The following is a 56,084-nucleotide window of genomic DNA, read 5'->3' as shown; positions in this document are numbered from 1 at the left end:
AGTGGCAAGACTTCGCTGTTGAACCTGATTGCCGGTTTCGTCGAGCCCAGCGCCGGGCGCATCACCCTTGACGGCGTGCCGGTCAAAGGCCCGAGCGCCGAGCGCGGCGTGGTGTTCCAGGACGATGCGCTGCTGCCTTGGCAAGACGTGCTGGCCAACGTCGGATTCGGCCTGGAACTGGCCGGTGTTTCCCGGGAAAAACGCGAAATCCGCGCTCAGGAAATGCTCGCTTTGGTGGACCTTTCCGGTTTCGAAAACCGTCGCATCTGGCAGCTCTCGGGCGGCCAGAAGCAACGCGTTGGCCTGGCCCGTGCGCTTGCCGCCGACCCTCGGGTTTTGCTCATGGACGAACCCTTCGGCGCCCTCGATGCTTTCACCCGCGAACAAATGCAGGAGTTGCTGCTGCAAGTCTGGCAGCGCACCGCCAAACCGGTATTCCTGATTACCCACGACATCGAAGAAGCGGTGTTCCTCGCCACTGACCTGATTCTGTTGGCACCGAACCCTGGGCAGATCGTCGAGCGCCTGAGCCTGGACTTCGGTCAGCGTTACGCCGCCGGCGAGTCGGCACGGGCGATCAAATCCGACCCGCGCTTTATCGAAACCCGCGAACACGTGCTCGCCAAAGTGTTCTCCCAACGCAGCGCCGCCACGCGGCAGGAGCGCGCATGAGCAGCTATGAAATTCCAGCCGTGACGGTGAAAGCGGGCTCAACGGTGATCGCGGTGCGCCGCAGCCTCAGTACTCGCTGGATCAGCGTGCTGACGCTGGTCGCGCTTGTTGCCATTTGGTGGGCTGTCACCGCTACGGGGATGATCGAACCGCTGTTCCTGCCGCCACCGTCCGCCGTGTTGCAGAAAGGCTGGCTGCTGGTGACCACTGGCTACATGGACTCGACCTTGTGGCAGCACTTGGGCGCGAGTCTCAGCCGAATCGGCCTGGGCCTCGGTTTCGCAGTGCTGACCGCCGTGCCGGTTGGCATCGCCATCGGCCATAACCGCATCGCCCGTGGCATTCTCGACCCGCTGATCGAATTCTACCGGCCAATTCCACCGCTGGCTTATCTGCCGCTGATCGTGATCTGGTGCGGCATCGGTGAGTTGTCGAAAGTCTTGCTGATCTATCTGGCGATTTTCGCCCCGATCGCCATCGCCACCGCCACCGGCGTACGCACCGTCGACCCGGCCAAATTGCGTGCGGCGCAGTCGTTGGGCGCGACACGGGCGCAGTTGATTCGCCATGTGATTCTGCCGAGCGCGTTGCCGGATATTTTGACGGGCGTACGGATTGGTTTGGGTGTGGGTTGGTCGACGCTGGTCGCTGCCGAGCTGATCGCCGCCACCAGCGGCTTGGGCTTCATGGTGCAGTCGGCCGCGCAGTTCCTGGTCACCGATGTGGTGGTGCTGGGGATTCTGGTGATTGCGCTGATCGCCTTCGCCATGGAAATGGGCTTGCGCGCCCTGCAACGCAAACTGGTGCCGTGGCACGGCCAGGCTCACTAAAGACTTGTCATTGACCATGCCGACAGCTCGGCACCCCGGATTGAAGAGAAAGACCATGAGCAACCTGACAATCGTCCCTTTAAGCTCGGCACTCGGCGCGCAAATCAACGGCATCGACATCAGCCAGCCGCTGAACCTGGAACAACGCGACGCTATCGAACAAGCACTGCTCAAGCACCAAGTGCTGTTCTTCCGCGACCAACCGATCGAGCCGCCACAACAGGCCCGTTTCGCCGCGAATTTTGGCGACCTGCACATTCACCCGATCTACCCCAATGTGCCGGAACAACCGGAAGTGCTGATCCTCGACACCGCCGTCACCGACGTGCGCGACAACGCGATCTGGCACACCGACGTGACCTTCCTGCCGACCCCGGCCATGGGTGCGGTGCTCAGCGCCAAGCTGCTGCCGGAGTTCGGCGGTGACACGTTGTGGGCCAGCGGCATCGCTGCATATGAAGCGTTGTCAGCGCCGATGAAAACCTTGCTCGAAGGGCTGACGGCCACTCACGATTTCACCCGCTCGTTTCCACTGGAGCGTTATGGCAACACGCCGCAAGCGCTGGCCCAGTGGGAAGAAGCACGCCGCAAAAATCCACCGCTGTCGCACCCGGTGATCCGTACGCACCCGGTGAGCGGACGTCGGTCGTTGTTCGTCAATGAAGGCTTCACGTCGAAGATCAACGAGCTGTCGGAGACTGAAAGCGAGGTGATTCTGAAGTTTCTGTTTACCCACGCGACGCGGCCGGAATTCACGATTCGCTGGCGTTGGCAGAAGGATGATGTGGCGTTCTGGGATAACCGCGTGACACAGCACTATGCGGTAGATGATTACCGGCCAGCGCGGCGGGTGATGCAGCGGGCAACGGTGTTGGGGGATGTGCCGTTTTTTCGCTGATTTTTCTGTTGCCGATGATGGCCTCATCGCTAGCAGGCTAGCTCCCACATTTGGAATGCAATCCACCTGTGGGAGCTAGCCTGCTAGCGATAGCCATATGACAGGCGCCGGATAATCCGGCGCCGAACACTCACTCAGCCGTCGAAGGCTTCTCCCAAAGATTGATCCCGCCCTCCTGGGCAAACCGGTCAATCTCCGCCAGTTCCTCTGCGCTAAAGCTCAGATTCTTCAACGCCCCGACGTTCTCGATGATCTGCTCCGGCCGGCTCGCGCCGATCAGCGCCGAGGTCACCCGTGGATCGCGCAACGTCCAGGCCAACGCCAACTGCGCCAGGCTCTGGCCACGACGTTTGGCGATCTCATTGAGCCCGCGCACATGGGCGATGTTGGCTTCGGACAGTTGCGAGGACTGCAATGAACCACCGCCCGGACGATTGACCCGCGCATCCTTCGGAATGCCGTTGAGGTATTTATCGGTCAACAGACCCTGCGCCAACGGAGTGAAGGCAATCACACCGGTGCCGAGTTCGTCGGTGACATCCAGCAGGTCCTTTTCCACCCAGCGATTGAGCAGGTTGTACGCCGGTTGGTGAATCAGCAACGGCACTTTCCACTCTTTCAACAGTGCGGCCATCTCACGGGTTTTCACCCCGGAATAGGACGAGATACCGATGTACAGCGCCTTGCCCTGCTGCACGGCGGTGGCCAGTGCACTGGCGGTTTCTTCCAGCGGCGTTTCCGGGTCGAAGCGGTGCGAGTAGAAGATATCCACGTAGTCCAGCCCCAGGCGCTGCAGGCTCTGATCCAGGCTGGCCAGCACGTATTTGCGCGAACCGCCGCCCTGACCATAAGGGCCGGGCCACATGTCCCAACCGGCTTTGCTGGAGATGATCAGTTCGTCGCGATACTGCTTGAAGTCTTCACGCAGCAAACGCCCGAAATTGATCTCGGCGCTGCCGTACGGCGGGCCGTAGTTGTTGGCCAGGTCGAAGTGGTTGATGCCCAGGTCGAACGCGGTGCGCAGCAACGAGCGCTGGGAGTCGATCGGCGTGCTGTCGCCGAAGTTGTGCCACAGGCCCAGCGACAGCGCCGGCAGCACCAGACCGCTGCGACCCACGCGGCGGTAAGGGATAGAGTCGTAGCGGTTTTCGGCAGCGGTGTAAGTCATCGAATCCTCTCTTGTCTGTCTTGAAGGTGGTGTCGACTGCTTCGCAAGTCGCCCAGCATACGCCCAGACAAACGCCGATAAACCCCGGATTCGAGAAAATGCTGAAACGTTTCATAAATGGATGGGACGCGGAGCGTCCCGGGCTGCATTCCCACGCAGAGCGTGGGAACGATCTAACGATTACGCCGACAACTCACGCAGCGCGGCAGCAGCCAAAAAGCCAGACCTTGAGCTGTATCGCTGGTCCCGCCTGACCGTTTGATCGATACGTTCCAGCAACTGTTCTGGCAGCGTGGCATTGAAGCGCACGGACTTACCGAAGTAAGGCGTGATATCGAATTCGACAACGCCCCACACGCCCCCCGCGTAGTCAGGGTTATCAAGATGCGCATCGATCTCACGCACCTGCGGCAGTGGATCGCCATCGGCGACCAAACCTTCGTAGTGCAACGACAATGCTTCTTTCACGTTTTCAAATGCCTGCGCCACAGTACTGCCTGCGGAGAAGCAACCCGGCACGTCCGGGATAATTACTCCGTATTCTGAGTCGGCATCCTTGTGCAGAACGACCGGGAATTTCATTTCGGTGAGTCCTTCCTGTGATGTGGCCCCCTCGGGGCTTTCATATCCAACGTCGGGCTTCATTTCAGACCCGCCTGTTTCAATATGCTGTTGATCGTTCCTTTTGGAAGATCCGAATCAGGGTGCTTTATCGTCACCCTCCCTGGCTTGCTCGGATGCTTGTACTGATGGTGACTACCTTTCACGGCCACCAGATACCAACCATCCTCCTCGATCATCCTGATCATTTCCCGACTTCGCATCACCTTCGTCCTTGTGGGCAGCATCGGCTGCGCACAGTATCCGACGATCATGTCTCCAATACACACGATACACACAATGATAAATATTAGCCCAACATGAGGAGCCCCTGCCTGCTCGTGGACCAGCTGCGGTGGAATCCCTGACCCAGGTGTTCGCCAAGGAAATGCGCGGTCGCAACATCACCGTCAACGCCGTCGCGCCCGGGCCGGTTGCCACTGACTTGTTCCTGCATGGCAAGAGCGAAGTACAGATCCAGAACTTCGCCAAGATGGCCCCGCTGGAACGGCTCGGGCAGCCGGAACACATCTCCCGCGTCGTGTCCTTTTTGGTCGGACCGGATTCGGCGTGGGTCAACGGGCAGATTTTGCGGGTGAATGGCGGGTTGGTCTGAGGACGACGCTATGCTCGGTATAACGGGGTGAATCCATGAGGCTTGCCCGCGAAGGCGTCCTCAAAAAGCAACACCCATCTGAAGGGACGGAACTCACCATGCACACCACCATCATCATCACCTTCGGCCTGATCCTCCTGGCGCTGATGCTGTTCATCGGCGAGAAGATCGGCTTCAGCCGCCAGACGCTGACCTACAGCTTCATCGTGCTGTGGCTGGCACTGACGATGATCAACGGCGCCATCGGCGTGGTCACCGCCGGCCAGTCCGTCACGACGGAACTGGTGGTCGGCAGCGTGGTGTTCGGTGTGCCGGTGGCGGCGCTGGTGTTGTTCATGGCGCTGACCACCGAGACGTGAGTGCTCGATCAACGCACCAGATGCAAAAACTGCATGTGCCGCTCGTACTGATCAAGGATGTCGTTGATCACCTGTTCCTTGGTGTAACCCACCAGATCGTAGTCCTGACTGCCCTCGCTCAAATGCACTTCAGCCCGGTAATAACGGCGATTGTTGAGTTCCTTGGAGCCCATGCCGCCACGGGCGAATGACGGCGTGAAGTAACCGCGCATCTGCACTTGATAGATGAACGGATGCTGCTCGCCATGACCGATTTCCAGGCTGACGCTGTCATTCGCCGGGTCAGGTTGAGTAACGACATTCAACCCCTTCTCGACAAACACCGCCGTCACTTCTTCAATCGCCGGGCGCACCGTCGTTTCGAGGAAACGATAGACCTCATCGCGCGACGGGAAATGCACGGCCTGGCTCAAGCGCTGACGCCAGCCACCGCGACGCGATCCGGACACCGGCGCCAGGGAGTGCATCTGCGCAATCTGTTTCTGCGACTCCAGATAAAACGCCTTGTGCAGGCCCCACATCATCAGCAGCAAAATCATCGAGAACGGCAACGAGGTCAGCACCACCGCTGACTTCAACGCATCGATGCTGCCGGAGAACAGCAACGCGCTGGTCACCAGCGCGGTCATCGCGCCCCAGAATACTCGTAGCCATTTCGGCCCGTCTTCGTCGGGATTGCCACCCTTGGCGGACAGCGTCGACAGCACCACGGTGCCCGAGTCAGCGGACGTGACGAAGAACACGAAGCTGATAAACACCGTGACCGCGATCACGGTTTTGCTCCACGGGTAGGTTTCCAGCAGCAGGTAAAGGGTCATCGACGGGTTGTCGATGGCCGACATGCCCAGCGCCGACATGCCGTGGTTGAGCACCTGGTCGATGGCGCTGTTGCCGAAGATCGACATCCAGGCCAGGGTGAAGCCGAGCGGAATCAGCAGCACGCCGAAGACGAATTCGCGGATGGTCCGGCCACGGGAAATCCGCGCGATGAACAGGCCCACGAACGGCGACCATGCGATCCACCAGGCCCAATAGAACACCGTCCAGCCGCCCAGCCAGTCGCTGGGTTTGTCGTAGGCATACAGGTCGAAACTCTTCATCGGCAAGGCGCCCAGGTAGTCGCCGATGTTCTGGATCAAGGTGTTGAGCAGGTGCTGCGTGGGGCCGGCGAACAGCACGAACAGCAGCAGCGCACAGGCCAGCAGCATGTTGATGTCGGACATCACCCGCACGCCTTTATCGACGCCGGACACCGCGACGATGATCGCCGCGCCCATCATCAGCGTGATCAGGCCAACCTGAACCCACTGAGTGTGAGCAATGCCGAACAGGTAATCGAGCCCTGAGTTGAGGTGCAACACGCCAAAGCCCATGTCGGCGCCGAGGCCGAACACCGTGGCGATGATGCCGAAACCGTCCACCGCATAACCGATCGGGCCGTTGATGCGCTTGCCTATCAGTGGATACAGCGCCGAACGCAGGGCCAGCGGCAGGTTATGTCGATAAGCGAAGTAGGCCAGCGCCATGCCGACGAAGGCGAACACGCCCCAGCCATGCAGGCCCCAGTGCAGAAACAGAATCTGCATCGCCTGGCGCGCCGCATCCGCCGTGCCGGCCTCGCCTTGCGGCGGTTGCGCCAGGTGGGTCAGCGGTTCGGACACGCAAAAGAAAAACAGCGTGATGCTGATCCCGGCGGCGAACAGCATGCCGGCCCACGACAGGTAGCTGAATTCGGGTTCGTCGTGGTCGGCACCGAGCTTGATCTTGCCGTAGCCGGACAAGGCGGTGACCACCACGAAGACCAGATACAGGGTCATCGCGAGCATGTAGTACCAGCCGACCGTATTGGCCGCCCAGTTTTGCGCCGCCAGCAACCAGGCGCCGGCTTGCTCGGGCATGGCGATAACGACAATGCCGAACAGCAGAATGAAACTGGCCGAGAAGTAAAACACCGGCGGGTTCATGCGGACCTGGCCGCTGGCGGAGGTGGACGGTGCACTCATGAATGGTGCACCTCAAGGGGGTGAAACAGGGCAATCAGTAACGGACTCGGCAAGGGCAAGCCTCCTGTTGTGAGCGGGCAGCAAACCGGCGGTTTAACTTGAATGAGCGTTCAAGTTAAACATGAATAGGATGCTAAGGACTAATCGCAAGGCTCGGCGGTACTGTTCATACGCTAGCTCAAGGAGGGTATGACGCGGGGTTGGGGGAATTCGTTCAGCTGGAGATTAGCGAAATGCCATTACCCTGGTTCGGTTTGAAACCCTTCGCGAGCAAGCCCGCTCCCAGATTAGACCGAGGCGCGGGACAGGTACACGATCTAATGTGGGAGCGGGCTTGCTCGCGAAGGCGTCTGATCAGACAGCAAATATCTGCACAGGCTTACTTCTGCGTCCCATCATCATGCTGCAAATTCGCCTGCGTCAGGTTGCACCCCGCCGGCACGCTGCGGGTCAGCCAGACATTGCCGCCAATGGTCGAGCCCTTGCCGATGGTGATCCGCCCGAGAATCGTCGCCCCGGCATAGATCACCACATCATCCTCAACGATCGGATGGCGCGGATGACCCTTCTGCAACTGGCCGTCCTCGTCCGACGGGAAGCGCTTGGCACCCAGCGTCACCGCCTGATAAATCCGCACGCGCTCACCAATGATCGCCGTCTCGCCGATCACCACGCCCGTCCCGTGATCGATAAAGAAGCTACGGCCAATCTGCGCCCCGGGATGGATGTCGATGCCGGTGGCCGAATGAGCGATTTCCGCGCTGATCCGCGCCAACAGCGGCAACCCGGCGCGGTACAAATGGTGGGCCAGGCGATGGTGGATCACCGCCAGAATGCCCGGATAGCACAGCAGCACTTCATCAACACTGCGCGCCGCCGGGTCGCCGTGATAAGCCGCCAACACGTCGGTGTCCAACAGGCTGCGCAACCCCGGAAGGGCGAGGGCGAAGTCCTGAATGATCTGAATGGTCCGGGCCTCGACTTCGGAATCGACCTGTGCGCTGTGGCGGGCGGCGTAACGCAGTTCGAGACGGGCCTGGGCCAGCAACGCGTTCAGGGCCACGTCCAGCGTGTGGCCGACGTAGAAATCTTCACTCTCCTCGCGCAAATCCACCGGGCCCAGGCGCATCGGGAACAGCGCACCGCACAACGCTTCGAGGATTTCCGCCATGGCCGCGCGGGACGGCAACTCGCGACCGCCCTGCTCGGTACTGGCGCGGCCGTTTTCTGCACGCCACTGGTCACGCGCCGTGCGCAGCTGGCTGACGATGGTCTGCAATTGCCAATGGCTGGAACGCTCGCTCACGGTAAAAACTCCTCACGGGCGGCCGGACTGTCTGGCCGCGCTGACGGCGATTACTTTACGGCAAGGTCTGGAAGCCGAATTAAGAACCAATTGTGCTGTGTACAGCTCTTTTGGATATAAGCGATTGGCGGTTGCCCCGCTAAATGGGCGTGCCTATAGTCCTGACATCTTCCCCCGCCAGTACGGAACCATGATCAAACAACAGCTCGCCCGTTTTGACCGCCTCGATCTGCTCGGCCACCCGACCCCTCTGGAAAAACTCGAACGCCTGTCGACCTGGCTGGGCCGCGACGTGTACGTCAAACGCGATGACCTGACGCCGCTGGCAATGGGCGGCAACAAGCTGCGCAAACTCGAATACCTGGCCGCCGATGCCCTGGCCCAAGGCGCCGACACGCTGATCACCGCCGGTGCGCTGCAATCCAACCACGTGCGCCAGACTGCCGCCATTGCGGCCAAGCTGGGCCTGGGCTGTATCGCGCTGCTGGAAAATCCATTGGGCACCGACGACGCCAACTACGTCGGCAACGGCAATCGGCTGTTGCTCGACCTGTTCGATGCCAAGGTTGAATTAGTCGAAAACCTCGACAATGCCGACGACCAGTTGGAGGCCTTGGCCGCACGACTGCGCAACAACGGCAAGAAACCGTATCTGGTGCCGATTGGTGGCTCCAACGCATTGGGTGCCTTGGGTTATGTGCGTGCCGGGCTGGAACTGGCCGAACAGATCAAGGACACCGGCCTGCAATTTGCCGCCGTCGTTCTCGCTTCCGGCAGCGCCGGCACGCACAGCGGCCTGGCGTTGGCATTGAGCGAAGTACTCGCGGATTTGCCAGTGATTGGCGTGACGGTGTCCCGTAGCGAAGAAGATCAGCGGCCCAAGGTTCAAGGCCTGGCTGAGCGCACTGCCGAGTTGCTGGGCGTGAGCCTGCCAGCGAGTTTCAAAGTCGAGTTGTGGGACGAGTATTTTGGCCCGCGTTATGGCGAGCCGAATGCCGGGACCCTTTCAGCGTTGAAGCTGCTGGCAAGCCAGGAAGGGTTGTTGCTCGACCCGGTCTACACCGGCAAAGCCATGGCCGGGTTGCTGGATGGCATTGGCCGCGGGCGTTTTGATGAAGGCCCGATCATCTTCCTGCACACCGGCGGGGCGCCGGCGTTGTTTGCGTATAACACGGCGTTCTGAGAGCGCTACGCGCTTCGCGGGCAAGCCTCGCTCCTACAGGTTTTTGCGTCGATCAAGGAATTATCGTCCGGCCCAATCCCTGTAGGAGCGAGGCTTGCCCGCGAAGGCGATCCTGCATATGTAATTAAAGAATAACAAACGCAATATTTATTATTTTCCTATCTAAAGACGCCATCATATAGTCACGCCGCAGGCGAATTTGCTGCGAGACGCATACGCTGCTTTAGGGCAGGATATCGCTGTCGTCCAAATCCCGATTTTGCCAACTTTCCTAAAAGCGTCTTCATAAGAAAACACAGGGGCTTGTCATGAATTTTTCCGCACTACGTCGAAATCTGCTCGTCGGTTCGCTGGGCCTGGCACTCAGCGCCGGCCTGTTGGGGCAAGCGGTTGCCGGTGAGCAACTGCAAAAAATCAAAGACGCTGGCGTGATCAACGTCGGCCTGGAAGGCACTTACCCACCGTTCAGTTTCGTCGACGCCGACGGCAAACTGGCCGGCTTCGAAGTTGAATTCTCCGAAGCCCTGGCCAAAGAGCTCGGCGTGAAGGTCAAACTGCAACCGACCAAATGGGACGGGATCCTCGCCGCTCTGGAATCCAAGCGTCTGGACGCCGTGATCAACCAGGTGACCATCTCCGAAGAACGCAAAAAGAAGTATGACTTCTCCGAGCCGTACACCGTTTCCGGGATTCAGGCGCTGGTTCTGACCAAGAACAAAGACACCATCAAGACCGCCGCCGATCTGGCCGGCAAGAAAGTCGGCGTCGGCCTGGGCACCAACTACGAACAATGGCTCAAGGACAATCAACCGAAAGCCATCATCAAGACCTATGACGATGATCCGACCAAGTTCCAGGATCTGCGTGTTGGCCGCATCGACGCCATCCTGATCGACCGCCTCGCCGCACTGGAATACGCCAAGAAGGCCAAGGACACGGTCGCCGCCGGCGAAGCGTTCTCCCGTCAGGAAGCCGGTATTGCCCTGCGCAAAGGCGAGCCTGAGTTGCTGGCTGCGGTGAACAAAGCCATCGACAAGCTGCGTGCCGACGGGACGCTGAAAAAGCTTTCGGAAAAATACTTCAGCGCTGACGTCACTCAATAATGGAAGAAGCTTTCCAACTCGCACTGGACTCCCTGCCCTTCCTGCTCAAGGGGGCCTACTACACGGTCATCTTGAGCCTGGGCGGGATGTTCTTCGGCCTCATGCTGGGCTTCGGCCTGGCACTGATGCGCCTGTCGCGCTTCAAACTGGTGAGCTGGATCGCCCGCATCTACGTGTCGTTCTTTCGCGGCACGCCGTTGCTGGTGCAACTGTTCGTGATCTATTACGGCTTGCCGCAATTGGGCATGGAACTCGATCCGCTGCCGGCAGCCCTGATCGGCTTCTCGCTGAACATGGCCGCTTACGCCTGTGAAATCCTGCGTTCCGCGATCAGCTCCATCGAGCGCGGCCAGTGGGAAGCGGCGGCCAGTATCGGCATGACCCGCGCGCAGACCCTGCGCCGGGCCATCATCCCGCAAGCGATGCGCACCGCATTGCCGCCGCTGGGCAACAGCTTCATTTCGCTGGTCAAGGACACCGCGCTGGCCGCCACCATCCAGGTGCCGGAGCTGTTCCGCCAGGCGCAGCTGATCACGGCCCGCACCTTCGAAGTGTTTACCATGTACCTTGCCGCCGCGCTGATCTACTGGATTCTGGCCACGGTGCTCTCGCACCTGCAGAACAAGTTGGAAGAGCGGGTCAATCGGCACGACCAGGAGAACTGACCCCATGATTGTCGTGGAAAAACTGACAAAGCAGTTCAAGGGTCAAGTCGTGCTCAACGGCATCGATCTGGAGGTAAAGGAAGGTGAGGTCGTGGCGATCATCGGGCCCAGCGGCTCGGGTAAAACCACGTTCCTGCGTTGCCTGAACTTTCTGGAAGAACCCACCAGCGGCCGGATCAAGGTCGGTGACATCGAAATCGATGGCAGCCGCCCGCTGAACCAGCAGCAAGGCCTGGTGCGACGCTTGCGCCAACACGTGGGCTTCGTGTTCCAGAGCTTCAACCTGTTCCCGCATCGCACGGCCCTGGAGAATGTGATCGAAGGCCCGATCGTGGTGAAGAAAATCCCGCATGACCAAGCCGTTGCCCTGGGTAAAAAGCTGTTGGCCAGGGTTGGCCTGGCGGGCAAGGAAGACGCTTACCCGCGACGCCTTTCCGGCGGCCAGCAACAGCGTGTGGCGATTGCCCGTGCGTTGGCGATGGAGCCGGAAGTGATTCTGTTCGACGAGCCCACCTCAGCCCTCGACCCGGAGCTGGTGGGTGAAGTGCTGGCGACCATCCGCAGCCTGGCCGAAGAGAAGCGCACCATGGTGATCGTCACCCACGAAATGGGCTTTGCCCGTGACGTGGCCAATCGTGTGGTGTTTTTCGACAAGGGTGTGATCGTCGAGCAAGGCGAAGCGAAGGCGCTGTTTGCCAATCCGAAAGAAGAACGCACGAAACAGTTTCTCAGCAAGTTTCTGAATAACACTCATAACTGAGCGACTGTTCCATCAGCATCGACTTCCATGGATGGAAGTACACTTACATCTCTTCCGACTCGTACAAAACACATAACGCTTACAATACCTTCTGCTGTTGCTTGCGGTACATATATATGTTCTGCAATAGATCAACACTGCCTAAACTTCAAAATACACTCGATCAACCTTAACCAAGGCATTGCTGCCGTTGCGGCATAAAAGCCACAAAAAGCACCGTCATAGTCGACAGGTCGGTACAGTTTATTAACACCGACCTGTAGGAACTTTCTGATTAAGTGATTATCCAGCGCCCAACTAACAAACGCTGTTGACACAGATTCAAGCGCACTCTTATCTAGCCTCCAACAGGCGCCGATCATTATTTAAAGCGAACAAATAATTAGCCGTATTGTTACTCGGCAATTCACGCCTTTTGATCTTTCAGAAACGGACTTCACTGCAAGTTTTCAAGGAGAAACCCCATGACAAGCACTTCGCACAAACCCGAACTGGCGGCCCCGACCCTGGCCCAAACTCAAAAGACCGGCATCAACATCACCTCGGCGGCGCACCTGCTGATCGAAGTGGCGCCCTACCCCGGCATGGACGAAGGCGACCTGATCGAACTGTTCTGGGACAACTGCTACGTCGCCTCCCGAGCACTGACAGCCCACGATGTCGGGCAACCCATTCAGCTACGTGTGCCTGAGAGCTTTATCAGCAATGGCGATTCGCGTATTCACTACCGGATCATGCAAATCGGGCAAGGGCCGGCGATATCCGCCGCTACGCGCTTTCAGATCAAGCTCGACTGCCCTGGAGGCCAGCCATCCGCGCTGTGTGGCGACGAAAACCAAAGCCTGGCGCCGGTGAGCATTCCAGAATCCATCCGCCGTCAGGGGGTCAATCCAAACCAGATCAAGCGCGGCGTCCCGTTAACCATCGCGCCGTACCTGAACATGGCCGTCGACGATGAAATCACCCTGCGCTGGGGCGATGTGCGCATGGACCTGCCACGGCTCAAGGCTGACGACATCGGCCAGCCGATTCAGGTCTGGGTGCCACCCGCGATCATTCTCGAAGCCGGCGAAGACCTGCGACTGGAAGTGACGTACTGCATCCTCGACCGCGTGGGTAACAACTCGCGCTGGGCACCGGTGCGCAGGCTGAAGATCGGTTGCACAAATCCTTACCCTGTAGCGAAGCTTGCTCGCGAAGAACGATAACGCGGTGTGTCAAATCTGACGCTTTCGCGGGCAAGCCTCGCTCCTACAGAAGCCGAATAAGGCCTTGAACTGTTGCACCAGAAACAACTGTTGCTGTGCGTACAGTTCGTGGCGGCACACTTCTATCTATATTCCTAAAAGTTAGTTTATTAATTTTTTATACACGCTTAGGGTATATGCACCGGACCACCGGACATTCTTGATTTTCGTTCGCCGCACCACTCGCGGCGTTTCCATGAGATGTGAGGTAGGTATGGTCCGGAACACAATCACCCCAGTGCAGATCGCCAGGGCATTGCGTGCAGCCAAGGAGCGGCACTGATGTCCAGTCTGGCAGAAGCAACTATCCAGAGTGATCTGGACATCGCCCCATTGTTGTTGCCCGCGCAAGTCTTGCGCAACGACGCACAAGCCATCAAGGCCGCTCAGGAGTTGGCGCACGTCGCCCGCCTGCAAGCAGCCAGACGCGACCAGCAACGCAAGTTGCCATGGTCGGAAATCGAACAGTTCACCCGCAGCGGTCTGGGCAGCATTGCCATCCCGCGCGAGTACGGTGGGCCGCAGGTTTCGTTCGTCACCCTGGCCGAAGTTTTCGCGATCATTTCCGCTGCCGATCCGGCACTCGGACAGATCCCACAGAACCAGTTCGGCATCCTCAACCTGGTACTCGGCAGCGCCACCGAAGCGCAGAAAAAACAGTTGTTCAAAAGCGTGCTCGACGGCTGGCGCATCGGCAATGCCGGTCCAGAACGCGGCACCAAAAACACCCTTGAACTCAAGGCACGCATCACCGCTGAGGGTGATGGTTACGTCATCAACGGCCAGAAGTTCTACTCCACCGGCGCACTGTTTGCTCATTGGGTCGCGGTCAAAGCGCTGAACGACGACGGCAAGCAAGTGCTGGCGTTCGTCCGTCGCGGTACACCGGGGCTGCGTATCGTTGATGACTGGTCCGGTTTCGGCCAACGCACCACCGCCAGTGGCACCATTTTGCTCAACAACGTGCGGGTCGACGCCGAGCTGGTGGTGGATAACTGGAAGATCAACGACCAACCGAATATCCAGGGCGCCGTGTCGCAATTGATCCAAGCGGCCATCGACGCCGGCATCGCTCGCGGCGCCATCGACGACGCCATCGAATTCGTCAAGACCCGCGCCCGGCCGTGGATCGACGCCAATGTCGAACGGGCCAGCGATGACCTGTACGTGATCGCCGACATCGGCAAACTGAAAATCGAATTGCACGCCGCTGAAGCGTTGCTGCGCAAGGCCGGGCAGGTGCTCGACCAGGTCAGTGCCGCGCCGCTCACCGCCGAGTCCGCTGCCCGCGCCTCGATTGCCGTGGCCGAAGCCAAAGTGCTGACCACCGAGATCTCGCTGTTGGCCAGCGAAAAGCTGTTCGAACTCGCCGGCAGCCGCGCCACCCTCGCCGAATTCAACCTTGATCGTCACTGGCGCAACGCCCGCGTGCACACCTTGCACGACCCGGTGCGCTGGAAATATCACGCGGTGGGCACTTATCACCTCAACGGCACGCTCCCCGCACGCCACTCCTGGATTTAACGACCAGACCTCTGGAGAAACATATGACTCTTTCTCAACACGTCGCGGTCATCACCAGCGATGAGCAAGCCCTGATCGTCGCCAGCGACCTGGCCGAAGATTTCAAACGCGACAGCGCCCTGCGTGACCGTGAACGCCGTTTGCCGCACCCGGAACTGGAAGTGTTTTCCCGTTCGGGCCTTTGGGGCATCAGCGTGCCCAAGGAGTATGGCGGTGCCGGCGTTTCCAACGTCACCCTGGCCAAGGTCATCGCACTGATCGCCCAGGCTGACGGCTCTCTGGGACAGATTCCGCAGAACCATTTCTACGCCCTCGAAGTGCTGCGGGTGAACGGCAGCGACGAGCAGAAAAAACGCCTATACGCCGAGGTGCTGGCTGGCCAGCGCTTCGGTAATGCGCTCGCCGAACTCGGGACAAAAACCGCTCACGACCGCGTCACCAGCCTCAAGCGCGACGGCGATGGCTATCGCATCAACGGTCGCAAGTTCTACGCCACCGGTGCCATTTATGCCCAACGCATTCCGACCTCGGTGGTGGATGAAAACGGCGTGCAGCAACTGGCCTTCGTGCCACGCGACAGCAAAGGCCTGACGGTCATCGACGACTGGAGTGGTTTCGGCCAGCGCACCACCGGTAGCGGTTCCGTAGTGTTCGAAGACGTCTACGTCGCCGCCGAAGACGTCATCCCGTTCCAAAGCGCCTTCGAGCGCCCGACGCCAGTTGGCCCGCTGGCGCAAATTCTCCATGCCGCCATCGACACCGGCATCGCCCGCGCCGCGTATGAAGATGCACTGCACTTCGTGCGCACCAAAACCCGGCCGTGGATTGATTCGGGCAACGACAAAGCCGTCGAAGACCCGCTGACCCTCAAGAGCTTCGGCCACTTGAGCATCCGCCTGCACGCCGCCGAAGCGTTGCTGGAACGCGCCGGCGAATTCCTCGACAAGGCCCAGGCCGACACCCACGCCGAAAGCGTCGCTGCGGCATCGATTGCCGTCGCCGAAGCCCGCGCCATCAGCACCGAGATTTCCCTCGCGGCCGGCAGCACGCTGTTCGAACTCGCCGGCAGCCAGGCCACCCTGATCGAACACGGTCTGGATCGCCACTGGCGCAACGCTCGAGTGCACACGTTGCACGACCCGGTGCGCTGGAAGTACCACGCGGTCGGCAATTACTACCTCAACGATGAAAACCCGCCGTTGCGGGGGACCATCTGATGGCCGACACGAAAAAGAAAATCCTGCTCAACGCGTTCAACATGAACTGCATCGGGCACATCAACCACGGCTTGTGGACGCATCCACGGGACACCTCGACCCAGTACAAGACCCTCGAATACTGGACCGAGCTGGCGCAACTGCTGGAGCGTGGGCTGTTCGACGGTTTGTTCATCGCTGACATCGTCGGCGTGTACGACGTCTACCAAAACTCGGTGGACGTGACGCTCAAAGAGTCGATCCAACTGCCGGTCAACGACCCGCTGCTGCTGGTTTCGGCCATGGCCGCCGTGACCAAAAATCTCGGCTTCGGCCTCACTGCCAACCTGACCTATGAGCCGCCGTACCTGTTCGCCCGGCGCATGTCGACGCTCGATCATTTGAGCCGTGGCCGGGTTGGCTGGAACATCGTTACCGGTTACCTCGACAGCGCCGCCAAGGCCATGGGCCTGAGCGAACAAGTCGAACACGACCGCCGCTACGACCAGGCCGACGAGTACCTGCAAGTGCTCTACAAACTCTGGGAAGGCAGTTGGGAAAACGGCGCAGTGATTAACGATCCCCAGCAACGGATCTACGCCCAACCGGAAAAAGTGCACAAGGTCGAGCACCACGGCGAGTTCTATCAGGTCGAGGGCTATCACCTCTGCGAACCGTCGCCGCAACGTACGCCGGTGCTGTTCCAGGCTGGCAGTTCGGATCGCGGTTTGCAGTTCGCCGGGCGCCATGCCGAGTGCGTGTTCATCAGCGGCCAGAACAAACCGTCGACCAAGGTCCAGGTGGATAAGGTACGCGCCAGTGCCGTCGTGGCCGGGCGCAATCCCGAGGACATCAAGGTGTTCATGGGGCTGAACGTGATTGTCGGCGCAACCGAGGAACTGGCCTGGGCCAAGCACGCCGAGTACCTGAGCTATGCCAGCGCCGAGGCCGGCGTGGCGCATTTTTCGGCGTCCACCGGGATCGATTTTTCCCAGTACGAGATCGACGAACCGATCCAGTACGTGAAGAGCAACGCGATCCAGTCGGCGACCAAGAACCTGCAAAACAACGACTGGACCCGGCGCAAATTGCTCGAGCAACACGCCCTTGGTGGCCGCTACATCACGGTGGTCGGCTCGCCTGAGCAAGTGGCTGATGAGCTGGAATCGTGGATCGCGCAAACCGGGCTAGACGGCTTCAACCTGACGCGGATCGTCACGCCTGAAAGCTATGTGGATTTCATCGATCTGGTGATTCCGGAGTTGCAGCGTCGTGGGTCGTACAAGACGGCTTATGACAGCGGCAGCCTGCGGGAGAAGCTGTTTCAGGGTGAGGCGCATTTGCCACAGCAACACACGGGTTCGGCGTTTAGACGTTAAAAGCATCGCGGGCAAGCCCGCTCCCACAGGGATTTTGTGAACACCCGAGATCCACTGTGGGAGCGGGCTTGCCCGCGATGAGGCCCGACAAAACACTCCAAATTTAATGCACTGACTGGAAAACCCATCATGACCAAGAAACTCTTAACCCACCCAGTCAAAGCACTGGCCCTGGCCCTCGGCCTCTTCAGCTCCGCGGCCTTCGCCGCCGACGCGCCGCTGAAAGTCGGCACCACCGCCGCCTTCGCCATTCCCCTGGAAGCCGCGGTGGAAGAAGCCAACAAACAAGGCTTGAAAGTCGAACTCGTGGAGTTCAGCGACTGGATCGCCCCCAACGTCAGCCTCGCGGCCGGCGACATCGACGTGAACTACTTCCAGCACATCCCGTTCCTGGAAAACGCCAAGGCCGCCGCCGGTTTTGACCTGGTGCCGTTCAAGCCGGGGATCATCAACAACGTCGGCCTCTACTCGAAGAAATACAAAAGCTTCGACGAGCTGCCTGAAGGTGCCAGCGTGGCGATCGCCAACGATCCGATCAACAGCGGTCGCGGTTTGCAGCTGCTGGCCAAGGCTGGGTTGATCACGCTTAAACCCGGTGTCGGCTACAAAGCCACCGAAGAAGACATCATCGCCAACCCGAAAAAAATCAAAATCCTTCAGGTCGAAGCCGTGCAATTGGTGCGCGCCTACGACGATGCCGATCTGGTCCAGGGCTACCCGGCCTACATCCGCCTGTCGAAGACTTTCGATGCCGGCTCTGCCCTGCTGTTCGATGGCCTCGATCACAAGGAATACGTGATTCAGTTCGTGATCCAGCCTAAAAGCAAAACCGACCCGCGCCTGATCAAGTTCGTCGACATCTACCAGCATTCGCCGGTGGTTCGTGCGGCGCTGGATAAGGCGCACGGCAAGCTCTATCAAGCCGGTTGGGAAAGCTGAACATGACGGCCGCGATCCAACGGCGACTGGAGATTCCAGAGCCACAGAAAGCCGAACAGACGGAACTGCACCCGGACCTCAATCGCGCTCACGTGCGCTTCGTTGGCCTGGGCAAAACCTACAACGGCCAGCAAGGCCCGGTGGCGGCGTTGCACGGCATCGACTTGGCGATCCAGCGCGGTGAAGTGTTCGGCATTATCGGCCGCAGCGGCGCCGGCAAGTCGTCGTTGATCCGCACCATCAACCGTCTCGAACAACCGAGCACGGGTCGGGTGCTGATCGATCAGGTGAACATCGGCGAGTTTGATGAAGACCGTCTGGTGGCACTGCGTCGGCGGATCGGCATGATCTTCCAGCACTTCAATCTGATGTCGGCCAAGACGGTTTGGCAGAACGTCGAATTGCCGCTGAAAGTGGCGGGTGTGCCGAAGGACAAGCGCGAAAAAAAGGTTCGTGAGTTGCTGGAGTTGGTGGGACTGCAAGAGAAACACAAAGCCTACCCGGCACAGCTTTCCGGTGGGCAGAAACAACGCGTCGGCATCGCCCGGGCGTTGGTGCATGACCCGGAAATTTTGCTGTGCGATGAGGCGACTTCGGCGCTTGATCCAGAGACCACCCAATCGATTCTCGGCCTGCTGCGCGAGATCAATCAGCGGCTGGGTTTGACCATCGTGCTGATCACTCACGAGATGGCGGTGATCCGCGATATCTGTGATCGCGTGGTGGTGCTGGAGCACGGGCGAATCGTCGAGCAAGGGCCGGTGTGGGAAGTGTTCGGCAATCCGCAGCATGAGGTCAGCAAGACTTTGCTCGCGCCGCTGCAACACGCCTTGCCGGAGGAGCTGCAAAGCCGTTTGCGTCCACAGCCACAGTCTTCGGATGCTGCCGTGGTGCTGCGTTTGCAATTCACCGGCAGTGCGACAGACGAACCGGACCTGGCGGCGCTGTTCGCCGCCCTCGGTGGCCGCGTGCGCTTGCTTCAGGGCGGCGTCGAACGGATTCAGGGCCATGCGCTGGGGCAACTGCTGCTGGCGGTGACGGGCTCGTCTCTCGGCGCCGAGGAATTGCGTCAGCGCGCCGGCAACTGGGCACAACAGGTGGAGGTGCTGGGTTATGTGGTTTGATCGCTTGCTGCAAGGCTTCATCGACACCTTCCTGATGGTCGGCGTGTCGTCGCTGATCGCACTGCTGGCGGGGATTCCGCTGGCGGTGATCCTGGTCACCAGTTCCAAGGGCGGGATTTATGAAGCCCCGGCGCTGAACCGTGCGTTGGGTGCGTTCGTGAACCTGTTCCGCTCGATTCCGTTTCTGATTTTGATGGTGGCGCTGATTCCATTTACGCGGTTGATCGTCGGCACCACATACGGCGTTTGGGCCGCCGTGGTGCCGCTGACCATTGCTGCCACGCCGTTCTTTGCACGCATCGCCGAGGTCAGCTTGCGCGAGGTGGATTACGGCTTGATTGAAGCCGCGCAAGCCATGGGTTGCCGGCGCTGGCATATTGTCTGGCATGTGTTGTTGCCTGAGGCGCTGCCGGGGATTGTTGGCGGTTTCACCATTACGTTGGTGACGATGATCAACTCCTCGGCCATGGCCGGGGCGATTGGTGCCGGTGGGTTGGGGGACATTGCCTATCGGTACGGGTATCAGCGGTTTGATAGCCAGATCATGCTGACGGTGATCGTGTTGCTGGTGGTGTTGGTGGCGATTATCCAATTGGGCGGGGATCGGTTGGCGCGGGGGTTGAACAAGCGTTGAGTCTGGCGGAGAACATGGGTCGTCTGTGATACCGCTTTCGCGAGCAAGCCCGCTCCCACATTTGACCGCGTTCCCATGTTGGATACGGTCAGATGGGGGAGCGGGCTTGCTCGCGAATGGCTGCGCAGCAGCCTCCGGCTTCATGGCGTATATTCGGCGAATCCCAATTGCCTGCGCAGCCGACCATGAAACAGACGCCCGACGACCTCCAGCAGATCACCGCCACCACACTGGGCCATTACAACTCGGTGGCCGAAGGTTTTCGCGAAGGCACTCGCGATCACGATGTCAGCCAGAACATCGATGCGTTGCTGCGGCACATTCAGGGTGAGGCGCCGTTCAGCATTCTCGATTTCGGCTGTGGGCCGGGGCGTGATTTGCAGACGTTCACTCGCATGGGGCACATCGCAGTCGGCCTCGACGGCTCGGAAAAGTTTGCGCAGATGGCCCGGGAGGACAGTGGTTGCGAGGTCTGGCAGCAGGATTTTCTGAAGCTCGATCTGCCGGCTGAACGCTTCGACGGGATTTTTGCCAATGCGGTGCTGTTTCACATCCCGAGCCAGGAGTTGCCTCGGGTGTTGAAGGAGTTGCGTGGAGCGTTGAAACCGGGCGGTGTGTTGTTCAGTTCCAATCCTCGTGGCGAGAATCAGGAAGGCTGGAACGGGCCGCGGTATGGGGCGTATCACGACCTTCAGACGTGGCAGCAATTGCTGACCGAGGCTGGGTTTGTCGAGTTGGAGCATTACTACCGGCCAGCGGGGCTGCCGCGGGAGCAGCAGCCTTGGTTGGCGAGTGTTTGGCGCAAGGTGTAAGCCTTTAGCCTTGTAGCATTCGCCCGGACGTCATCGCGGGCAAGCCCGCTCCCACAGGTTTTGCGTCGACCACAACATCCGGGATCGACAGAAAACCTGTGGGAGCGTGGCTTGCCCGCGATGAGTGCTCAGCGCTCGCCTTACTGCACTTCTTTCTTCGGCTCGCGGATTTTGTACCAGGCCACGTACAGCGCCGGCAAAAACAGTAGCGTCAGCAACGTCGCAATAATGATCCCGCCAATCATCGCGTAGGCCATCGGCCCCCAGAACACTTCCCGGGCAATCGGGATCATGCCCAGACTCGCCGCCGCAGCCGTCAGCAAAATCGGTCGACGCCGGTGCTCAGTGGCTTGCACCACGGCATCCCACGGTGACAGGCCGTCCTTCTCCATCGCCTCGATCTGGGTCACCAGGATCACCGAGTTACGGATGATGATGCCGATCAGCGCGAGGATCCCGAGGATCGCCACAAAGCCCATCGGCGTGCCCGTCGGGATCAGCGCCAGCACCACGCCAATAAGCCCGAGCGGCGCGACGCTGGCCACCAGGAACAGCTTCTGCACGCTGTGCAGCTGGATCATCAGGAAGGTCGCCATCAAGAACAGCATCAGCGGCACCACCTTGGCAATCGGCCCTTGGGCCTTGCCGCTTTCCTCGACCGTGCCGCCCGTGGCGACCTTGTAGCCCACCGGTAAACCGGCAGCGAATTTATCGAGGGTCGGTTGCAGTTGTTTTACCAGGTCCGTCGGCTGGATCTCGTCGCGCACCGCCGCCTTGATGGTGATAGTCGGCTTGCGGTCGCGACGCCAGACCAGCGGTTGCTCAAGTTCATAACGCACCGTGGCGAACGCCAGCAGCGGAATCGAGGTGCCGCCCGGCGTGACGATCTGCAGGTTCTGCAGGGTTTCCGGCGTACCGCGTTCGGCGTCTTCGGCGCGACCGACAACGTTGATCAGGTAGATATCGTCGTCCACCTGCGTGATCGGCGAGCCGACAACGATGCTGTTCATCAGGTTGGCCACGTCTTCCGACGACAGCCCCAGTTGCCGCGCCTTGTCCTGGGCGATGTCGATGCGCAGGACTTTGCCAGGCTCGTTCCAGTCGTAAATGATTTCGCCGATGTGCGAGTTTTTGTCCAGCTCAGTGGCCAGCTCGATCGCGTGCTTGCGCACCTGATCGATGTCCTTGCCGCTGACCCGGTACTGGATCGGCCGCCCGACCGGAGGGCCCATTTCCAGGGCCTGGACGTAGCTGCCAATGCCGACGAAGTCTTTGCGCAACCGTTCACGCAAGCGCTGGCTGAGCGCGTTGCGCGATTCCAGGCCTTTGCTGACGATCACCAGTTGCGCGTAGTACGGGTTCTGCAATTGCTGGTCGAGGGGCAGGTAGAAACGGATCGCACCTTCGCCGATGTAAGTGCTCCAGCGCACGATGTCCGGGTCGTCCTTGAACGTCGCTTCGAGCTTGTCGACGGCCTTGCGCGTCTCATCAATCGAAGCGTTTTGCGGCAGGTTGAGGTCGACGAGGATTTCCGGACGGTCCGAGGACGGGAAGAACTGGTTCTGCACGAACTGCATGGAAAACACCGACGCCACGAACAGCGCGACGGTGATGCCAATGGCCCACCAGCGATTGCGCATGGCCCAGAGCATGCTGCCGTTGAACGCACGGCCGATACGACCCGGCTCGGCCGAGTGCGGTTTCACATTGGTGCTGAGGATGTGCACGCCGATCACCGGGGCGAACAGCACCGCGACGATCCACGACACGATCATCGCCACGGCGATCACCGCAAACAGCGTGAAGGTGTACTCACCGGCGGAGCTGGCGTTCAAGCCAATCGGCACAAAACCGGCGACCGTCACCAACGTGCCGGTGAGCATCGGGAACGCGGTCGAGGTGTAGGCGAATGTCGCCGCCTGCTCCTTGGTTTCGCCCATTTCCAGGCGCGTGACCATCATTTCGACGGTGATCATCGCGTCGTCCACCAACAGGCCGAGGGCGATGATCAGCGCACCGAGGGAAATCCGTTGCATGGTGATGCCGCTGTACTCCATGAAGACGAAGACCATCGCCAGCACCAGCGGTATCGAGCACGCCACCACCAATCCGGCGCGCACGCCGAGGCTGATGAAGCTGACGATCAGCACGATCACCACCGCTTCGAACAGCGCGCTGGTGAAGCCGCCGACGGCTTTTTCCACGACTTCGGCCTGATCGGAAACGGTGTGCACACCGACGCCTATCGGCAGGTCGGCGGTCAGGTCGGTCATGCGCTGGTGCAACGCCTTGCCGAACACCTGGATGTTGCCGCCCTTCTTCATGGCGATCGCCAGGCCGATGGCTGGTTGGCCGTTGAAGCGGAACTGCGGGGTGGCCGGATCGACGTAACCGCGGCTGATTTCAGCGACGTCGGCCAGGCGGTAGAAGCGGTCGTTGAGCCGCAGATTGACGTTGGCCAGGTCTTTCTCGGAGGCAAACTGTCCCGTTGTGCGCACGGAAATCCGCTCGGGACCGGCCTCAATCACACCGGCCGGTGTCACCGCGTTCTGGGCTTGCAGGCTCTGCACCACCTGACGCTGATCAATGCCCAGCGCCGCCAGTTTACGGGTGGAGAAGTTCAGGTAGAGCACCTCGTCCTGCTCGCCAATCATCTCGACTTTGCCCAGCCCCGGCACTTCACGGATCTCGGCGCGGACTTGCTCGACGTAATCGCGTAACTGGCGCATCGACAAGCCGTCGGCGGTAAAGGCGTACACCGAACCGAACACATCACCGAATTCGTCGTTGAATCCCGGCCCTTGCAGGCCTTTGGGGAAGTCACCACGAATGTCGTTGATCTTCTTGCGCACCTGGTACCAGATTTCCGGGATGTCCTTGGCACTGGTGGTGTCGCGCAGGTTGACGAACACCGTCGATTCACCGGGACGGGTGTAGCTTTTCACGTAGTCGAGGGAGTCGAGTTCCTCGAGTTTTTTCTCGATGCGGTCAGTAACCTGCTTGAGGGTTTCTTCCTGGGTCGCGCCCGGCCAGCGGGTCTGGATCACCATGGTTTTGATGGTGAACGACGGGTCCTCCTCGCGCCCCAGGTTCATGTACGAGAACACGCCCATCAGCAGCGCGACGAACATCAAATACCAGACGAACGACTGATGTTTGAGGGCCCATTCGGATAAGTTGAAACTCCCTTTCATTGCGGGCTGTCCTCATCGACTTTGACTTTCTGCCCCGGCTTGAGGCTGTTCACACCGGCGCTGACCACGCGCTCCCCACTCTTCACACCGTTGGCCAGCACCACCGTTGAGTCGGTGCGGCTGATCAGGCTGACGTCTCGCGGGGAAACGGTCTGGTTCTGCGGGTCGACGACCCAGATACGGGTTTTACCGTCGACTTCTTGCAGGGCCGTGACCGGCAGTTCAAGACGCGGCTTGATCGCCGAGCTGAGGGTCACGCTGATGGCCGTGCCGAGGCGAAAGCCCGGCGGTGTTTCGGCCAGACTCAAGCGGGCGCGACGGGTACGGGTGGCGCTTTGGGCCTGGGGTTCGATTTCGCGGATGATCGCCGTGCTGGTGATGCTCGGGTCCAGTTGCGCGGCGACCTGGAACACCACGTCTGGCGGCAACTGGTCGACCAGCGTGTCGGGCAGGTCGATCACCGCCTCCTTGATGTCCGGTTGCGCCAGGGTCACCACTTGCTGACCCGCCGTGACCACTTGCCCGGCCTCGGCGTTCCACGCAGTGACGATAGCTTTGTGATCGGCGCGTAGCTGAACGTAATTGAGCTGATCCCGGGCCTGATCGACCGAGGCCTTGGCCTGATCGAGGGACGCCTGGGTGGTTTTCAGGTCGGTCTGGGCCACGTCCAGTTGCGCCTGGGCGCCGACCCCGCGATCAAACAATTCCTGTTGGCGTCGGGCGCTGGCCTGGGCGTTGATGAATTGCGCCTGGATCCGCGCCAGATCGCCTTCGGCCGAGCGCAACTGGTTCTGCTGATCCGTCGGGTCGAGGGTGGCGAGCAACGCGCCTTTCTCGACTTCGGCGCCGACATCGACGTTACGGCTGGCGATGCGACCGGGCACCCGGAAGCCGATATTGCTTTCGTAGCGCGCCTGGATACTGCCGGCAAAACGGCCGAGGTCTTCCTGATTCAATGCTTTGACTTCGATGGACAGCACCGGACGCACAGGCTCCGGCGGCGGCTCTTTTTTCGAACAGGCAACGAGCAGCAAACCCGCGCACAACAGCATCAGGCGCTTCATGGCTGGGCTCCCGGTGCCAAATCCTTGTAGGTGTTTTCGGCGATTTCCACTTTCATCCCTGGGTGCAATAACTGGCCGCCGGCGATGATGACTTTTTCACCCCCTTCCAGGCCGCCATTGATGATGACTTTGCCGGTCAGGTAGCGACCGACGGTGACGGCGTGCAGTTGGGCTTTGCCGTCCGCGTCCACCAGCCACACGGCCGGTTCGCCGAGGTTTTTGGTCAAGGCTGACCATGGCAATTCCACCGCCGATTTGCCGGGCGTCTTGGCGGTGGCGCTGACCACCGAACCGAGTTGCATGCCTTCGGGCAGTCCGTTGAGGGTGACTTTGACTTGCACAGTGCCGGTCTGCGCCGAGACGGCCGGGGTGATTTCCCGAACGGTGCCGGTGGTTTTGATCGAGGGGTTATCGAGCAGGCTGACCACCACGGTCTTGTCCGATGGCGGCTCGGCCAGCAGCGACTCGTAAACGTTGAACACCGCGTCGCGCTCACCGTCCCGGGCCAGGCTGAAGATCGGCACCGTGGCTTGTACCACTTGGCCGACCTCGGCCTGGCGCGCGGTAATCACGCCCGGCGCGTCGGAGATCAGCGAGGTGTAGCCCAGTTGTTCGCGGGCATTGGCCAGTTGCGCCTGCGCGGCAGTGAGCGCGCTCTGGCTGCTGCGCAATGCTGCTTGGGCGGCGTCATATTCGCTTTGGCTGGTGTAGCCCTTGGGCAGGAGTTTTTGCTGACGGACGAACGCGGCAGCGCTCTGTTTGACGCGGGCCTGTTCGGCGACGACCTGGGCCTGGGCCGAGTCGACGTTGGTTTGCAGGTCTTTCGGATCGAGTTTGGCGAGCACCTGTTTGGCGGAAACCCGGTCACCGACATCGACCGTGCGCTGGATGATCTTGCCGCCGACACGGAACGAGAGCTCGGTCTGCACCCGTGCCTGGACATCGCCGGTCAGGGTGACCGTGGCGCCGAAATCGGCCGCTTTGACCTCTTGCACAAAAACCCGTGGAAGGTCCTTCTCGACCTGTGCTTTTTCACCACAAGCGGTCAGCAGCACCAAGACGCTCAGGGCAACTGTTATTTTCAATCCAGGACCAGCCATGCAGACTCCTTTGCGTTGTACGGGCGTGCCAGTGACGATACGACTGTGAGCGTAGAACAGGGTTCCAAGGGTGCGTCCGGCCCCCTCAAATAAAGCGATCATGCCGCAACTTCATAGCCTGCGTATGACCTGTAGCAGCTGTCGAGCTTGCGAGGCTGCGTTCGGCTGCGAAGCAGTCGTAAAACCTTGCAACTCGGTGTGTCAGAGGAACCGCATATACCGGGTTTGCGAGGACTTCGTCCTCGAACGCAGCCTCGCAGGCTCGACAACTGCTACACGATCACAGCGTCACAGGATCACAGTGCCGCCGACAATAAGGCAAACTGGCCGCCTATGCAGCAGGAAGCTCCCCAATGCTCAAAACCCTTGCGGTGGCCAATTACCGCTCGATCAATAAATTGGTGATTCCGCTGGGCCGATTGAACCTGATCACCGGCCCGAATGGCAGCGGCAAATCCAACCTTTACCGCGCGCTGCGCCTGTTGGCGGAAACCGCCCAGGGCGGCGTGGTCAATGCGTTGGCCCGCGAAGGTGGCCTGGACTCGACGTTCTGGGCGGGACCGGAAAACATCAGCCGACGCATGCGCAACGGTGAAGTCCCGGTCGAGGCGACGGTTCGACACGGCGCAAAACGCTTGCGCCTGGGATTTGCCGGTGAAGACTTCGGTTACTCGATCAGCCTCGGTCTGCCCGATTCCAACGGTCACTTCATGCTGCCCGAGCACAGCACGCCCATTCCGTCACGGTTCAGCCTTGACCCGCAAATCAAGCGCGAATGCGTCTGGGCCGGGCCGTTCTATCGTCCGGCGAGCCTGCTGGTAGACCGCGACGGGCCGATGATCCGCGCCCGCGCCAACCGCAGCTGGGACGTGTTGGCCCAGCACACGCCGAACTTCGACAGCCTGTTCGATCAGGTCGGCAGCTTGCGTACTTCACCGGAGGTTCTGGAGATGCGCGAGTTCATCCGTCGCTGGCGCTTCTACGATCACTTTCGCAGCGACGCCGATGCCCCCGTGCGCCAACCGCAACTGGGCACGCGCACGCCGGTGTTGCACCACGACGGTCGCGACCTGGCGGCAGCCTTGCAGACCATCATCGAAATCGGCGACCCCGAGGCGCTACGGGCGGCCATCAGCGACGCCTTCCCTGGTGCGAGGCTGCACATCGAATCGCTGCCGGGCGGACGCTTTGCCATCGAGTTTTATCAGGAGGGGTTGTTGCGACCGTTGTCAGCGGCCGAGTTATCGGACGGGACGTTGCGGTATTTGCTGTTGGTGGCGGCGCTGTTGACGCCTCGGCCACCGACGCTGATGGTGCTGAACGAGCCGGAAACCAGCTTGCATCCAGACCTGTTGCCGGCGTTGGCGCGGTTGATTATCCGGGCGTCCGAACAGTGTCAGGTGTGGGTGGTTTCGCATGCGCGGCGGTTGATCTCGGCGTTGCAGGAAGACCCTGAATGCAATTGCATTGTGCTGGAGAAGACGCTCGGCCAGACCGGGATTGTCGGGCAGCGGGTGCTGGATGAGCCGGCGTGGTATTGGCCGGATTAAGCGGTGCCTGATAAACCGCTTTCGCGAGCAAGCCCGCTCCCACATGGTTTTGTGTGCACACAAAAAAACGCCGACGCTGTATTAGCCGTCGGCGTTGAAACCTTGAAGGGGGTTTACCTCGCGAATCAGAACGCCGGCAGTACCGCGCCGCTGTACTTCTTCTCGATGAAGGCTTTCACTTCTGGACTGGTCAAGGCCTTGGCCAGTTTCTGGATGGCAACGCTGTCCTTGTTGTCTGGACGAGCCACCAGGAAGTTCACGTAAGGCGAATCGGCACCTTCGATCACCAACGCGTCTTTAGCCGGGTTCAGACCCGCTTCCAGCGCGTAGTTGGTGTTGATCATGTCCAGGTCGACTTGATCCAGCACGCGCGGCAGCATGGCCGATTCCAGTTCCTTGAACTTGAAGTTGTGCGGGTTCTTGGCGATGTCTTTTGGCGTGGCCAGGGCGTTTTTCGGGTCTTTCAACTCGATCAGGCCAGCCTTCTGCAGCAGGATCAGGGCACGGCCGCTGTTGCTGCCTTCGTTCGGGATAGCGATGGTTGCGCCGTCTTTCAGCTCAGCCAGGCTTTTGACTTTCTTCGAGTAGCCGCCGAACGGTTCGACGTGTACGCCGATCACGGTGACTAGGTTGGTGCCTTTGCCTTCGTTGAAGCTTTTCAGGTACGGCAGGGTCTGGAAGTAGTTGGCATCCAGACGCTTCTGGTCGACCTGTACGTTGGGCTGAACGTAGTCGGTGAAGACTTTGATTTCCAGGTCCACGCCTTCTTTGGCGAGGGTTGGCTTGATCAGTTCGAGAATCTCGGCGTGTGGAATCGGGGTCGCCGCAACCACCAGTTTCTCGCCAGCCTGAGCCAGGCCCGCGGTCAGGGCAGCCGCCAATGCGGTGAACAACAGAACCTTTTTCATGCAGTGTCCTTATCGAAAATCACGGTCGTCATCGACGACGGCTGAGAGTACAAGTGCCAGTGAAGTGCTATCGCTGGCGTGACGCGGACAATACCGGGATTTTTTATTCCCGAACAATATCTTTTATTCACTTTCATATTCCATTTTGTTCATACAGCTCTAACTCACCGATCTCCTGGTAGGAGCGAGGCTTGCCCGCGAAGGCGCCCTTACAGACAGACCGCGTCGTCTGGTTCGCGAGCAAGCTTTGCTCCTACAGGACAGCGGCGTTTTTGAGCAGTTGCTTCAAGGCTTTTTGCTCGGCGTCGGAGCCGCTGGCGAGGATTCGCTTGAGTTGCTGTTCGATCTGCGTCAGCGAGATGTCCACCTCCGGCAAATTCAAATGCTCCGGCAAAATCTCATCGCCGGTGCTCACCAGTAGCGCAAAGTGAATGACGTTTTCCAGCTCACGGGTATTACCCGGCCAGCTATGCCGTTCCAGCACCAGCTGCGCCGCCTCGCTGATCAGCGGCACGGGCAGGTCCAGGCGCTGGCTGTAGATGCCGAGGAAGTATTCGGCCAACGACAGGATATCGCCGACCCGTTCACGCAAGGCCGGCAGTTCGAGCTGGCCTTCGCTGAGGTAGTGATAAAGCCGCTCATGGAATTTTCCGGCGGCGACCGCTTGCGCCAGATCGATGCTGGTGGCCGCCACCAGCCGCACATCCACCGGGCTCGGTTGATGTGAGCCGACGCGCGTCACTTCATGGTTTTCCAGGGCGGCGAGCAATTTGATCTGGATCGGCAGCGGCAGGTCGCCGATCTCGTCGAGGTAGAGCGTCCCTCCGTTGGCCGAACCAAACCAGCCCGCCCGACTGCTGGCCGAACCGCTGTAACTGCCGGCGGCATAACCAAACAATTCAGCGTCGGCGTAGGTCGGACTGATCGCGCCGCAGTTGACTGAGACAAACAACCCGCCGCGATCACTGGCGCGATGGATGTGCCGCGCCAGCAGCTCCTTGCCGCTGCCGGTTTCACCTCGGATCAACACCGAGATCGAACGCGGCGCCAGTTGCTCCAGCTCCTGGCGCAACTGCCGGGAACGCGGATCGACGAACACCAGCGCCTTGGCGCGGATGCTCAGGGGACTTTTTTCGGCGTCGGGAAAGGTCAGCAGCGGCTGACCGAAGGCTTCAAAACTCATGGCAGACTCCCGCCCAAAACCGCCAGGGGACGGGGGCGTTTCTTAAAGAAATAAAAGGTTCAAGCGCGGCGCAGGGCGTGGTGTTCCATGCGGTTTTGCAGGCGATACAGATAAGCAAAACCCTGCTCCCAGCGCTGGTGACCGGACTTCACGTTGATGTGCCCGGCACCCGACAAAATCCCCGCCTCGGCGCCCCAGTTGCGCGCCAGTTCCAGCGCTCGCGGCGCACTGACCGCGCTGTCGTTGTCGGAGCTGACCACCTGGCTCGGGAACGGCAGAAGATCGGTCGGAATCGGCGCAAAATTGCGCAACGCCGGCGCACAGGCCGGGCGTTCGACATCCGCCGGCGCGACCAATAATGCACCGCGAACCTGACGCAAAAACGGCACGGGCGCCGTCGCCGCCCAATGCGCAACGGTGATGCAACCCAGGCTGTGGGCGATCAGGATCACCGGCGTGCTGTCGGCGGCAATCGCCTCGGCCAGCGCCGCGACCCAGTCTTCGCGACGCGGCGTCAGCCAGTCGGCCTGCTCCACCCGTGCGCTGTTCGGCAGGCTGTTCTGCCAGTGGCTTTGCCAATGATCTTCTGGCGATCCTTGCCAGCCCGGCACAATCAGGTAGCGAATTGATTCGTTGCGCATGGGGGAGCTCTCCTGCTGCGTGTCTATTCCCGAACCAGTATAGGGAGGAGAGTTATATTCGTTAAGGAATAAGAAGCTATTTATTAAGACCTATAAAGAATATAAGGAGCTGAAAATCGCAACCTGTCGCCGCTGCTACAGGCTGCGATGAGCCGAGGCAAGCAGGCTAGGCGGGATACCCGAGCGAATCGCGCAATCGATACCAACTGATCGCCATCGCGGCACCGAGTTGGCGAGCCGGGTAAAACGGCAGGCGTGTAACCGGGGTAACGGGGAAGTCCAGTTGCGCGATGTTGCCTCCCCGCACCGCCTGCGCGAGTACGCGGCCCAACGCCGTGCCCATCGCCACGCCACGACCGCAGTAGCCGAACGCCGTCCACACGCCGTCCGCCAGTTGATGCAGGCGTGGCAGATCATCAATAGTCATGCCGACACGACACGCCCAACCGTGCACCCAATCCACTCCCGCCAGTTCCGGAAAGCGTTCGATAGCGGCGGCCTGGAGTTGCGCGCGTGTTGCTGGATCAAGCGTGTCGGCAGAATGCCCACGCCCGCCAATGACAAAGCGGCCATCGGGGTCGATACGACAGTAGTAAGTGATTTTGCGCGTCTCCGAAACGCCCGCCCCCAGCGACATGATGCGATCACGCAAAGTAGCCGGAAGCGGGTCGGTTGCGATCTGCGCACTCGACACATTGACGTACGACTGCGCCACGGCCGGCCACAACCGGTCGGTATAAGCATCAGTCGCCAGAATCACCTGTCTGGCGCGAACGAGGTGGCCATTCACGGTCAGCTCGACACCGCTTGCAACGGGCGTGATTGCACTCACGTGCGAGTGTTCATGAATGGCCGCCCCGCAAGCGAGTGCGGCGTCCGCGAGCCCTCGGGCATAAGCCAGCGGATGCACCGCGCCAGCTCGGCGCTCAAGCAAACCCGCCGGCCAGAATGTCGAACCGGTCGCTACGGCCATGGCGTCGCGATCGAGAAATTGCGCGTCACCACCGTGATGGTTGATGGCCTGCGCCCTGCCCTGCAAATAGCCGGCGGACGCTTCCGAGAACGCTCCCTGAATCCAGCCATCACGGGTCGGTGAACAATCGATCTGGTAGCGCTCGACGAGCTCGAACAGCTCATCTGCGCTGCGATACCCAAAACGCATCATGCGTGTCGCGGTCTCGGCACCAAACCGTTTGATCAGTGCCGCCGGCGTCGGTTTGAAACCCGGAACCACCTGGCCACCGTTGCGGCCGGAGGCTCGGTGGGCGATTTCGGACGCCTCGAACAGGGCGACGTTGACGCCCGATTGAGCCAGGTACAGCGCGGCGGACAATCCGGTGAAGCCGCCACCGATCACGGCCACATCGACCGTCAGTGGCCCGGTAACCTTGGGTGTCGCGCTACGCGCAGCAGTGGTCGCCGCCCACAAGGTGGACGTCGGGAAATGCATATTCGCTGTCATGGTAAAACCTATACGGTACGCGGGCTCGGAGATGGCAGCGCCGCTGGATGGCTTAACTGGCGTGCGTCACTCGGCGCAGGAAATCGCGCATACGTTCGTTGCTCGGCGCGGTTAATACTTCCCTGGACGGCCCTTGCTCAGCGATGCGTCCGCCATCGAGAAACAGCACGCGGTCGGAGACGTCGCGGGCGAAGCCCATCTCGTGGGTGACGATGATCATGGTCATCCCCTTCTCGGCCAGACCGCGCATGACCGCCAACACTTCGCCGACCAATTCCGGGTCAAGCGCAGAGGTGGGTTCGTCGAACAGAATCGCCTCCGGTTGCATGGCCAGCGCCCGCGCAATGGCCACGCGCTGCTGTTGGCCTCCGGACAACTGGTGCGGAAAGTGACTGAATTTTTCAGCCAGGCCGACGCTGGCGAGCAGCTCGCGTCCGCGCTCGGCGGCCTCGGCAGGATTTTCACCTTTGACATGCACGGGGCCTTCGATGACGTTCTCGAGCGCCGTGCGATGGGGAAACAGATTGAACCGTTGGAACACCATCCCGACACGTTGCCGCACCTGGCGAATGTCCGAGCGCGCAGCGTCAACCTTCAGGCCTTCGACCGATACGCTACCGGCCTCATAACGCTCCAGGCCATTGATGCAGCGCAGCAGCGTCGACTTGCCCGAACCGGAAGGGCCGATCAGGCAAACGACTTCACCGGCGTGGATTTCGGCGTTGATACCGCTCAGCACATGGTGCGTGCCGAAGGACTTGCTCAGGTTCTCGATCTTGATCATCTTTTGGTCCCCATGCGTTTTTCGAGACGGCCGATCGCGAACATCATTGGCAAGCTCATCGCGAGGTACATCAGCGCGACAAGGGTAAAGACCGTCGAACTCTTGAAGGTGGCGGCCGCGATCAATTTGCTCTGCATCGACAACTCGACCACGGTAATGACAGCGGTCTGGGAAGAGTCTTTGAGCATCATCACCACGTTGTTGCCATAGGGCGGCAAGGCGATGCGCAACGCCTGCGGCAACACCACTCGGCGCATCAACTTCGTGCGCGACATGCCGATCGACTGAGCCGCCTCGAACTGCCCGACATCCACGGCATCGATGCCCGCACGAAACACTTCAGCCATGTACGAGGAATAGGCGATGCCCAAGCCCAGTGAACCGGCCTGGAACGCGCTGAGGCTGATACCGATCTCCGGAATCACGAAGTACATATAGAACAGCACCACGATGATCGGGATGCCACGAATGACGTTGGTCAGCACGCGACTGGCGTGGGCCAGCGGGGCGATGCCACTGACCCGCAAAAGCGCCCAGAACAAGCCCAGTACGGTCGCGATCACCAGCGCGGTGGCGGTGATGTAGATCGTGGTCAGCGCACCCTGCAGCAGCATGGGCAGGTAAGCCACGGCATCAGTCAGGAAGGAATCGAACATCTGCAACCTCCGGAGCGTGTGCACGCGTCATCCCGGACTCAGGGACCGCGTGCGGATTGGAAAAAGAAACGATCAGGAGGCGACGGCCCACTTCGCGAGAATCGTGCGCAAAGTGCCGTCCTGGCGAAGTTTGTCGATGGCCACGTTGAGCTTCGCGACGGTCGCGCTATCGCCCTTCTTCACGGCCAGCGCGATGTCGGTGGCGAGCACCGGTTTGTAGGTGTCGACCAGTCGCACTTTGGCGCCGACCTGGCGCACTTGGTAAGCGACCACCGGGCCATCGCCGAAGGCTGCGTCAAGGCGACCCAGCGCAATGTCGCGGACCATATCGGCCATCGTGTCGTAGAGCTTGATTTCCTTGAAGCCACCCACGGCGGTGACGGGCTCTACATAGGAGGTTCCGACTTGCACGCCGATGACCTTGCCTTTGAGGTCCGCGAAACTGACGTAGGCCGTGGTATCGGATGCCGGGACGATCAACCCTTCGCCGTAGCTCACGACAATGTCGGAGAAGTCGACCACCTCGGCGCGGGCCGGGGTGCGGGCGAATGCCGAGGCAATGATCTGAATCTTGCCGGTCTGCAGGGCGGGTACGAGGGAGGTAAACGGAATCGGCACGATCTCGGGCGTGAAGCCGACTTCCTTACCGACGGCATCGGCGATGTCGATCATCAACCCCTTGAGCGTGTTGCTCTGCGGATCCAGATAATTGAACGGCACCGCGCTTGGCGTGGCGCCGACCTTCAGCACTGGGAGTTCGGCGTGTGCCGTCGACAGCAGGGCAACGGTGGAGACGACGGCGACCAACGATTTTATTGTTTTGTGCAACATGTGGAATCCCCTTGAGTAACCGCCTCTGGAAGCGCGCGGACTGTCCGACAAAAAATCGATCAGAACGGAATTTCGACCATCAATCGTATCGCATAGCGATACACGACTATTGCATGCAGATTCGATCCTGCATGAGCGGCCAATAACCGTCAATAGTCAAAAAGTTCGAGGGCACGCTGAATCATGTGGAGCTCTGGTTTATCCGATGAGCCCGGATACGTTGCGTTTACGGTCTGTGTTGGGGAGAGTTTCTGAGGAAAAGGACTGCTACTTGACGCCTCTAATTGATCGATATACGGTCGCCATCTATCGAGATGCAGTCTCTACTTATTGATAATCGGGCGATTCTGTCGCCAGGCCACGGACTACCATGAACCCCGCAGATTCGACGCTTTTCGTGCAATCTCTTGCCACCGGCATTGCCGTGCTCGATGCCTTCGATCCGCAGCATGCGTCGATGAGCCTGCCGGAGATCGCCGCCGCTGCCGGCATCAGCCGCAGCGCCGCGCAGCGTTTCGCCTTCACGCTGGAAGCGATTGGCCTGTTGGTCAAAGACCCGGCCAGCAAGCGCTATTCGTTGTCGTCGCGAACCCTGGATGCGGGCTGTCACTATTTACAGTCGCATTCGCTGCTGGACCGAGCGAATCCCTACCTGCTGGAACTCAATCGCAACGCGGGAGAGACGGTCAACCTGGCGGAGCCGGCCGGTACGGACATGATCTACATCGGCCGGTTTCCAAGCCCGACGCGCCTCTTGGTACACATGCCGGTCGGGCGCCGAATTCCGATGTATTGCTCTTCAACGGGGCGCGCCTATCTCTCGTGTATGCCGGAAGAACAGGCGATCGAGATCCTGGAGAGCACACAACGGATTCGTTTCACGCCCAATACCGTGGTTGACCTGCAAGAACTGCTCGATCGCCTACAACTGGCGCGGGAGGAAGGCTATGCGTACTGCAACGAGGAGTATTACCGAGGCGACCTGGCGCTCGCCGTACCGGTGTTCGATCTCAATCATCAGGTGGTCGCCAGCTTGCAGATGTCCGTGCCGGTGTCGAAGTGGTCGCTGAAGAAAGCCGTCTCGCGCTTCATCCCGATGATGCAGGACACGGCGCGATTGATCTCGACCACGCCGCCGACCCAGCGGCCGCCGACCTCCTTCCTTGGGCCCAATATCGAACAGCCGATGGGAATAGCCGCTCCGACAAAATCGCGCTAGGTGTTATGGCTTTTGCCCAGGCAAAAAAAGGGGCCGCACCCTGCCAAGGAGACGGCCCCGGAAACTCAAAATCTGTCAGCGCTGATCAACCTCGCTGGAGGGTGATGATTAGCGGAAACGGTTATCTAATAAAGGAATATTTAATTACTTTGTTAGGCCTTAATCGCATATGCCAATCACTCCCTGGTTCACAACTTAACGTCCCTTTGGGTCAAATTGATGACCAGCGTTTGAGTTTCCGATGACGACCTTAAACCTGAGCGGCGCGCACCTCCTGCGGCGCCGTGGTTTCCTTGCGCACAAACCGGTTGGCCCGGCTGAATGTGCCGATGTCGTTGAAGCGAACACCCATTTCGCGCATTACTTTATGCGCTACCGGCGCGGTCATCTGGCGGATGTAAAACGGTTCCTTCACCACAAAGTGATGGATGCCGTGGGTGCTGCCGAAGTTGAAGCAGAACGCCTGCAACGGCCACAGCCACCACGGGTTCAAAACCTGTGTCTGCTGGATCACGTTGCCCGGTTCCACATCGCCGTAGTAATGCATGTTCGAGCTGATGAAATGCAGGCAAAAGGTGCGCAACACGTTCGGGCCGATGATCACCACTGCCGCGATGTCGATCACCTGCATCACCGACAGCGTGGTCGCCGACCATTCAATCGGCGCACCCAGTAAATGAGCGATCCCATTGGCCGCGTGAAACCCGAGAAACACGTACCACGCGCCCCAATGCACCAGCGCCAGCGGCGCGTAGACCTTCAAAGTACGTTTGATGATGCTGAATTTGTGCGCCCAGGTTTTCGCCCGCAGCATGCGGATGAACGCCGACATCACGTTGTCGCCGACCATCAGCAGGCGTGCGATTCCCCAGGGTTCGCCATTGGTGATCGCGCGTTCTTCCATGTCGGTTTCGGTGCCGGAAACCTTGTGGTGGTTGAGGTGCAGATGCCGGCGAATCCACGGGTTGATCGTGCTCGGCCGCGCCAGCCACACCAGCGCCATCATCAGGTTGTGCGGCACGCGCTGCTTGCGGAAGTACATGCTATGGATCAGGTCGTGTTCCAGCTCATGGGTCAGCGAGGCAAAAACCGCGTTGAGCAACAGGCACGTCCACCACGCCATATGCCCGGTCAGGTAGAGCGCCGCCGAACCGATCATACCGGCCAACGCGAAGGCCAGAATGCCCGCACCGAGGGCGTCTTGATGGTTGAGTAGCGGGTAGCGCTGACGCAATTCGACGCCCTTGGCCAACACCACTTCGCGAATATGCGCTGATCGTTGCGCTGCATTCAGTCGCTGGGGACTTGCAGAAGTACCGTGCATGCTTCCATCCTCTGGTTATTGATGTTCGCATCCTGCCCTGAGTACCCTGCCAGAGCGGTAGCCGTGAACGCCAACCTGTTGACCGGAAGCGCCAATCAGCATGACTGAACCGACCTCCCTCGCCAGCTGGACCCGCGCCCTGCGCAAGCAACTCGATGCGCTGGGCCTGGACAGCACCGCCCTGTGCCACCAGGCGGGGCTTGACCCGCAATTGATGGACGACCCGAACGCCCGTTACCCGTTGTCGGCCACCACGCGCCTGTGGGAAATCGCCGTCCAGGTCAGCGGCGATCCGGCGATTGGCTTGCGTGTTTCACGCTTCGTCAGCCCGACCACCTTTCACGCGCTCGGATATGCGCTGGTGGCCAGCGGCAGCCTGCGGGAAGTGTTCGAGCGCATCGTGCGCTATCACCAGGTGGTCAGCGATGCCCTCGAACTGGAATTGACCCGCGCCGAGGATCGCTACCGCTTCATTCTGAAAATCCCCCAGGGCAACCCGGCGCCGGCGTTCGAAGCGATCGACGCGTTCACAGCGATTTATGTCCGCACCTGCCGCAATCGCCTGGGCCGCGAATACGCGCCGATGGCGGTGTACCTGCGCCGCCCGGAACCGGCGGACGCGCACCAATGGCACAAAGTCTTCCGCTCACCGGTGTACTTTGGCGCCGCGGAAGACCGCCTGGAATTCGCCCTGGTGGACTTCGACAGCCACCTGGACGACGCCAACCCGGAACTGGCCGAACACAACGAAACCGTGCTCAAACGCACCCTCGCGCAACTCAAGCCGCTGACCTGGGAACGCAAAGTGCGCGACGCCATTGAAGAACAACTACCGGAAGGCGAGCCCAGCGCCGAACACATCGCCCAGACCTTGCACCTGAGCTTGCGCAGCCTGCAACGGCACCTGGCGGACGAAGGGTGTCGGTTCGATACGCTGCTCAATGAGAGTCGCGAAAACCTGGCGCTGCTGCACCTGCGAGATCCGCAATGCTCGTTGAGTGAGATCAGTTATTTGCTGGGATTTGCCGATACCAGCAGCTTCAGCCGCGCGTTCAAGCGCTGGACAGGGATGACACCGGGGCAGTTTCGGGATGGGCTGCGGTGATAGACCCGGGAACTGGGTTGTCTGGACGGGCCTCTTCGCGGGCAAGCCTCGCTCCTACAGGGGATGTGCGAACCCCACAGATCACTGTAGGAGCGAGGCTTGCCCGCGAAGGCGATTGTTCAAACACCACAGAACGCTCTACCGCCCCCGATCCCGCCGCAACACCTTGCGTACCCGCTTCACCAGCTCGCTCACGGCAAACGGTTTGACCAGGTAATCATCCTCATGCAACTCCAACCCGCGCAGGCGATCCTCGATCCCGTCCCTGGTGGTGAGGAACAGTACAGGCGTTTCGCCGAGCTTGCGGATCTGTTGCAACAACTGCCAACCGTTGAGCCCTGGCAGCATGACGTCGAGGATGATCAGTTCGTACTCGCCGGACTCGATGAAGCGCCGGCCGTCCATCCCGTTGACCGCCACGTCTACCGCATAACTCGCCTCGCTCAAGCCCTTGGCCAGGAGCTTGGCGGTTTCGGGTTCGTCTTCCACTAACAGCACACGCATGGCACACCTCGATTGTCGTCTGCACAGGCTAGGCGCGTTCGCCAAGAAAGCCCAGCTATAACAACACCTGCGTTCGGTGTTTAAACGATCGCCAATGCTCGCAACCGTTCGGTATCCAGAATTTCGATTTCGCCGTAGCTGAGGTCGAGAATACCCTGTCCCTGCAAATCCTTGAGGATCTGGTTGGTGGTCTGGCGCGACAGTGAAAGCATCGACGCCAATTGCTCCTGGGGCAGTTGCAGCACGCGGCGCGGCGGGGCGATTTCGCCGTAGCCCTCGGCGATCATCAGCAAGCGATGGGCCAATCTTGCGAGGGCCGGCATCAGGCTCAGTTGTTCGAGATTGATGAAGGTCAGGCGCAGTTTGTGGCTCATCAGCAATGCCAGTTGCCGCCAGTACAGCGGTTGTTCATCAAGCAACGCCAGCAGCGCGGTTTGCGGGATATGCAGCAGCGTGCATTGGCCCAGACCGAACGCATCGTGGGTTCGCGGCTGACCATCGAACAGGCAGATTTCGCCGAACCAATGAGGCGATTCCACCAGGCTGAGCAACGCCTCTTTGCCCTGCTCGCTCACCGCGCCAATACGCACCGAGCCTTCGAGTACCGCGTACAAGCCGCACGGCGGATCCCCGCGTTTAAACAGGCGCTGACCCGGTGACAACCGTCGCACCCTGGCGGCGGTCAGCAGACTATCCTGTAAGGAAACAGGTAAGTGGCTGAACCATTGCCCTGTCATCAGGCGCGAACGCCAGACCTGCATGTCCATGAAAACTCCTGGAGATTGTCGCCTGCCTGACAGAGCGAGAGGTGAACCCGGGGCATGATGGATCACCCTACAGGAGGAATAACAATGAAAAAAAGCCTCGTTGACCATCTCAGTCAATACGCCGCGTATCACCGTGACCCGCGCAATATTGCCACGCACTTTATCGGTATTCCGCTGATTGTAGTGGCGGTGGCCGTGCTGTTGTCTCGTCCGCAATGGGCCGGGGGCTGGCTTTCACCGGCGGTGCTGGTCGCGCTGGCGTCAGCGTGGTTTTACCTGCGCCTGGAGTTGCGCCTCGGGGTGCTGATGACGGTGTTGCTGGGGCTGTGCATTTGGGCAGGCCAAGTATTGGCTCAGCAAAGCACGCTGGTCTGGCTGGCCAGTGGCGTGGGGATGTTTGTGCTGGGATGGGCGATCCAGTTTGTCGGTCATCATTACGAAGGTCGCAAACCGGCGTTTGTCGATGATGTGACGGGGTTGATTGTCGGGCCGTTGTTCGTGGTGGTTGAGTTGGCGTTTTTGCTGGGGTTGCGGCATGAGCTGAAAGAGCAAATCGAGGCGCGGGCGGGCGGGGTGCGTTTGCGTCAGAAAGGCGCGGCCGCGTAGACCGCAATCGCGGGCAAGCCCGCTCCCACAGGGAATTTGTGAACGACGAAGATCACTGTGGGAGCGGGCTTGCCCGCGAAGCTTTTGCTTTAGATGTTGGCGACCTTCTGCCAAACCTTCGGCTTGAAGAACAGCGTCTCGCCCTTCGCCAGTCCGATCAGGCTGTCGTGATCCTTCACCACTTCCGCTTCGATCAGTTCGCTCTGGCCTTCGACCTTCAACGTCACTCGGGTCGTCGCGCCCAACGGACGGATGTCCCGCACTTCGGCCGCATGGTGATCATCCAGTTCATGCCGCGACAACGACACTTCGTGCGGGCGGAACAGCACGTGGTTGTCTTCGCCCAGATGCAGACGGTTCGAATCACCGAGGAAGTGATAAACGAAATCGCTCGCCGGGTTTTCGTACACATCGCCCGGTGAACCGATCTGCTCGATCACGCCCTTGTTCATCACCACGATCCGGTCGGCGACTTCCATCGCCTCTTCCTGGTCATGAGTCACGAACACCGACGTCAGGTTGATGTCCTCGTGCAGCCGCGCCAGCCAGCGACGCAGTTCCTTACGCACCTTGGCATCGAGTGCACCGAAAGGTTCGTCCAGCAGCAGCACTTTCGGCTCCACCGCCAAGGCACGGGCCAACGCGATGCGCTGACGCTGGCCGCCGGAGAGTTGTTCCGGGTAGCGGTCCGACAGCCAATCCAGCTGCACCATGTTCAGCAGTTCGTGGACTTTCACCGCGATCTGGCTTTCGCTCGGGCGCTGGTTTTTCGGTTTCATGCGCAGGCCGAACGCGACGTTGTCGAACACCGTCATGTGCCGGAACAGGGCGTAGTGCTGGAACACGAAGCCGACGTTGCGATCGCGCACGTCATGCCCGGACACGTCTTCACCGTGGAACACGATGTTGCCCTGGTCCGGGGTTTCCAGGCCGGCGATGATCCGCAGCAACGTGGTCTTGCCGCAACCCGACGGGCCGAGCAGCGCCACGAGTTCGCCGCTTTGAATGTCCAGGCTGATGTTGTCCAGCGCCTTGAACGCGTTGAAATTCTTGCTGACGTTACGCACTTCGATCGACATGAATTATTCCTCCGCGGCGCTGGCGCGCAGGCGGTTAATACGGTTTTCGCTCCACTGCTTCAGCAGCAGGATGAAGAGCGCCATGATCAGCAACAGGCTCGCCACGGCGAACGCGGCCACGTGGTTGTATTCGTTGTAGAGGATCTCGACGTGCAACGGCAAGGTGTTGGTCACCCCGCGAATGTGCCCGGAAACCACCGACACCGCACCGAACTCACCCATCGCCCGCGCGGTACACAGCACCACGCCATAGATCAGGCCCCATTTGATATTGGGAACGGTGACGTGCCAGAACATCTGCCAGCCATTGGCGCCCAGCAGGCGCGCGGCCTCTTCTTCCTGCGTGCCTTGTTCCTGCATCAGCGGGATCAACTCACGCGCCACGAACGGCACGGTGACGAAAATCGTCGCCAGCACAATGCCCGGCAAGGCGAAGACGATCTGGATGTCGTGATCCTGCAACCACGGCCCGAACAGGCCCTGGGCACCGAACATCAGCACGTAGACCAGGCCGGCAATCACCGGCGAGACCGAGAACGGCAAGTCGATCAGGGTCACCAGCATGCTCTTGCCACGGAACGAGTACTTACTCACGCACCAGGCCGCGCTGACGCCGAACACCAGGTTCAGTGGCACCGAAATCAACACGGCGATTACCGTGAGTTTCAGGGCCGACAGCGCGTCGGGTTCGAAGATCGCGGTGAAGAACGCACCGATTCCGAGCTTGAGGCCCTGAGACACCACGATCACCAGCGGCAGCAACAGGAACAGGGCGAACACCAGCCAGCCAAGGCCGATCAGGATTCGCCGCGATGAAGCGCTGCCACGGCGGGCGGCGTTCGAGGAAGCAGCAGCAATAGACGATTGGGACATTTGTGCGCCTCCTTATGGGGTTTCGATGCGTCGTTGCAGCAAGTTGATCAGCAGCAACAGAACGAAGGAAACCACCAGCATCAGTACACCAATGGACGTGGCGCCGGTGTAATCGTACTGGTCGAGTTTGACCATGATCAGCAGCGGCAGGATCTCGGTTTTCATCGGCATGTTGCCGGCGATGAAAATCACCGAACCATACTCGCCGACCCCACGGGCAAAGGCCAAAGCAAATCCGGTCAACCAGGCTGGCAACAATGCCGGCACCAGAATATGGCGGAAAACCTGCAATGGTTTTGCCCCCAGGCAAGCGGCCGCTTCTTCCACTTCACGGGGGATATCGGCCAATACTGGTTGTACGGTACGTACCACGAATGGAAGTGTCACAAAAGTCAGGGCAAGGGTGATGCCCAGAGGGGTATAGGCAATCTTGAAACCCAGGTCCGCTGCAAACTGACCCACCCAACCATTGGGCGCGTATAGCGCAGTCAGCGCGATACCGGCAACGGCGGTGGGCAAAGCGAAGGGCAAGTCGATCATCGCATCGATGACCTTGCGCCCTGGGAAGGTATAGCGCACCAGCACCCAGGCCAGCAGCGTGCCAATGATGCCGTTGATGATCGCGGCGTACAGCGCAGTGCCGAAGCTCAGCTTCAACGCCGCCAGCACCCGTGGCGCCGAAATAATCGCCCAGAACTGATCCCAGGTGAGTTGGGCGGCATGCACGAACATCGCCGCCAGTGGTATGAGCACAATCAGGCTGAGGTACACCAAGGTGTAGCCCAGCGTCAGCCCGAAGCCGGGTATGACGGGGGAGATACGACGCGACATAAAAGTCCTTGGTTGAGAACGCACAAAGCCTCGAATCGCGATTCGAGGCTCGGTTGATGGCTATTTAAAACTACTGCGCCTGATAAATCTGGTCGAACACGCCACCGTCATTGAAGAATTTCGGCTGCGCGGTTTTCCAGCCGCCGAAGTCCTTGTCGATGGTCACCAGGTCCAGTGTCGGGAACTGCTTGGCGTACTTGGCGGCCACATCCTTGTCGCGTGGACGATAGAAGTTTTTCGCCGCGATTTCCTGGCCCGCCGGGCTGTACAGGTGCTTGAGGTAGGCTTCGGCGATTTGCTCGTTGCCCTTTTTCTCGGCGTTCTTGTCGACAACAGCCACCGGTGGCTCGGCCAGGATCGACAGCGAAGGCACGACGATCTCGAATTTGTCGGCGCCGCCGTCTTCTTTCAGGGCCAGGAAGGCTTCGTTTTCCCACGCCAGCAACACGTCGCCCTGACCGTTGTTGACGAAGGTGATGGTCGAACCGCGCGCACCGGTGTCCAGCACCGGAACGTGTTTGAACAGGGTTTGTACGTATTCCTTGGCTTTTGCTTCGTCACCGCCGTTGGCTTTCAGGCCATAGGCCCAGGCCGCGAGGAAGTTCCAGCGCGCACCGCCGGAGGTTTTCGGGTTCGGCGTGATTACCGACACGTCGTTCTTGACCAGGTCGCCCCAATCCTTGATCCCTTTAGGGTTGCCCTTGCGCACCAGGAACACGATGGTCGAGGTGTAAGGCGTGCTCGATTCCGGCAAGCGCTTCTGCCAGTCGGCAGGCAGGGATTTGCCCAACTTGGCGATTTCGTCGATGTCACCGGCCAGCGCCAGGGTCACTACGTCGGCGCGCAGACCATCGATCACCGCCCGGCCCTGTTTGCCCGAACCACCGTGGGATTGCTGGATTTTGACGTTGTCGCCAGCGTGGTCTTTCTTCCAGAAGTTGACGAATTCGGCGTTGTAGTCCTGATACAGCTCACGCGTCGGGTCGTACGACACGTTGAGCAACTCGTAATCCTTGGCAACGGCGGAACCCGCAAACAGTGCAGTGGCCAGGGCGGCCAAAGCGAAATGACGAATCGACGACATGGTGAAAGCTCCTGGAATTCTTTATGTGTTGGCTTTTCTTATGGTTTGTTGGAATCGGGTTGCCTGTTCAACGACTTCGCTTCAGCTCGGCTTGTTGGCCGGGTTCTGCAAACGGAATTTTTCTTTGCGTTCGATCTGGACGACCTGGGCGTTATGGACGGTTATTTCCACGGCGCCAAAACGCAGGTCGCGCAACGCGCTCTGGATCTCGCGCAGGATGGTTGCTTCGTCTTGGCCGTCAACGCTACGTAGGGATGCGCTCATGGTGCTGCTCCTTCAACTAGAGGTTGCCTGGCAGTGGCGGCACTGCTTGCGGCGTGAGAGCAATAGTAGAGAGGCGTGGATATTCTTAAAAAGACTATTTAAGAATGTTTATATAACCAGAAACGATTATCTGGTGGGACAAGGGCTTGCGTGGCATTAGTGGCCAAAAAATCAAAACATCGCAGCCTTCGACAGCGCCTACAGGGATGGGCGCTCCCCTGTAGGCGCTGTCGAAGGCTGCGATGCTTTTACGTTTAGAGAATGTCTGGCGCCCGAACCCAATCCAGCTGATGCGCCGGCACCGGCCGCCCAAACCAGTAGCCCTGCCCCAGATCGCAGCCATGTTCGAGCAGGAAACCCGCCTGCTCGACCTGCTCGATTCCTTCGGCATGCACCTGCATGCCCATGCTCTGTGCCAACGCAATGATCACCCGCACGATCGCCGCGTCATCTTCATCCCATGGCAACCCCGCAACGAAGCCCTGGTCGATCTTGAGCTTCTGCACCGGCAAACGCTTGAGGCGCAGCAACGACGAATAACCTGTGCCAAAGTCATCGATGGCCAGTCGTACACCCAGCTCGCGCAGCCGGTGCATCTGTTCCAGCGCCACCTCCGGATCGTCCATCACCGCGCTTTCGGTGACTTCCAGCTCCAGACAGGCCGGATCCAGCCCGGTTTCGCGCAGCACCTTGGCCACCTGCTGAAACAGCTCACGACGGGCGAACAATCGCGAAGACACATTCACCGCGACAAACGACAGCACCACCCCGTCCTGCTGCCATTGGCACATCTGCTCACACGCCTGGCGCATGACCCAGGCATCAATTTCGGCGATCAGCCCGGTGCGCTCGGCAATGGGAATAAACTCTGCCGGCGACACCAACCCACGCTGTGGATGCTCCCAGCGCACCAACGCCTCGACGCCGATCAGGCGACGGGTCTTGAGGTCGTGAACCGGCTGGTAATAAATCCTCAACTCCTGCTGCTCCAGCGCTCGGCGTAATTCGAACGCCGTCTCGACCCGTTGCTGGGCATGGGCGGTCAACTCTTCGGTATAGAGGGCGTAGCCATTGCGGCCGGAACTCTTGGCCTTGAACAGCGCCGAGTCGGAATTGCGCAATAGCTGTTCGGCGCTCAGGGCGTCGCCGGGGAACAGGCTGATGCCGACGCTGGTGTTGATGAACAATTGATGCCCGTCGATCTGAAACGGCTCTTTAAGGCCGTCGATGACCCGTTGAGCAAGCGCGGCGGCATGCACTAATTGCGGACAGCTTTCAGCCAGCACGGCGAACTCGTCGCCGCCGAGACGCGCCAGGGTGATCCCCGGGCCAAACATCGCTATCAAACGCTCGGCCACGGCCTTGAGCAACTGATCCCCGATGGCATGCCCGAGGCTGTCGTTGATCATCTTGAAGTGATCCAGATCGATCATCAGCAACGCGCAACCGCGCTTGTGGATCTGCGCCGAAGCCAGGGTCTGCTCGGTGCGATCGGTGAACAGCAAGCGGTTGGGCAGGTCGGTCAGCGGATCGTAGTGAGCCAGGTGCGTCAGCTTATGCTCGGAGTTCTTGATTGCGCTGATGTCGGAAAACACCGCCACGTAATGGCTGCGGCGGCCCAAATCGTCGTCAATGATGCGGATGGTCTGCCATTGCGGGTAGATCTCGCCGCTTTTTCGACGGTTCCAGATTTCCCCGCTCCACTCGCCGGTGCTGTTGAGCGTCGCGAACATGGCCTGATAGAAATCAGGCGAGTGTCGGCCGGACTTGAACAGGCTGGGGCGCTGGCCGAGCACTTCTTCACTCTGATAGCCGGTGATTGCCATAAAGGCTCGATTCACATGGACGATCAGGCCGTCGCTGTCGGTGACCAGCACACCTTCACGGGTGCAATCGAACACCGCAGCCGCCTGGCGCAACCGCTCGCGATCTTCATGGCGCTCGCGCAGTTTGGCGCCGATGCCCAGGCAACGGAACAATCGCGCCCGAGCGAGGAAGATCAACCCGGCACTGAGCACCACCCAGGCGTAACCGTTGATCAGTTGCCACTGCAGCCGCTCGGGAGAGCTATCGAAGAAACTGTTCAATAAATAGCCACTGATCTCCAGCCAGACGACGGAAAGCAACAGGTAGAGCAGCGCTGCGCGCAATGCATCGCGATAGGTGGCAGACATTCGGCCGTCCATGTCCCTTCAAAAAGGATGGAATTATAGTTTAAAGAAACATCCAGCCACTCTTATCTGAAAGGGCGACTGGTTTTATCTGTGGGCATGGTGATAATGCAGTGGCTGTTTATTTCTTTATCGAGGGCCCAATAGCCTATGTGGTACGAAGGTTTTCTCGGCTTGTCGCCTTGGTCACTGGTGGCAGTCACCCTGCTGATGACCCACGTTACGATCATCGGCGTCACGGTCTATCTGCATCGTTATTCAGCCCATCGCTCGCTTGAGCTCAATGCCGGCCTGAAACATTTCTTCCGCTTCTGGCTGTGGTTGACCACGGCGCAGAACACGCGTGAGTGGACTGCTATCCACCGCAAGCACCACGCCAAATGCGAAACCGTCGATGACCCGCACAGCCCGGTCATCAAGGGCTTGTCCACCGTTCTGCGCAAAGGCGCCGAGCTGTACCGCGCCGAAGCGGAAAACCCCGAGACGCTGCGCATCTACGGCAAGAACTGCCCCGAAGACTGGATCGAACGCAATCTGTACAGCCGCTTCCCATTGCTGGGCGTGGCGATCATGGGCGTCATCGACCTGCTGCTGTTCGGCACCATCGGTATCACCATCTGGGCGATCCAGATGATGTGGATCCCGGTCTGGGCCGCCGGTGTGGTCAACGGCCTGGGCCATGCAATCGGCTACCGCAACTTCGAATGCCGTGATGCCGCGACCAACCTGGTGCCCTGGGGCATTCTGATCGGTGGCGAAGAACTGCATAACAACCATCACACCTACCCGAATTCGGCAAAACTGTCGGTGAAGAAGTGGGAGTTCGATCTGGGCTGGGCCTGGATACAAGTCTTCAGTTTCTTGCGCCTGGCCAAGGTCCAGCGGGTTGCACCGATTGCCCACCGGGTCGAAGGTAAAGGCAATCTGGACATGGACACCGCCATGGCGATCCTCAACAACCGTTTCCAGATCATGGCCCAGTATCGCAAGCTGGTTATCGCGCCGCTGGTCAAGCAAGAGCTGGAGAAGGTCGATCACTCGGTCCGCCACCAGTTCCACCGTGCCAAACGCCTGCTCTCGCGGGAAACCAGCCTGCTGGATGACAAACACCACGTTCGCATCCAGACCATGCTCGAGCACAGTCAGGCGCTGAAGGTAATTTACGAGAAACGCCTGGCCTTGCAGCAGATCTGGGTCAAGACCAGCTCAAATGGTCACGACATGCTGGCGGCCATCAAGGATTGGGTACACGAAGCCGAAGCCAGCGGGATTCAATCCCTGCGCGACTTCGCCGACCAGCTGAAAACCTACTCCCTGCGCCCCGCCGCCGTCTGACGCCGTTGATCGGTGCGCCCCGTTCGCGGGCGCACCCTCAGGAACTAAGCTTCAAATCCCTTATCTCAAAGACACTTCGCCACCCCGGCGGGCCGGGGCCTGTCATCAACTATTTCCTGCACCTGACCCCATCGCTTCCTCTGGAGCGCATGCAGGAAATAATTGATGAAAGGCCCACGTTGCGACCGCTGTCGAACACGCGGCACGCCCTTTGAGATTTGTGTCGATGGTCAATAAAAACCTCCAGGACTCATCCCTGCCGCAGTGGCCCGAGGCCGCGCAAACCCTGATGGCGCTGATGCACGCCCAAGGCGAGGTCGCACGCCTGAGCGAACGCGAACAGCTGTTCAGCTCGCTGCTGGTGAGCGTTAACGCGGTGCTGTGGGCATTCAATTGGGAAACCCGCCAGGTGCTATACGTCAGCCCGGCCTATGAACGGATTTTCGGTCGATCTGCCGGCCTGTTGCTGTCCGACTACAACCAATGGCGCGACAGCATCTACCCCGACGACCTGGAATATGCCGAACGTAGTCTGGCCGACGTGCTGGTCAAAGGCGCCGTCGAAGACCGCGAGTACCGCATCATCGCCGCCGACGGCCAGGTGCGTTGGCTCAGTGACAAGTGCTTTATCAACCGTCAGGCCGAGCCTGGGCAGCCGGTGATCATCGTCGGCATTGCCGAAGACATCACCGACAAGAAGCAGATGGAAACCGAACTGCAACGCCTGGCCACCACCGACGGGCTGACCCAGAGCAGCAATCGCCGGCATTTCTTCGACTGTGCCCATCGCGAGTTCGAACAGGCACGGCAACAAGGCGCGCCGCTGGCGTTCCTGCTGCTGGACATCGATGACTTCAAACTGATCAACGACACTTACGGCCACCAGGAAGGTGACAACGTGCTGCAACGGATCGCCGAGTGCGGACGCGGGGCATTGCGTCGCGGCGATGTGTTCGGGCGGATCGGCGGTGAGGAATTCGCCGCCGTGTTTCCCGGCTGCGCACCCGACATGGCCATGCAGGTGGCCGAGCGCCTGCAACGGGAGATTCAGCGGTTGAGCTTCAGCCACGACGACCAGACGTTCGGCATCACCGTCAGCCAGGGATTGACCAGCCTCACTGGCGAGGATGAAAGCATCGACAACCTGTTTGCCCGCGCGGATGCAGCGATGTACGAAGCCAAGCGCCAGGGCAAGAACCGCATCATCTCAGCCTGAAGTTGATTTGTAGGAGCGCGGCTTGCCCGCGAAGGCGGTGTATCAGTTAACAACAATGTCGACTGATACGCCGCCTTCGCGGGCAAGCCTCGCTCCTACAGGTTTTGCGTGAAGACTACTTTTTGCGCAAACGCATCAACTCCGGCAAGCCGATCTTGAGCAACCGCGCCGTTCGGCTCTTCGCCAAATCCTCAATGCCTTCATGCTCGGTCAGCCGCGCCATGTGCGCAGCCATGTTCATCACCAGCGCTTCACGGGAGTAAACCCCGCCACCGAGATGGTAGACGGCGGCAATCAGCTCTCGCAGCTCCAGCGGCAAACGCCAGCGGGTGCGAAGTGCTGAACCATAGGCCGCGCCGAATTGGGCCAGGGCATCGCCGACCTCTTCCCATTCATCCAGCTCACCGCCGGCCTGTTTCCATTCCTGCAAACACCGCAACAACGCCAAGTCGCCCAGGCGATGCAGCATGCCGGCGCAATAGCAGCGCTCCTGGTCCAGATCAAGCAAGCGCGCCAGCGTCCGCGCGTATTCGGCGGTGTGCAGCGACAGGTCCCAGTAACGCTCGGCGTAGTCTGCCAGGAATGGATCGCTGAGCCGGGCACTGCGTTTGAGCGCCAGCCCCAGAATCAGGTTCATGCTTTGTCCGGTACCGAGACGATGCAATGCCTGGGACAAGGTCTGAGCCGTGGCGCCCAAATGATGAGCCGCGCTATTGGCGGCGGCGATCAACACGGCAGTGACCTGCGGATCAATGCGGATCTCGTCTTCCAGCGTCGCTAAATCAAGACCATTAGGATTGAGGCTGCGTTTGACCGCCGACTCCACGTCGGTCATCAGCGGTGCGCCGTCCGCCAGTTCTCGACGCCGTTCCAGGTACACCGACAAGGTCATGCCCGGTGCCAGTGACGGCGCCTCGCACGACACCTCTTCACCGGCGTTCAGCAGCAACTCCTGCAGGCGGTGAGTCAGGCTTTCAATGTTCAGGGGTTTGGTCAGGTAGGCGCTGGGCGCCATAGGCAAGACTTCGCGAACGCTGGCGCTGTCGTTGCGGTTGCTCATCAGAATGAACGGCAGCGGCGGATTGCGTTTGCGCTGACGGACACTGCGCAAGACATTCAAGCCATCGACGCCGGGCAACTCCCAGTCAACGATCACCAGGTCGTACGGATGCTCCGCCAACAAGTCCAGCGCCTCCTGGCCATCGGCACACAGGTCCAGCCGCGCGTCACAGCGCACACTCAACAGCACCTGCTTGAGCAAGTCGCGAGACCACGGGTCGGCCTCGGCAATCAGCACACGCGGTACAGCAGGTAAAACCACAGCAGTCATCTGCACCCTCCATTGGCAATGCTTTGCACCTTAGTCCAATGCTGGCCATTCGAAACAGTGGGGTGGGTTCCGGGGACACAAAAAAACCCGCCGAAGCGGGTTTATTTGTCGATCAAGTCACAAATCGATCAGCGCCTGGAGATCACAGCTCCGAGAAGCACTCTTCGATGATGGCCAGGCCTTTGTCCAGTTGCTCGTCCGGCGAAGTCAGCGGTACCAGGACGCGCAGAACGTTACCGTAAGTGCCGCAAGACAGCAGGATCAAGCCCTTGTCGCGCGCCTTGGCCACAACGGCGGCCACTGCAGGAGCGTTTGGCTTGTGGCTGTCGCCGTCAACGAACAGCTCGACCGCGATCATCGCGCCCAGGGCACGGACTTCGCCGATCACCGGGTACTTGGCTTGAATCGCTTTCAGGCCAGTCACCAGACGCTCGCCGACAGCCTTGCAGCGGTCCAGCAGGTGTTCTTCTTCGAACACTTCCATCACGGCCAGGGCCGCGGCGCAAGCGATCGGGCTACCGGCGTAGGTACCGCCCAGGCCGCCTGGAGCAATGGCGTCCATGTATTCGGCCTTGCCGCACACACCGGCCAACGGGAAGCCGCCAGCGATGGATTTGGCGAAGGTGGTCAGGTCGGCAGCAACGCCCATCTGTTCCATGGCGAAGAAAGTGCCGGTACGGCCAGCGCCAGTCTGTACTTCGTCAGCGATCAGCAGGATGCCGTGCTGGTCGCACAGTGCACGCAGACGTTTCATGAACTCTTTCGGAGCGACGTAGAAACCGCCTTCGCCCTGAACCGGCTCGATGATGATGGCAGCGATGTCACGCGGCTCGGCGTCGTTCTTGAAGATGCGTTCGATGCTGGCGATCGAATCGTCGATGCTCACACCGTGCAGTTCGTTCGGGTACAGCGCGCGGAAGATGCCGCCTGGCATCAGGCCCATGCCGGCCGAGTACGGCACGACTTTACCGGTCAGGCCCAGGGTCATCATGGTACGACCGTGGTAGGCGCCGGTGAACGCGATCACGCCGGCACGGCCAGTCGCGGCACGAGCGATTTTCACGGCATTTTCAACGGCTTCGGAACCGGTAGTCACCAGCAGGGTTTTCTTGGCGAAATCACCAGGAACCTTGGCGTTGATTTTTTCGCACAGTTCTACGTACGGTTCGTAAGCCAGTACCTGGAAGCAGGTGTGGGTCAGTTTGTTCAGCTGCGCGGTCACGGCGGCGATGATTTTCGGGTGCAGGTGACCGGTGTTCAGTACGGCGATACCGCCGGCGAAGTCGATGAACTCACGACCTTCAACGTCGGTCACGGTGGCGTTCTTCGCGGACTCGGCGAAGATCGGGTGAATCTGGCCAACACCGCGTGGTACAGCGGCTTCGCGGCGTTTCATCAGGGATGCGTTAGTCTTGCTCATAAAGTCCTCATTCACCGCTCATCGGGCGGCGTGGTTCAAGGAAAATGCGGCGGGGAGGCAACTACGGCAGCATGCGATGATCGACTGCCACAGCTTTCCCGGCCACAGAGAAAATTCCGTTTGAAGCGCAGAAAGGGACAGCGCTCTCGTGCCCTTTCCGCTTGAAGCAATGCCTGTTGCCGAGCTTAGATGCCCAGGCAGAGGTATTTGATTTCCAGGTAATCTTCGATGCCGTACTTGGAGCCTTCACGGCCCAGGCCCGAGGCCTTGATGCCGCCAAACGGCGCGACTTCGTTGGAGATCAGCCCGGTGTTGACGCCAACCATGCCGTATTCCAGGGCTTCTGCCACACGGAACACACGGCCCAGGTCGCGAGCATAGAAGTACGAGGCCAGACCGAACTCGGTGTCGTTGGACATCGCGATCACTTCGGCTTCATCTTTGAAGCGGAACAGCGGCGCCAATGGACCGAAGGTTTCTTCCTTGGCGACGGCAGCGTTTTTCGGCACGTTGGTCAGGATGGTCGGCTCGAAGAAGTTGCCTTCCATCACCTTGCCGCCGGCCAGAACGGTGGCGCCTTTGCTGATCGCGTCAGCAATGTGCTCTTGAACCTTGGCCACGGCTTTTTCGTCGATCAGCGGGCCAGTGGTGGTGCCTTCTTCCAGACCGTTGCCGATCTTGAGTTTGGCCACCGCCACTTTCAGCTTCTCGGCGAACGCGTCGTAGACCGAATCCTGAATGTACAGACGGTTGGCGCAGACGCAGGTCTGGCCGTTGTTGCGGTACTTGGAAATGATCGCGCCTTCGACGGCCTTATCCAGGTCCGCGTCGTCGAACACGATGAACGGCGCGTTGCCGCCCAGTTCCAGGGAGACTTTCTTGATGTCCTTGGCGCATTCGGCCATCAGCTGACGACCGATTTCGGTCGAGCCCGTGAAGGACAATTTACGCACGATCGGGTTGCTGGTCAGCTCGCTGCCGATGTCGCCGGCGCTGCCGGACACAACGCTGAACACGCCCGCAGGAATGCCGGCACGCTGGGCCAGCTCGGCCAACGCGAACGCGGAGAACGGGGTTTGCGAAGCAGGCTTGAGCACCATGGTGCAACCGGCGGCCAGCGCTGGACCAGCCTTACGGGTGATCATTGCAGCCGGGAAGTTCCACGGGGTGATTGCAGCGGTCACGCCGATGGGCTGCTTGATCACGATCAGGCGCTTGTCTGGCTGGTGGCCCGGAATCACGTCACCGTAGACGCGCTTGGCTTCTTCGGCGAACCACTCGATAAAGGAAGCGGCGTAAACGATTTCGCCCTTGGCTTCGGCCAATGGCTTGCCTTGCTCGAGGGTCATCAGGCGAGCCAGGTCGTCCTGGTTCTCGATGATCAGTTCGAACCAGCGACGCAGCTTGTTCGCACGGTCCTTGGCGGTCAGTGCACGCCAGGCCGGCAGCGCTTTGTCAGCGGCTTCGATGGCACGACGGGTTTCGGCAGCACCCATTTTCGGTACGGTGCCCAGAATTTCGCCCGTTGCCGGGTTGTTGACCTTGATCGTCTGACCATTGTCCGCATCGACCCAAGCGCCATCGATAAAGGCTTGCTGGCGGAACAACTGGGTGTCTTTAAGCTGCATGTCGGCTTTCCTTAACAGCACCGCGGCCAGCGCGGAGCGAATTATGATTGTAGAAAGGCGCCTCAAAGGCTGCCGTCAGGGAAATCATTCACCGGGCTGAAGCACATAAATAGCGCACGGATTGGACTCGTGCGGTTCAGCACCCAGACAAGAGCGTTTGAAATCTCAAACGAATCCTAGGATCAAAGGGGGTAAAGGACAATAGCCTGTTCGAAAAAAAGAACGAAAACGCCGCATTTGCCCAAATTTTCTGATCAACGTAGCAAACGCAAGTTACGCTTTGGAAAAACACAGACGATTCAGCAGCATGGACGCCCGCAACGCATATGAGTATCATGGCGCCCGCATTGCACCAGTAGCTCAGCTGGATAGAGTACTGCCCTCCGAAGGCAGTGGTCGTGGGTTCGAATCCCGCCTGGTGCACCATATAGTAGAAACGAGAAAGCCTCAGACCGTAGGGTCTGGGGCTTTTTTGTGGGTGCTAGGAAAGTTGGGGGCAACGGACGACACTCATTAATCCTTGAGGGATCCTTCGAATTGACGGCCAATGTCTCTAGCGCTATGCAACACCCGCTCAATCCGTATGTCGTTTTCGGCGAGGCAATAAAAAATCAGATACGAACCGTGATTTATTCTGCGCAAGCCTTTCGCGCAATCCTCTTGGGAAACGCCCAGAGAAGGCTGTTCAAGAAGCAGCTCACATTGGCTACGGAGTTCGCTAACAAAAGACTTGGCTCTTAACGGATTGTCCCTGGCAATGAAACGGGCAATTTGCTGCAAGTCGTCCCGCGCCATCGCTGTGAACGCCAATCGCCTCATCGACCATTTTGCTCGGTAGCGACGTCATCGATAATCGCATCCAGCTCCGCAAAAACCGTGTCCGCATCAATATCCGGGCGCGGATCATTTCTACTGGCAGAAATCGCCTCGCGTATCTCGGCAGCCTGCAGTCGATCAAGAAGCCTTTGATAAGCCGCCGGCGGTAAAAGATAGGCGGCTGGACGATTGTGATTCAGCACCGCCACCGGCTCTGACCCGGCCAGCTCAATCACAGTGCTTGGGCTGCGCTTGAGTTCTGTAATGCTGACTGAGCGGCTAGCGAGTAATTGCTCCATGAGCAGGCTCCAAGCACTGAAAAAGGTACCTGATAGTGTTCGATTTTCTATGAGACGGTCAATGCACATCTGACCAGCAACCACTTCGGCCAAAGAAATTTCGATACATCTCCACCCTTCTGTGACGTGCATTTTCGGGTTTAAGCATTGAGGGCCCATTAAATAGTCTGATTTTTCGACCGTCGCATTGGCCTCCAAGCACAGCGTTCAGCTATTGCAATCTCGATGCAACAGTCTCGGGCATCAGCGAAGTGGAAGTGCGCGGTAGCCTGTTTTCCGGCCCATCAAGAGGAGTGCTGACGCGGCTCCGGGATGGATACTACCTGCGCCTGGAAATAGGTTTCGACTGCGTGATCGAATGTGTCGCTCTTCATGCACGTATAAGCAACGTGATCGGAAGCCATCGAACCAAAAATTATGGGTCGTGCTAATACAAAAAAACCGCCGAAGCGGTTTTTTCATTCAGTCGTCCAATCAAACTCGTCGTACTCATCATCGTCTTCTTCGTCCTCGATCAACTCATCATCAAGCACGTCTTCCTCCAGAGCTTCTTCTGCCTGCTTCGCCAGCAGAAACTCCTTGCGACTCTCGGTCACTGCTCGCCGTAGTTCTTCGCCCTTCACCGGGCAGTTGAGCATTTGGGCGATGCGGTCGATTTTTTTTGCCACGGCATCCTCCAACGCATCGGCTATAGGCTGATAGTGCGCGCTTTCGGGCGTCGATGCCAAATGGGCGACCGTTGTTAACCTCCGTTTTTCTGCAATTCCTTGAGTCGGGCCGTGAGGTTTTGATCAGGGAAACGCTTGTGCAATGTCTTCAGCAGCGCATCGGCGGCTTTTGTCTGACCGGTATTTTGCAGGCGCAGCACTTCGTGCAATTGCTCATCCAGCGTTTTCGCCGGTGCTGCGGCACGTTTGCTGACCTTTGCTTCATCGGCCATTTCAGCGTTGATCGATTCGCTCTGCGCCGGGGCGGCAGAATCGGCCATTGGGGCCGCAGGGGCGGACATAGCGCCGGCCGGAGCGGACAGGGCGCGGGCAACTGAAGACGATTCCTGCGCGGCCTCTTTTTTGGCGACCGGTGCGGACGCTTTTGGCGCGGGGGCGAAGTCGTACGTCGGCGCCTGTTCCGGTGTGCGTTGTACCAGCGCGAGCATCAGTGCGACGCCGACGAGGCTCGCGAATGCGACTTGCCAACGGGGTTTCTGGCAGGCCCGGACCCAGCGTTGCCACAGGCTTGGCTTGCGAGTTGGGGCTTCGCGGTGCGCGGTGGCGAGGATGAAGGCGTCGAGATGGGCCGGTGGTTCGCCGGTCGCGTGTTCACGAAAGTGCTTCAGCACTTCGTCTTCCGGTGTAGGACGGGCGTCAGTCATGTCAGTACCTCCTCGGCCAGCAGCCGACGCAGTTTTTGCTGGGCGTAACGCAAGCGGCTTTTGACGGTTTCCAGCGGTGTTTCGGTGAGGGTGGCGATCTGCGGCAAGTCGAGATCGCCGTGAGCGCGCAGCAGGAACACCTCGCGCTGGTCGGTGGGCAAGGTTTGCAGGGCGGTTTCGAGGCGCTGGGTGTCGCGGCTCAGGCTCAGCAGTTGCGCCGGATCTGCCGCGTCATCGCTCAGGGCGTGGAGCTGTTCGTCATAGCTGTCGTGCAAGGGGTTGTGAATTCCGTGTTTGCGCCAGTGATCGATCAGGCGGTTGCGGGCGATCTGGTAAAGCCAGGTACGAAAATTCGCCCGGCCTTGTGGCTGACTGGCGCTGCGGATCAGGCTCAGCCAGGTCTCCTGATAAACCTCTTCGGCCAGTTCGGATTTGCCGCTGAGGCCCAGC

Annotated in this window: 54 protein-coding genes, 1 tRNA gene and 1 pseudogene (2 of these 56 only partly in view); 24 read left to right on the top strand and 32 right to left on the bottom strand. The window is 59.9% G+C overall.

From position 1 onward, the window contains the following. The 3 genes in view from tauB to tauD are tightly spaced (at most 55 nt apart) and all read left to right on the top strand, a layout consistent with a single transcriptional unit that may run on beyond the window. Positions 1-672: the 3' portion of a taurine ABC transporter ATP-binding subunit gene (tauB, locus tag ACA057_RS01090; RefSeq protein ID WP_497345295.1), read on the top strand. The gene continues 123 nt to the left of window position 1, outside the view; 672 of the gene's 795 nt are visible here — the last part of the coding sequence; its start codon lies beyond the left edge, outside the window; it ends in the stop codon at positions 670-672. Next, positions 669-1,502: a taurine ABC transporter permease TauC gene (gene tauC, locus ACA057_RS01085; RefSeq protein ID WP_497345293.1), complete on the top strand. Its 834-nt coding sequence runs from the start codon at positions 669-671 to the stop codon at positions 1,500-1,502. The genes tauB and tauC overlap by 4 nt, the downstream gene beginning before the upstream one ends. Before the next feature lie 55 nt (positions 1,503-1,557). Next, positions 1,558-2,400, top strand: coding sequence for a taurine dioxygenase (gene tauD, locus ACA057_RS01080; RefSeq protein ID WP_497345291.1), 843 nt, complete (start codon positions 1,558-1,560; stop codon positions 2,398-2,400). Between the two features lie 130 nt (positions 2,401-2,530). Here the strand turns inward: tauD and mgrA are convergent, their stop codons facing one another. From mgrA to ACA057_RS01065, 3 genes are all read right to left on the bottom strand, one after another. Further along, positions 2,531-3,568, bottom strand: a complete 1,038-nt coding sequence (gene mgrA, locus ACA057_RS01075; protein ID WP_497345289.1) for an L-glyceraldehyde 3-phosphate reductase — start codon at positions 3,566-3,568, stop codon at positions 2,531-2,533. A 180-nt stretch (positions 3,569-3,748) separates the two neighbouring features. Continuing rightward, a complete protein-coding gene (locus ACA057_RS01070) occupies positions 3,749-4,213 on the bottom strand; it encodes a type II toxin-antitoxin system HicB family antitoxin (RefSeq protein WP_497345287.1) in 465 nt (154 codons plus the stop codon). After that, positions 4,210-4,392, bottom strand: a complete 183-nt coding sequence (locus tag ACA057_RS01065) for a type II toxin-antitoxin system HicA family toxin (RefSeq protein ID WP_497345285.1) — start codon at positions 4,390-4,392, stop codon at positions 4,210-4,212. The genes ACA057_RS01070 and ACA057_RS01065 overlap by 4 nt, the downstream gene beginning before the upstream one ends. 125 nt (positions 4,393-4,517) lie before the next feature. On the opposite strand from ACA057_RS01065, the pseudogene ACA057_RS01060 reads away from it, so the two are divergent. Together ACA057_RS01060 and ACA057_RS01055 are read left to right on the top strand one after the other, a co-directional pair. After that, a pseudogene (locus ACA057_RS01060) lies at positions 4,518-4,784 on the top strand (SDR family oxidoreductase); the annotation flags it as partial. Between the two features lie 98 nt (positions 4,785-4,882). Then, positions 4,883-5,143 carry a hypothetical protein gene (locus ACA057_RS01055; RefSeq protein WP_059404078.1) on the top strand — a complete coding sequence of 87 codons (261 nt, stop codon included), beginning with the start codon at positions 4,883-4,885 and terminating at the stop codon, positions 5,141-5,143. Between the two features lie 8 nt (positions 5,144-5,151). On the opposite strand, the gene betT is transcribed toward ACA057_RS01055, so the two are convergent. Together betT and epsC are read right to left on the bottom strand one after the other, a co-directional pair. Continuing rightward, positions 5,152-7,146: a choline transporter BetT gene (betT, locus tag ACA057_RS01050; RefSeq protein ID WP_497345283.1), complete on the bottom strand. Its 1,995-nt coding sequence runs from the start codon at positions 7,144-7,146 to the stop codon at positions 5,152-5,154. Positions 7,147-7,525: 379 nt separating this feature from the next. Beyond that, positions 7,526-8,452 (bottom strand): serine O-acetyltransferase EpsC, encoded by a 927-nt coding sequence (epsC, locus tag ACA057_RS01045; RefSeq protein WP_497345281.1) that lies wholly within the window; start codon positions 8,450-8,452, stop codon positions 7,526-7,528. A gap of 190 nt (positions 8,453-8,642) precedes the next feature. Here epsC and ACA057_RS01040 point away from each other — a divergent pair, with 190 nt between their 5' ends. The 12 genes from ACA057_RS01040 (at position 8,643) to ACA057_RS00985 (ending at position 21,018) form a co-directional block, all read left to right on the top strand. After that, positions 8,643-9,635 carry a D-cysteine desulfhydrase gene (locus ACA057_RS01040; RefSeq protein ID WP_497345279.1) on the top strand — a complete coding sequence of 331 codons (993 nt, stop codon included), beginning with the start codon at positions 8,643-8,645 and terminating at the stop codon, positions 9,633-9,635. A gap of 308 nt (positions 9,636-9,943) precedes the next feature. After that, positions 9,944-10,738: a cystine ABC transporter substrate-binding protein gene (gene tcyJ / locus ACA057_RS01035; protein WP_401356856.1), complete on the top strand. Its 795-nt coding sequence runs from the start codon at positions 9,944-9,946 to the stop codon at positions 10,736-10,738. Then, entirely contained in the window at positions 10,738-11,403 is a 666-nt protein-coding gene (gene tcyL / locus ACA057_RS01030; protein WP_059404083.1) for a cystine ABC transporter permease, read from the top strand. The genes tcyJ and tcyL overlap by 1 nt, the downstream gene beginning before the upstream one ends. A 4-nt stretch (positions 11,404-11,407) precedes the next feature. Further along, positions 11,408-12,163: an L-cystine ABC transporter ATP-binding protein TcyN gene (tcyN, locus tag ACA057_RS01025; RefSeq protein ID WP_497345276.1), complete on the top strand. Its 756-nt coding sequence runs from the start codon at positions 11,408-11,410 to the stop codon at positions 12,161-12,163. Positions 12,164-12,627: 464 nt separating this feature from the next. Then, positions 12,628-13,371 carry a hypothetical protein gene (locus tag ACA057_RS01020; RefSeq protein ID WP_497345274.1) on the top strand — a complete coding sequence of 248 codons (744 nt, stop codon included), beginning with the start codon at positions 12,628-12,630 and terminating at the stop codon, positions 13,369-13,371. 321 nt (positions 13,372-13,692) lie between these two features. Further along, positions 13,693-14,934, top strand: a complete 1,242-nt coding sequence (locus ACA057_RS01015) for an SfnB family sulfur acquisition oxidoreductase (protein WP_497345272.1) — start codon at positions 13,693-13,695, stop codon at positions 14,932-14,934. 23 nt (positions 14,935-14,957) lie between these two features. Further along, positions 14,958-16,151: an SfnB family sulfur acquisition oxidoreductase gene (locus ACA057_RS01010; RefSeq protein WP_497345270.1), complete on the top strand. Its 1,194-nt coding sequence runs from the start codon at positions 14,958-14,960 to the stop codon at positions 16,149-16,151. Beyond that, positions 16,151-17,509: an LLM class flavin-dependent oxidoreductase gene (locus ACA057_RS01005; protein ID WP_497345268.1), complete on the top strand. Its 1,359-nt coding sequence runs from the start codon at positions 16,151-16,153 to the stop codon at positions 17,507-17,509. Before ACA057_RS01010 ends, ACA057_RS01005 begins: the two co-directional genes overlap by 1 nt. Positions 17,510-17,638: 129 nt before the next feature. Then, positions 17,639-18,448 (top strand): MetQ/NlpA family ABC transporter substrate-binding protein, encoded by an 810-nt coding sequence (locus ACA057_RS01000; protein WP_497345266.1) that lies wholly within the window; start codon positions 17,639-17,641, stop codon positions 18,446-18,448. A 2-nt stretch (positions 18,449-18,450) separates the two neighbouring features. Beyond that, positions 18,451-19,572: a methionine ABC transporter ATP-binding protein gene (locus tag ACA057_RS00995; RefSeq protein ID WP_497345264.1), complete on the top strand. Its 1,122-nt coding sequence runs from the start codon at positions 18,451-18,453 to the stop codon at positions 19,570-19,572. Continuing rightward, a complete protein-coding gene (locus tag ACA057_RS00990) occupies positions 19,562-20,206 on the top strand; it encodes a methionine ABC transporter permease (protein WP_059404091.1) in 645 nt (214 codons plus the stop codon). Before ACA057_RS00995 ends, ACA057_RS00990 begins: the two co-directional genes overlap by 11 nt. A 185-nt stretch (positions 20,207-20,391) precedes the next feature. Next, on the top strand, positions 20,392-21,018 hold the full coding sequence (locus ACA057_RS00985) for a class I SAM-dependent methyltransferase (RefSeq protein WP_497345261.1): 627 nt from the start codon (positions 20,392-20,394) through the stop codon (positions 21,016-21,018). Between the two features lie 140 nt (positions 21,019-21,158). Here the strand turns inward: ACA057_RS00985 and ACA057_RS00980 are convergent, their stop codons facing one another. From ACA057_RS00980 to ACA057_RS00970, 3 genes are read right to left on the bottom strand one after another with little or no spacing between them, the layout of a single operon-like run. Next, entirely contained in the window at positions 21,159-24,212 is a 3,054-nt protein-coding gene (locus ACA057_RS00980) for an efflux RND transporter permease subunit (RefSeq protein WP_497345259.1), read from the bottom strand. Continuing rightward, the gene (locus ACA057_RS00975) at positions 24,209-25,276 is read right to left on the bottom strand and encodes an efflux RND transporter periplasmic adaptor subunit (protein ID WP_497345257.1); all 1,068 of its coding nucleotides are present in this window, start codon (positions 25,274-25,276) and stop codon (positions 24,209-24,211) included. The genes ACA057_RS00980 and ACA057_RS00975 overlap by 4 nt, the downstream gene beginning before the upstream one ends. After that, positions 25,273-26,376 carry an efflux RND transporter periplasmic adaptor subunit gene (locus tag ACA057_RS00970; RefSeq protein ID WP_497345255.1) on the bottom strand — a complete coding sequence of 368 codons (1,104 nt, stop codon included), beginning with the start codon at positions 26,374-26,376 and terminating at the stop codon, positions 25,273-25,275. Before ACA057_RS00970 ends, ACA057_RS00975 begins: the two co-directional genes overlap by 4 nt. Before the next feature lie 353 nt (positions 26,377-26,729). Between ACA057_RS00970 and ACA057_RS00965 the strand changes: the two genes are divergently transcribed. After that, complete coding sequence (locus tag ACA057_RS00965; protein ID WP_497345253.1) at positions 26,730-27,926, top strand: AAA family ATPase; 1,197 nt, start codon at positions 26,730-26,732, stop codon at positions 27,924-27,926. A gap of 125 nt (positions 27,927-28,051) precedes the next feature. On the opposite strand, the gene ACA057_RS00960 is transcribed toward ACA057_RS00965, so the two are convergent. The 7 genes from ACA057_RS00960 to ACA057_RS00930 all read right to left on the bottom strand — a co-directional run bounded on the left by ACA057_RS00960 (position 28,052) and on the right by ACA057_RS00930 (position 34,391). Beyond that, positions 28,052-28,834: a MetQ/NlpA family ABC transporter substrate-binding protein gene (locus ACA057_RS00960; RefSeq protein WP_403107651.1), complete on the bottom strand. Its 783-nt coding sequence runs from the start codon at positions 28,832-28,834 to the stop codon at positions 28,052-28,054. Positions 28,835-29,087: 253 nt separating this feature from the next. Beyond that, positions 29,088-30,017 carry a sigma 54-interacting transcriptional regulator gene (locus tag ACA057_RS00955; protein WP_497345251.1) on the bottom strand — a complete coding sequence of 310 codons (930 nt, stop codon included), beginning with the start codon at positions 30,015-30,017 and terminating at the stop codon, positions 29,088-29,090. A gap of 59 nt (positions 30,018-30,076) precedes the next feature. Then, positions 30,077-30,658, bottom strand: a complete 582-nt coding sequence (locus ACA057_RS00950) for an alpha/beta hydrolase (RefSeq protein WP_401356899.1) — start codon at positions 30,656-30,658, stop codon at positions 30,077-30,079. Positions 30,659-30,824: 166 nt separating this feature from the next. Continuing rightward, positions 30,825-32,120 (bottom strand): NAD(P)/FAD-dependent oxidoreductase, encoded by a 1,296-nt coding sequence (locus ACA057_RS00945; RefSeq protein WP_497345248.1) that lies wholly within the window; start codon positions 32,118-32,120, stop codon positions 30,825-30,827. Positions 32,121-32,172: 52 nt separating this feature from the next. Beyond that, positions 32,173-32,904 (bottom strand): amino acid ABC transporter ATP-binding protein, encoded by a 732-nt coding sequence (locus ACA057_RS00940; protein WP_497345247.1) that lies wholly within the window; start codon positions 32,902-32,904, stop codon positions 32,173-32,175. Further along, positions 32,901-33,560, bottom strand: a complete 660-nt coding sequence (locus tag ACA057_RS00935) for an amino acid ABC transporter permease (protein ID WP_497345245.1) — start codon at positions 33,558-33,560, stop codon at positions 32,901-32,903. The genes ACA057_RS00940 and ACA057_RS00935 overlap by 4 nt, the downstream gene beginning before the upstream one ends. A gap of 72 nt (positions 33,561-33,632) precedes the next feature. Further along, positions 33,633-34,391, bottom strand: coding sequence for an ABC transporter substrate-binding protein (locus ACA057_RS00930; RefSeq protein WP_497345243.1), 759 nt, complete (start codon positions 34,389-34,391; stop codon positions 33,633-33,635). A 370-nt stretch (positions 34,392-34,761) separates the two neighbouring features. Between ACA057_RS00930 and ACA057_RS00925 the strand changes: the two genes are divergently transcribed. Then, positions 34,762-35,610, top strand: coding sequence for an IclR family transcriptional regulator (locus ACA057_RS00925; RefSeq protein ID WP_497345241.1), 849 nt, complete (start codon positions 34,762-34,764; stop codon positions 35,608-35,610). Between the two features lie 250 nt (positions 35,611-35,860). Here ACA057_RS00925 and ACA057_RS00920 read toward each other — a convergent pair whose 3' ends face one another. Beyond that, positions 35,861-36,934 carry a fatty acid desaturase gene (locus ACA057_RS00920; protein ID WP_497345239.1) on the bottom strand — a complete coding sequence of 358 codons (1,074 nt, stop codon included), beginning with the start codon at positions 36,932-36,934 and terminating at the stop codon, positions 35,861-35,863. A gap of 100 nt (positions 36,935-37,034) precedes the next feature. Between ACA057_RS00920 and ACA057_RS00915 the strand changes: the two genes are divergently transcribed. Further along, a complete protein-coding gene (locus ACA057_RS00915) occupies positions 37,035-38,039 on the top strand; it encodes an AraC family transcriptional regulator (RefSeq protein ID WP_497345237.1) in 1,005 nt (334 codons plus the stop codon). Positions 38,040-38,177: 138 nt separating this feature from the next. Here ACA057_RS00915 and ACA057_RS00910 read toward each other — a convergent pair whose 3' ends face one another. Both ACA057_RS00910 and ACA057_RS00905 read right to left on the bottom strand, forming a co-directional pair. Beyond that, the gene (locus ACA057_RS00910) at positions 38,178-38,543 is read right to left on the bottom strand and encodes a response regulator (protein ID WP_497345235.1); all 366 of its coding nucleotides are present in this window, start codon (positions 38,541-38,543) and stop codon (positions 38,178-38,180) included. An 80-nt stretch (positions 38,544-38,623) separates the two neighbouring features. Next, positions 38,624-39,310 carry a Crp/Fnr family transcriptional regulator gene (locus ACA057_RS00905; RefSeq protein WP_497345233.1) on the bottom strand — a complete coding sequence of 229 codons (687 nt, stop codon included), beginning with the start codon at positions 39,308-39,310 and terminating at the stop codon, positions 38,624-38,626. 84 nt (positions 39,311-39,394) lie between these two features. Here ACA057_RS00905 and ACA057_RS00900 point away from each other — a divergent pair, with 84 nt between their 5' ends. Continuing rightward, positions 39,395-39,916, top strand: a complete 522-nt coding sequence (locus tag ACA057_RS00900; RefSeq protein ID WP_497345231.1) for an Mpo1 family 2-hydroxy fatty acid dioxygenase — start codon at positions 39,395-39,397, stop codon at positions 39,914-39,916. 89 nt (positions 39,917-40,005) lie between these two features. On the opposite strand, the gene ACA057_RS00895 is transcribed toward ACA057_RS00900, so the two are convergent. From ACA057_RS00895 to dibA, 6 genes are all read right to left on the bottom strand, one after another. After that, entirely contained in the window at positions 40,006-40,995 is a 990-nt protein-coding gene (locus ACA057_RS00895) for a sulfate/molybdate ABC transporter ATP-binding protein (RefSeq protein WP_497345229.1), read from the bottom strand. 3 nt (positions 40,996-40,998) lie between these two features. Then, on the bottom strand, positions 40,999-41,868 hold the full coding sequence (gene cysW, locus ACA057_RS00890; protein WP_150702616.1) for a sulfate ABC transporter permease subunit CysW: 870 nt from the start codon (positions 41,866-41,868) through the stop codon (positions 40,999-41,001). 12 nt (positions 41,869-41,880) lie between these two features. Then, positions 41,881-42,699 (bottom strand): sulfate ABC transporter permease subunit CysT, encoded by an 819-nt coding sequence (gene cysT, locus ACA057_RS00885; RefSeq protein ID WP_007899634.1) that lies wholly within the window; start codon positions 42,697-42,699, stop codon positions 41,881-41,883. 70 nt (positions 42,700-42,769) lie between these two features. Then, positions 42,770-43,783, bottom strand: coding sequence for a sulfate ABC transporter substrate-binding protein (locus ACA057_RS00880; RefSeq protein ID WP_497345227.1), 1,014 nt, complete (start codon positions 43,781-43,783; stop codon positions 42,770-42,772). 81 nt (positions 43,784-43,864) lie between these two features. Continuing rightward, positions 43,865-44,047: a sulfur starvation response protein OscA gene (gene oscA, locus ACA057_RS00875; protein WP_059404116.1), complete on the bottom strand. Its 183-nt coding sequence runs from the start codon at positions 44,045-44,047 to the stop codon at positions 43,865-43,867. 254 nt (positions 44,048-44,301) lie between these two features. After that, entirely contained in the window at positions 44,302-46,221 is a 1,920-nt protein-coding gene (gene dibA / locus ACA057_RS00870) for a phosphodiesterase DibA (RefSeq protein ID WP_497345224.1), read from the bottom strand. Positions 46,222-46,368: 147 nt separating this feature from the next. Between dibA and desA the strand changes: the two genes are divergently transcribed. Together desA and ACA057_RS00860 are read left to right on the top strand one after the other, a co-directional pair. Next, on the top strand, positions 46,369-47,553 hold the full coding sequence (gene desA / locus ACA057_RS00865) for a delta-9 fatty acid desaturase DesA (protein WP_123367102.1): 1,185 nt from the start codon (positions 46,369-46,371) through the stop codon (positions 47,551-47,553). A gap of 226 nt (positions 47,554-47,779) precedes the next feature. Further along, entirely contained in the window at positions 47,780-48,769 is a 990-nt protein-coding gene (locus tag ACA057_RS00860; RefSeq protein ID WP_497345222.1) for a GGDEF domain-containing protein, read from the top strand. Positions 48,770-48,884: 115 nt separating this feature from the next. On the opposite strand, the gene ACA057_RS00855 is transcribed toward ACA057_RS00860, so the two are convergent. From ACA057_RS00855 to gabD, 3 genes are all read right to left on the bottom strand, one after another. Beyond that, the gene (locus ACA057_RS00855) at positions 48,885-50,099 is read right to left on the bottom strand and encodes an HDOD domain-containing protein (RefSeq protein ID WP_497345220.1); all 1,215 of its coding nucleotides are present in this window, start codon (positions 50,097-50,099) and stop codon (positions 48,885-48,887) included. A gap of 142 nt (positions 50,100-50,241) precedes the next feature. Beyond that, complete coding sequence (gene gabT, locus ACA057_RS00850; protein ID WP_134419251.1) at positions 50,242-51,519, bottom strand: 4-aminobutyrate--2-oxoglutarate transaminase; 1,278 nt, start codon at positions 51,517-51,519, stop codon at positions 50,242-50,244. A gap of 185 nt (positions 51,520-51,704) precedes the next feature. After that, the gene (gabD, locus tag ACA057_RS00845; RefSeq protein WP_008148203.1) at positions 51,705-53,147 is read right to left on the bottom strand and encodes an NADP-dependent succinate-semialdehyde dehydrogenase; all 1,443 of its coding nucleotides are present in this window, start codon (positions 53,145-53,147) and stop codon (positions 51,705-51,707) included. A 349-nt stretch (positions 53,148-53,496) separates the two neighbouring features. On the opposite strand from gabD, the gene ACA057_RS00840 reads away from it, so the two are divergent. Then, positions 53,497-53,573: transfer RNA gene (locus ACA057_RS00840), tRNA-Arg, on the top strand. A gap of 87 nt (positions 53,574-53,660) precedes the next feature. Here ACA057_RS00840 and ACA057_RS00835 read toward each other — a convergent pair. The 5 genes from ACA057_RS00835 to ACA057_RS00815 all read right to left on the bottom strand — a co-directional run. After that, positions 53,661-53,942, bottom strand: coding sequence for a type II toxin-antitoxin system RelE/ParE family toxin (locus ACA057_RS00835; RefSeq protein ID WP_497345217.1), 282 nt, complete (start codon positions 53,940-53,942; stop codon positions 53,661-53,663). Positions 53,943-53,962: 20 nt separating this feature from the next. Next, the gene (locus ACA057_RS00830; RefSeq protein ID WP_497345215.1) at positions 53,963-54,262 is read right to left on the bottom strand and encodes a type II toxin-antitoxin system Phd/YefM family antitoxin; all 300 of its coding nucleotides are present in this window, start codon (positions 54,260-54,262) and stop codon (positions 53,963-53,965) included. 458 nt (positions 54,263-54,720) lie between these two features. Beyond that, positions 54,721-54,990: a hypothetical protein gene (locus tag ACA057_RS00825; protein ID WP_497345213.1), complete on the bottom strand. Its 270-nt coding sequence runs from the start codon at positions 54,988-54,990 to the stop codon at positions 54,721-54,723. Positions 54,991-55,004: 14 nt separating this feature from the next. Then, positions 55,005-55,634 (bottom strand): hypothetical protein, encoded by a 630-nt coding sequence (locus ACA057_RS00820; RefSeq protein ID WP_497345211.1) that lies wholly within the window; start codon positions 55,632-55,634, stop codon positions 55,005-55,007. Continuing rightward, on the bottom strand, positions 55,631-56,084 hold the 3' portion of the coding sequence (locus ACA057_RS00815; protein ID WP_497345209.1) for an RNA polymerase sigma factor. It continues 113 nt past the right edge of the window; the window shows 454 of its 567 coding nt (coding positions 114-567); the start codon falls outside the window, past its right edge — the gene reads right to left on this strand; it ends in the stop codon at positions 55,631-55,633. Before ACA057_RS00815 ends, ACA057_RS00820 begins: the two co-directional genes overlap by 4 nt.

The organism is Pseudomonas sp. LBUM1661 (assembly GCF_059695925.1).
Note: the sequence above shows the minus strand (reverse complement) of the source record. Positions and strands in the feature narration are given on the sequence as shown.

What these genes read in the sequence shown, in the direction of transcription:
- gabD (WP_008148203.1), bottom strand. Translation starts at nt 53,147, where the DNA reads ATGCAGCTTAAAGACACCCAGTTGTTCCGCCAGCAAGCCTTTATCGAT.
- desA (WP_123367102.1), top strand. Translation starts at nt 46,369, where the DNA reads ATGTGGTACGAAGGTTTTCTCGGCTTGTCGCCTTGGTCACTGGTGGCA.
- ACA057_RS00915 (WP_497345237.1), top strand. Translation starts at nt 37,035, where the DNA reads ATGACTGAACCGACCTCCCTCGCCAGCTGGACCCGCGCCCTGCGCAAG.
- betT (WP_497345283.1), bottom strand. Translation starts at nt 7,146, where the DNA reads ATGAGTGCACCGTCCACCTCCGCCAGCGGCCAGGTCCGCATGAACCCG.
- ACA057_RS01055 (WP_059404078.1), top strand. Translation starts at nt 4,883, where the DNA reads ATGCACACCACCATCATCATCACCTTCGGCCTGATCCTCCTGGCGCTG.
- tauC (WP_497345293.1), top strand. Translation starts at nt 669, where the DNA reads ATGAGCAGCTATGAAATTCCAGCCGTGACGGTGAAAGCGGGCTCAACG.
- ACA057_RS01020 (WP_497345274.1), top strand. Translation starts at nt 12,628, where the DNA reads ATGACAAGCACTTCGCACAAACCCGAACTGGCGGCCCCGACCCTGGCC.
- ACA057_RS01040 (WP_497345279.1), top strand. Translation starts at nt 8,643, where the DNA reads ATGATCAAACAACAGCTCGCCCGTTTTGACCGCCTCGATCTGCTCGGC.
- ACA057_RS00975 (WP_497345257.1), bottom strand. Translation starts at nt 25,276, where the DNA reads ATGAAGCGCCTGATGCTGTTGTGCGCGGGTTTGCTGCTCGTTGCCTGT.
- ACA057_RS00905 (WP_497345233.1), bottom strand. Translation starts at nt 39,310, where the DNA reads ATGGACATGCAGGTCTGGCGTTCGCGCCTGATGACAGGGCAATGGTTC.
- ACA057_RS00945 (WP_497345248.1), bottom strand. Translation starts at nt 32,120, where the DNA reads ATGACAGCGAATATGCATTTCCCGACGTCCACCTTGTGGGCGGCGACC.
- cysW (WP_150702616.1), bottom strand. Translation starts at nt 41,868, where the DNA reads ATGTCCCAATCGTCTATTGCTGCTGCTTCCTCGAACGCCGCCCGCCGT.
- dibA (WP_497345224.1), bottom strand. Translation starts at nt 46,221, where the DNA reads ATGTCTGCCACCTATCGCGATGCATTGCGCGCAGCGCTGCTCTACCTG.
- ACA057_RS00860 (WP_497345222.1), top strand. Translation starts at nt 47,780, where the DNA reads ATGGTCAATAAAAACCTCCAGGACTCATCCCTGCCGCAGTGGCCCGAG.
- gabT (WP_134419251.1), bottom strand. Translation starts at nt 51,519, where the DNA reads ATGAGCAAGACTAACGCATCCCTGATGAAACGCCGCGAAGCCGCTGTA.
- ACA057_RS00920 (WP_497345239.1), bottom strand. Translation starts at nt 36,934, where the DNA reads ATGCACGGTACTTCTGCAAGTCCCCAGCGACTGAATGCAGCGCAACGA.
- ACA057_RS00980 (WP_497345259.1), bottom strand. Translation starts at nt 24,212, where the DNA reads ATGAAAGGGAGTTTCAACTTATCCGAATGGGCCCTCAAACATCAGTCG.
- tcyJ (WP_401356856.1), top strand. Translation starts at nt 9,944, where the DNA reads ATGAATTTTTCCGCACTACGTCGAAATCTGCTCGTCGGTTCGCTGGGC.
- ACA057_RS01065 (WP_497345285.1), bottom strand. Translation starts at nt 4,392, where the DNA reads ATGCGAAGTCGGGAAATGATCAGGATGATCGAGGAGGATGGTTGGTAT.
- mgrA (WP_497345289.1), bottom strand. Translation starts at nt 3,568, where the DNA reads ATGACTTACACCGCTGCCGAAAACCGCTACGACTCTATCCCTTACCGC.
- ACA057_RS00940 (WP_497345247.1), bottom strand. Translation starts at nt 32,904, where the DNA reads ATGATCAAGATCGAGAACCTGAGCAAGTCCTTCGGCACGCACCATGTG.
- ACA057_RS00910 (WP_497345235.1), bottom strand. Translation starts at nt 38,543, where the DNA reads ATGCGTGTGCTGTTAGTGGAAGACGAACCCGAAACCGCCAAGCTCCTG.
- tcyN (WP_497345276.1), top strand. Translation starts at nt 11,408, where the DNA reads ATGATTGTCGTGGAAAAACTGACAAAGCAGTTCAAGGGTCAAGTCGTG.
- ACA057_RS01015 (WP_497345272.1), top strand. Translation starts at nt 13,693, where the DNA reads ATGTCCAGTCTGGCAGAAGCAACTATCCAGAGTGATCTGGACATCGCC.
- ACA057_RS01000 (WP_497345266.1), top strand. Translation starts at nt 17,639, where the DNA reads ATGACCAAGAAACTCTTAACCCACCCAGTCAAAGCACTGGCCCTGGCC.
- ACA057_RS00835 (WP_497345217.1), bottom strand. Translation starts at nt 53,942, where the DNA reads ATGGCGCGGGACGACTTGCAGCAAATTGCCCGTTTCATTGCCAGGGAC.
- ACA057_RS01005 (WP_497345268.1), top strand. Translation starts at nt 16,151, where the DNA reads ATGGCCGACACGAAAAAGAAAATCCTGCTCAACGCGTTCAACATGAAC.
- ACA057_RS00895 (WP_497345229.1), bottom strand. Translation starts at nt 40,995, where the DNA reads ATGTCGATCGAAGTGCGTAACGTCAGCAAGAATTTCAACGCGTTCAAG.
- ACA057_RS00880 (WP_497345227.1), bottom strand. Translation starts at nt 43,783, where the DNA reads ATGTCGTCGATTCGTCATTTCGCTTTGGCCGCCCTGGCCACTGCACTG.
- ACA057_RS00930 (WP_497345243.1), bottom strand. Translation starts at nt 34,391, where the DNA reads ATGTTGCACAAAACAATAAAATCGTTGGTCGCCGTCGTCTCCACCGTT.
- ACA057_RS00935 (WP_497345245.1), bottom strand. Translation starts at nt 33,560, where the DNA reads ATGTTCGATTCCTTCCTGACTGATGCCGTGGCTTACCTGCCCATGCTG.
- ACA057_RS00950 (WP_401356899.1), bottom strand. Translation starts at nt 30,658, where the DNA reads ATGCGCAACGAATCAATTCGCTACCTGATTGTGCCGGGCTGGCAAGGA.
- ACA057_RS00995 (WP_497345264.1), top strand. Translation starts at nt 18,451, where the DNA reads ATGACGGCCGCGATCCAACGGCGACTGGAGATTCCAGAGCCACAGAAA.
- ACA057_RS00970 (WP_497345255.1), bottom strand. Translation starts at nt 26,376, where the DNA reads ATGGCTGGTCCTGGATTGAAAATAACAGTTGCCCTGAGCGTCTTGGTG.
- ACA057_RS00925 (WP_497345241.1), top strand. Translation starts at nt 34,762, where the DNA reads ATGAACCCCGCAGATTCGACGCTTTTCGTGCAATCTCTTGCCACCGGC.
- ACA057_RS00820 (WP_497345211.1), bottom strand. Translation starts at nt 55,634, where the DNA reads ATGACTGACGCCCGTCCTACACCGGAAGACGAAGTGCTGAAGCACTTT.
- ACA057_RS00900 (WP_497345231.1), top strand. Translation starts at nt 39,395, where the DNA reads ATGAAAAAAAGCCTCGTTGACCATCTCAGTCAATACGCCGCGTATCAC.
- ACA057_RS00830 (WP_497345215.1), bottom strand. Translation starts at nt 54,262, where the DNA reads ATGGAGCAATTACTCGCTAGCCGCTCAGTCAGCATTACAGAACTCAAG.
- tcyL (WP_059404083.1), top strand. Translation starts at nt 10,738, where the DNA reads ATGGAAGAAGCTTTCCAACTCGCACTGGACTCCCTGCCCTTCCTGCTC.
- oscA (WP_059404116.1), bottom strand. Translation starts at nt 44,047, where the DNA reads ATGAGCGCATCCCTACGTAGCGTTGACGGCCAAGACGAAGCAACCATC.
- cysT (WP_007899634.1), bottom strand. Translation starts at nt 42,699, where the DNA reads ATGTCGCGTCGTATCTCCCCCGTCATACCCGGCTTCGGGCTGACGCTG.
- tauD (WP_497345291.1), top strand. Translation starts at nt 1,558, where the DNA reads ATGAGCAACCTGACAATCGTCCCTTTAAGCTCGGCACTCGGCGCGCAA.
- ACA057_RS00990 (WP_059404091.1), top strand. Translation starts at nt 19,562, where the DNA reads ATGTGGTTTGATCGCTTGCTGCAAGGCTTCATCGACACCTTCCTGATG.
- ACA057_RS00955 (WP_497345251.1), bottom strand. Translation starts at nt 30,017, where the DNA reads ATGAGTTTTGAAGCCTTCGGTCAGCCGCTGCTGACCTTTCCCGACGCC.
- ACA057_RS01010 (WP_497345270.1), top strand. Translation starts at nt 14,958, where the DNA reads ATGACTCTTTCTCAACACGTCGCGGTCATCACCAGCGATGAGCAAGCC.
- ACA057_RS01070 (WP_497345287.1), bottom strand. Translation starts at nt 4,213, where the DNA reads ATGAAGCCCGACGTTGGATATGAAAGCCCCGAGGGGGCCACATCACAG.
- ACA057_RS00965 (WP_497345253.1), top strand. Translation starts at nt 26,730, where the DNA reads ATGCTCAAAACCCTTGCGGTGGCCAATTACCGCTCGATCAATAAATTG.
- ACA057_RS00960 (WP_403107651.1), bottom strand. Translation starts at nt 28,834, where the DNA reads ATGAAAAAGGTTCTGTTGTTCACCGCATTGGCGGCTGCCCTGACCGCG.
- ACA057_RS00985 (WP_497345261.1), top strand. Translation starts at nt 20,392, where the DNA reads ATGAAACAGACGCCCGACGACCTCCAGCAGATCACCGCCACCACACTG.
- ACA057_RS00855 (WP_497345220.1), bottom strand. Translation starts at nt 50,099, where the DNA reads ATGACTGCTGTGGTTTTACCTGCTGTACCGCGTGTGCTGATTGCCGAG.